Below are 54,360 nucleotides of genomic sequence, written 5' to 3' on the forward strand. Positions count from 1 at the left end.
GTCGCGCGCCATCGCGCTCGATATGGAATCGGCCACGATCGCCGCCAATGGCTTCCGCTTCCGCGTGCCCTACGGCACGCTGCTTTGCGTCTCCGACAAGCCGCTGCATGGCGAGTTGAAGCTGCCCGGCATGGCGACCGAATTCTACAAGCGGCAAGTGGCGCAGCATCTGACCATCGGCATCAAGGCGATGGAGAAGCTGGCGGAAATGCCGATGGAACGGTTGCATTCGCGCAAGCTGAGAAGCTTTTCGGAGACGGCCTTTCAGTAGACCGGCTTGCCGTAAATGTTTGCCGCGAGGCGTTTCGTCATCTTGATTGGGCCGCATTTCAGCCGATAAAGGCCTGATACCTCGGCAATGTATTACCCGGTCTATGGGCAAGACCCGGTCTGATGGCACGCGTGCGAAAGATGATGGCTTCAATGGCGTTCCTGGCAATGCTCGGCCTCTCGGCCGCGCTTGTAGCCGGGTTCTTTGGCGCACTGCATCCGGCCTTCGATTCCTTCGCCCATTTCCGCATCCATTTTGCCGTGCTGATGGGGCTGATTGCGCTGCCGCTGCTCGCCACCTCGTTTCGCCTGCAGGCGGGCGTGGGCCTGCTGCTGGCCGTGGCCGCCTTCGCCAGCACGTTGAGCACCTTGCCGCGCCTGTGGCCGGTGCGGGCCGCCAATGACGCCGCGCCCGGCAACGAACCGGTCTACCGGCTGCTGCAGATGAACCTGCGTTTCAACAATCCGACACCCAAGAAGGTTCTTTCGCTGATCGGCAGGACCAACCCAGACGTGATCACGCTCGACGAAGTATCGGCCATGTGGGCGACCGAACTCAGCTATATCCAGAACGCCTATCCCTATCGCATCCTGTGCGCCCATCCCGACGGCGTGTGGGGCGTGGCGCTTTTGTCCCGGCGACCCTTTGCGGCCGGCACCGAGCCGCATTGCGAACCGCGCGGCGCGATGGCGGCCGCCACCGTCGATTTCGGCGGCACTCCGGTCGATGTCGCGGCGATCCATTTGAGCTGGCCGTGGCCGAAGGAACAATACTGGCAGATCGGCGAGTTGACCGAGACGCTCACCTCGCTCGGCGAGACGGCGATCATGGCCGGCGACTGCAATGCCGTGCCGTGGAGCGCCGCGGTACGGCGCGTTGCCTCGCTCGGCGGACTGACCGTGATGCCGTCGGCCGGACCGACCTGGATCCACCGGACCCTGCCCGATTTCCTGCGGCGCTATGCGGGCCTGCCGATCGACCAGGTGTTTTCGAAGGGCGGGGTGACCATCCTGTCGTCGACGCAGATGGAAGAGACCGGCTCCGACCATCTGCCGGTGATGGTGGAATTTTCATTGATGCGCGACGAGACCAAGCCGGTCGACGAGGATTCTACCGCGACTGTGTCGCTGATCCAGCCCAGCATGGGCGGCTAGATCGTACGCCACGGGGCTTACGGTTTCACAAGCCTACCAAGGCCTCGATGATGCGCTCGACATGGCCGCCTTCACTGTGCTCGCGCGCGTCGAACGCGATCTGTTTTGCCTCATAGAGCTTGGAAGTGGCTTGCAAGCGCCGCGTGGCTTCGACGCGCGTTTTGTTGCATTGCGGATCGTTGGCAAATTTCAGGCCGCGAACCGACCGCTCGGCAGCCTGCATCATCTGCCCGGCGATACGGCCATGGGTTCCTTCATGAGCGAGAACGCCTGTGAAAAACCGGTTCCAGCGTTTGCGCAGCGCCGGCGTGACGGCCGAGGCGACGCGCGGGTAGGTGTAGGCGATGTTGAGCGTTCCATTGGCCTGGCGCAGGCGGCAGACGCCGTTGACCTGACCCACGTCCAGGCTCCAGTCGGCGGTGTAGCTTGTCTGCGCGATGGCGTGGGTCATGAAACCGTGCTTGGGGCCCCTGCGGTTCATGGCGATAACCAGACCGGCACCTGTCGTGCCGGTGATGTCATAGGTTCGCGTCTTGACGACGGTTTTCACCCCCGCCGACGCCGTCCCGACGACGCCGCAGGCCGCGCTTATGACGGCGACGCAAAACAAGACCAACACGCGCATGCCATTTTCCCCATGGACGCGGCAATGAGACCACAAGCAGACGACGGTTTCAACAATCTTTGGCGCCGAGCGCCTTACATGCCTTGGTAAACCCGGCCATCGCCGCCATTTTTGCTGGTCGAGACGGCCCCGGTCGGTGGGGCTCACATGCCCTGATAGACCGGGCCTTCGCCGCCTCGTGGCGGCACCCAGTTGATGTTCTGGTTGGGATCCTTGATGTCGCAGGTCTTGCAGTGCACGCAGTTCTGCGCGTTGATGACGAAGCGCACATCCTTGGCAGACGGATCGGCGGCGGCGTTGCCGTCCTTGTCGACCCATTCGTAAACACCGGCCGGGCAATAGCGGGTCGAAGGCCCGGCAAAGACATCATGCTCGGAACGCTTCTGCAACTCCATGTCGCCGACGATGAGATGCACCGGCTCGTTTTCCTCGTGATTGGTGTTGGACAGGAACACCGAGGACAGGCGGTCGAAGGTCAGCACGCCGTCCGCTTTGGGATAGGCGATCTTCTTGTGCTTGGCCGCGGGCTCAAGCGTGGCATAATCGGCCTTGCCATGTTTCAGCGTGCCGAAGGGCGAGAAGCCGAACAGCGTGTTCAGCCACATGTCGAGACCACCGAGGCCGACGCCGATAATGGTGCCGAAGCGCGACCAGAGCGGCTTGACGTTGCGGACCTTCTTCAAATCCTTGCCGATATCGGTCGCGCGCCAGGCGTCCTCATAAGACGACAGTTCGTCATTGGCGCGGCCGGAGCCGATCGCTTGCGCGACATGCTCGGCCGCCAGCATGCCGGACAGCACCGCATTGTGCGAACCCTTGATGCGCGGCACGTTGACGAAGCCCGCCGCACACCCCATCAGCGCGCCGCCGGGGAAGGAGAGTTTCGGCACCGACTGCCAGCCGCCTTCGGTAATGGCGCGCGCGCCATAGCCGATGCGCTTGGCGCCCTCGAAGGTGCGCGATATCGCCGGATGCGTCTTGAACCGTTGGAATTCCTCGAAGGGCGACAGCCAGGGGTTCTTGTAGTTGAGATGCAGGACGAAGCCGACCGCGACCTGGTTATCCTCGAGGTGGTAGAGGAAGGAGCCGCCGCCTGTCTTCAGGTCGAGCGGCCAGCCGAAGGAGTGCTGCACCAGGCCCGGCCGGTGGTTCTCGGGCTTGACCTGCCACAGCTCCTTGAGGCCGATGCCGTATTTGCCGGGCTCACGCCCGTCGGACAGTTTGTATTTTGCGATCAGCTGCTTGGACAGCGAACCGCGCGCGCCCTCGCCGATCAGCACGTATTTGCCCATCAGCGCCATGCCCGGCGCAAAGCCCGGGCCATGTGTGCCGTCTTTTTCGACGCCCATGTCGCCGGTGACGACGCCCGTGACGGCGCCGGCATCGTTGTAGACGAGGCTGACGGCAGCAAAGCCCGGATAGATTTCGACGCCTAGCGCTTCAGCCTTGGTTGCCAGCCAGCGGCAGACATTGCCGAGCGAGACGATGTAGTTGCCGTGATTGTTCATCAGCGGCGGCATCAGTATATTGGGCAGACGGAACGAGCCGGCGGGGCCGAGCACCAGGAAATCGTCGGCCGTAACCGGCGTCTTGAAGGGATGGCCATCTTCCTCGCGCCAGCCCGGCAACAGGCGGTCGATGCCTATTGGATCGACGACGGCGCCTGACAGAATGTGTGCACCAACCTCGCCGCCCTTTTCCAACACCACGACGGAAAGCTCGGGATTGACCTGCTTGAGACGGATCGCTGCGGCAAGGCCCGCCGGGCCGGCCCCGACGATGACCACGTCGAATTCCATGCTCTCGCGTTCGATCTCGCTCATCAACCCCTCCGCACTGGCCAACCGTTTCCGGCATTTTGCTGGCTCCTGCGCTGCATAGCGCATCAATCCGCGACAGGAAACCGGCGCTGACGTGACAATGCCGATTTCGACAAAAAGTCGCGGATGACAACTCTGCCGCAAGCGTTTTGCGCGCGGCCGCGCTCAGCGTCCCATATTTTAATTGTTCGACGGCTCTCTTATCGGCCATACTTATTTCCATGCGCACGCCGTCCGGCTATTCATTGACGCGCTTCCCCCTTCCGCCCGGCCGGACGTGCCGAGCGATCCTTCTCGCCCTTTCAATGCTTACGCCGGTTCGCGCTCAGGCCGAGCCGGTGAAGGTGTGGGCGACCGGCGCCTATTCCTTTTCCGACGAGCTTGGCGGTTTCCACATCACCGGCGCCTCGGGCACCGGCACCAAGGAAGATCCGTTGGTCATCTCCGAGGAGCTGAATTCGTCGACGCCGGTGACGCTCACCATCCGCACCACCAAACCGATCCAGCCGTTCAGCACCAACGGCGAATTCGCCAACGGCATCCTGTACATGCGTATCGAGGTGCTCAACAACAGCGGCCAGGCCTGGGTCGAATTCCAGTTCGAGCTGCAGGAGATACTCAACCAGCCGAGCGTGTTCGGCGACGGCCTGTCCTTCGACCAGCGCAACAAGACGCCCGACAACATCCTGTCGAGCGCGTACGCCGATTTCGACCGCGATTTCGAACCCTATGACCGGCTCTTGTTCAAGAGTGGACAGATCGACCCGCTGAAGAGGGGACGCTTCGAGTTTCTGATCACCGACTACACGCCGCGCTGGACGTTCTATCTGGTGCAGGATCCGCGGATACCGACGGGGTAAGCGGCAGACGCCGTGAAAATCGCCACGAAATGCCCTTCGTGATTGGCGAAAGCCGACGAGCGCGTAATCTCCCTCCTTAAGGGGGAGATTACTAACCGCCCAACCTTGCAAATCGTCTCTCGGCGGACGAATGTGCCCGGCATGACTGCCGCCTCCCCCAACAACCGATCCGACCTGGCCGAGTTGCTCGCCTTCTACGCCTCTGCCGGTGTCGACGAAGCGTTGGAGGACGCGCCGGTGAACCGGTTTGCCGGGGCAGCACCGAAGCGCCCCGAGCGCACAACGGCGCCTGCCGCGCCGCCTCGCGAAAACAAGTTTCCGGAACAAGCCGCCGCCAGCCCCGGGCTGGACGCAAGCCGGGTGCCGGACGCGCCGGCGCGTTCCGTTCCGGCCATGGCGACGGTGCCCGACGAGGCACAGGCGGCCCTGGCCCGGCAAATGGCGGCAAGTGCCTCGACGCTCGACGAACTGCGCCAGCACATGGCGTCGTTCGATGGCTGCAACCTCAAATTCACCGCCAAGAACCTGGTCTTTGCCGACGGCAATCCGGAAGGTTTGGTGATGTTGGTCGGCGAGGCGCCCGGCCGCGACGAGGATATTGAGGGCCTGCCCTTCGTCGGCCGCTCGGGCCGGCTGCTCGACCGCATGCTGGCTGCGATCGGGCTTGACCGGACTTCGGTCTATATCGCCAACGTCATTCCCTGGCGGCCACCCGGCAACCGCACGCCGACGCCGCACGAGACCGAAATCTGCCGTCCCTTCATCGAGCGGCAGATAGAGCTGGTCAATCCGAAGGTGCTGGTCAATCTCGGTGGCCCATCAGCCAAAACCTTGCTCAACACGACCGAGGGCATCCTGCGCCTGCGCGGCAATTGGCGCGTCCACACCACGGCTTCCGGTGTCGCCATTCCGGCGATGCCGACGCTGCATCCGGCCTATCTCTTGCGGACCCCTGCGCACAAGAAGCTGGCCTGGCGGGATTTTCTCGAGGTGAAGGCGAAGTTGCGGGAGGTGGGGTGAAGCGCGCCTCTTCCTTCCACCCTTGTGGGGGAAGGTGGATCGGCGCGCAGCGCCGAGACGGATGAGGGGTGTTCCAGCGGAGTGAGACGTTGGCGTTCCCTGGAACACCCCTCATCCGACCGAGCTTCGCTCGGCCACCTTCTCCCACAGGGGGAGAAGGGAGAACCGCGCCAATGACCTCCCAGGTAATTGAAATACGCCTCTCCCCGGCCTACTCATCCCCCATGACAACAGCCCAAACCTCCGCCGGCAGCCTGATCCGCGAATGGCGCACGCGCCGGCGCATGAGCCAGCTTGATCTCGCAATGGAGGCTGAGATTTCCCAGCGTCATCTCTCCTTCGTCGAAAGCGGCCGCACCGCGCCCTCGCGCGAGATGGTGCTGCATCTGGCCGAGCAGCTTGAGATTCCGCTGCGGCAGCGTAATCAGCTGTTGCTGGCTGCCGGCTTTGCCCCGAGCTTCAGCGAGCGGCCACTCACAGATACGACGCTGGCGCCGGCGCTTGCCGCGGTCGAGAGCGTGCTCAAAGGGCATGAGCCGTTCCCCGCCCTCGCCGTCGACCGGCACTGGAACCTGATTTCCGCCAATGCCGCCATCGGCCCGTTTCTGGCCGATGTTGCCGAGCCGTCGCTGCTCCAGCCGCCGGTCAATGTGCTGCGCCTCAGCCTGCACCCGAACGGCATCGCACCGCGCATCGTCAATCTCGCGGAATGGCGGGCGCATCTGCTGGAGCGGCTGAAACACCAGAACGATGCCGCCGGCGATCCCGTCCTGGTCGAGCTGGAGCGCGAATTGCGAACCTATCCGTCCGGGCTCAAGGGTGCGCGGCCGGTGCCGGTCGAGCCCAACGGCATCGTCCATCCGCTGCGGCTGGCGCATGGCGACCAGGTGCTGTCCTTCATCAGCACCATCACCGTCTTCGGCACGCCGCTTGACGTGACGCTGTCGGAACTGGCGATCGAGTCTTTCTTCCCGGCCGACGAGCAGACGCGAGCGGTGCTGGTGCGGCTGGCGAAGGAACGTGCGGAAGCCAGCTGAGCAACCCCGCGGACCTCCTCACCCCTGTGGTGGCGCTGCCTTGCGCGTTCGGGTGCGTTCCAGGCCGAGTTGGCGCTCGCGCCAGATGATGAACATGCCGGCGGCAACGACGATCACACCGCCGACGAGCGTGTTGATGGTGGCGATATCGCCAAAGGCGAAATAGCCGACGACGACGCCGAGGATCATCGAGGTGTATTCGAACGGCGCCACCACCGAAGCTTCGGCATGGCGGTACGCCGCCGTCATCAAAATCTGCGCCAGCCCGCCACAGAACCCTGCTGCGACCAGCAGACCGGCCTGCAGCGGCGTCAGCGCCTGCCAGCCGAAGGGCAGCGTAAGCAGCGCCATGACACTCGCCGTCGCCGAGAACCACAACACGATGGTCGCTGTTCGTTCAGTCTGGACAAGATTGCGCACGAGCAGGATGGCATTGGCGGAGATTGCTGCAGAAACAAGAGCAGCGATGACGCCCAGCACCTCCTGGTCGCCGAGCGCGACGCCCGACGTGAGCAGCGTCAGCTCCGGCCAGGAGATGATCAGCACGCCGACCAGACCGACCGCAACCGCGCTCCAGCGATAGACGCGAATGGCTTCGCCGAGGAATAGCGAGGAGAACACCACCACCAGCAAAGGCTGGGCATAGTTCAGCGTGATCGCCTCAGGCAGCGGCAGCCGGGTCAGCGCAAAGAAGCCGAGCCCCATGGCGCAAACGCCGACGACACCGCGCGCAATGTGGTTCAGCGGGCGTTTGGTGGCGAACGCCGTGCCCAGTTTTCTCGTGAAGGCCAGGAAGACGATGATCGGGAAGATGGCGAAGAAGGAGCGGAAGAAGACGATCTGGCCGGCCGGCAAAGTGCCGGCGGCCTTGATGCAGGTTTGCATGCCGACAAAGACCGCCACCGACATGACCTTGAGCATGATCCCGGTGAGAACATTAGAGCGCCGCGCGTCGTCTTCGACGCGCAAAGGACGCTCTGACACTTTGAATCTGCGCATCGTGCTTTCCAAAAATCGACATTGATTTTTGGGCCGATGCGCGCCGGGATGATCGGACAGTTTCCCGCCCGCTTCGTCTCCAGGCCCGGCTTTCACTGTTTTGTTGCTTCCCGGATCTCCGCTGAGATGCGCGTCGAACGACGCGGTACACAGGCGCCCATGCCGAACTTCGATGTGACGACGGTCATCAAGGCCTCACGATAATGGCGGAAGGGGAACGCCCCGAAATAGGCATTGGCGCAGTTTTGTCGAGTGACCGTTTCGTGTAAAGAGCGCGCAACTTTAGATTTAATGGGCCAGGACACGTCAGCGGCTCCGATAGCGACAGGGAAACCCAAGGGAATGCGAACCGATACCGGCCAGGTCTTCAAGCTCGAAGACTACCGCCCCAACGACTTTTCCATCCCGCAAACCGGCCTCACCTTCCGCCTTTCGCCAGACGCAACGCGTGTCACCGCAGTGCTGACGATCGAACGCCGCGATGGCGCCGCCGCCTCGACGTCGCTGGTGCTGGACGGCGACGGCCTGGTGCTCAAGCGCATTGCCATCGACGGTCGCGAGCTTGCCCCGGCCGAGTATCTCGCCACGCCGGACCAGCTGACCATTTTGAGGCCGCCGCCCCGTTTCCAGCTGCTGCTCGAGACCGAGATCGCGCCGGCCAGCAATGAGGCGCTGATGGGCCTCTACCGCTCCAGCAATGTCTATTGCACGCAATGCGAGGCCGAGGGCTTTCGCCGCATCACCTATTTCCTCGACCGCCCCGACATCCTGTCGGTCTATACCGTGCGTATCGAGGCGAGGCTGGACGAAGCGCCGCTGTTGCTTTCCAACGGCAATCCGGTCGAAAGCGGCGCGCTTGCCGACGGCTGGCACTTTGCAGTCTGGGACGACCCCTTCCCCAAGCCGTCCTATCTGTTTGCGCTCGTGGCCGGCAATCTCGGCAAGGTTGCGGAAAGTTTCGTCACAATGTCCGGGCGCGAGGTCGAACTCGGCATCTATGTCGAGCCAGGCAAGGAGGGGCTTGCCGGCTACGCCATGGACGCGCTGAAGCGCTCGATGCAATGGGACGAGCAGGCCTTCGGCCGCGAATACGACCTCGACGTCTTCAACATCGTCGCCGTTTCCGACTTCAACATGGGGGCCATGGAGAACAAGGGACTCAATATCTTCAACGACAAGTATGTGCTGGCCGACCGGGAAACCGCCACCGATGCCGATTTCGCCAATATCGAGGCGATCATCGCGCATGAGTATTTCCACAACTGGACCGGCAACAGGATCACCTGCCGCGACTGGTTCCAGCTCTGCCTTAAGGAAGGGCTGACGGTCTTTCGCGACCATGAATTCTCCGCCGACCAGCGCTCGCGCGCGGTCAAGCGCATCGCCGAAGTGCGCACGCTCAGGGCGCACCAGTTCCCCGAGGACCAGGGACCGCTGGCGCATCCGGTACGGCCGCGCCGCTACCGCGAGATCAACAATTTCTACACGGCGACGGTCTACGAAAAAGGCTCGGAAGTCGTGCGCATGATCCGCACGATTCTCGGGGCCGAGGCTTTCCGCGCCGGCATGGACCTCTATTTCGAGCGCCATGATGGCGAGGCCGCGACGATCGAGGACTTCCTGAAGGTGTTCGAGGACGCCTCCGGGCGCGACCTGTCTCAGTTCGCGCTCTGGTATCACCAGGCGGGCACCCCGAACCTGACCGTCAGTTCGACGCACAATCCGGCGACGCGCGAGTTTACCCTCGAGATCGAGCAGTCGGTGCCGCCGACACCGTCGGAGAGCCGCAAGCGCCTGATGCACATTCCGCTCGCCTTCGGCTTGGTCGGCGCCGGCGGCGAACCGGTCGCCTATGGCGCCGTCGAAGGCGCCACCGTCGAAGACGGTGTCATCCATATCCGCAAGCGCCGACATATGGTGCGCTTCTCAGGCGTCGCCGAGCGGCCGGCGGTGTCGCTCAATCGCGGCTTTTCGGCGCCGATCACACTTTCGGTCGAGCAGAAGGCCGACGACCAGTTCTTCCTCGCCGGCCATGACAGCGATGCCTTCGCGCGCTGGCAGGCGTTCAACACGCTGCTCACCGATGCGCTGATAGCGGCCTTCCGCCAGATCCTCGGCGGCGCGAAGCCGGCTTTCACCGCCAGGCTGACCGGACTTGCCGGCAAGATCGCCGGCGACGAGACCCTGGAACCTGCCTACCGGGCGCTGGCGCTGTCACTTCCGGGCGAGGCCGACATTGCCCGCGACATCGGCACGAACATCGATCCCGACGCCATCTTTGCCGCTCGCGAGGCGTTGGCGCTGGCAATCGCGCGCGCCAATCAGCAAACGTTCACCGACCTATACGGCCGCCTCGCCGGCGACGGGCCGTTCAGCCCCGACGCGGCAAGTGCGGGACGCCGCGCGCTGCGCAACATCCTGCTCGACTACCTCTCGCTGCTGCCGAAAGGTGCTGCGCTCGCCGCCCGGCATTTCGAAACCGCGACCAACATGACCGACCGCGCCGCAGCGCTGACCGTCCTTGCGCACCGCCATGACGGTTCGCCGGAGGCGATCAAGGCGCTGGCCGATTTCGAGGCGCGTTATGGCGCCGATCCGCTGGTCATGGACAAATGGTTCCAGATCCAGGCCAGCGTGCCGGGACGCCGGACAGTCGACACGGTACGCGAGCTGACTGGTCACGCAGCTTTCTCGATGGCCAATCCGAACCGGGTGCGCTCGCTGGTCGGCACATTCGCCAGCGCCAACCAGACCGGCTTCCACCGCGCCGATGGCGAAGGCTACCGGTTTTTTACCCAGACCGTACTCGAGGTTGAAAAACGCAATCCGCAAGTGGCGGCCAGGCTGGCGACAGCGCTGCGCTCGTGGCGCTCGCTGGAGCCGGGCAGGCAAGCCAAGGCCAGGGAAGCGCTGCTGGCCATCGCCGGTGCCGAGAACCTGTCGGCGGATTTGCGGGACATTGTGGAGCGAACGCTGGCCTGATCCCTCCCCCGAGGGGACGGTGGACAGCCGCCGAAGGCGGATGGACGGGTGGGGTCGTTGCGGCAGTGCGCGACCTCGACCAACTTCGACCGTGATTGAGAGAGTCGAGCGCTTCGCCGAGGACCCCACCCGGCCCTTCGGGCCACCCTCCCCTCAAGGGGAGGGATTTCAGCGTTATTTCAATCAATTTTTAATGTTTTTCGGCCGCGCCTCTGGACAAGGCGAATCACCTTTGATTCTTTACAGACGATTCGGATGTGCGGTGTTGCCGGATCGTCAAGCGTACGGAAATTCGGGGAGTGCCATTTATGGCCAAGGCGGACGCGTGGGGCGCGCCCGAAGGGACGGCTTTTGAGCGGCGCAAGGCGCGAGGCGACGGCCTCGCCGGCAATACGCGGCTCATCGCTGAACCAGCCTACCGGCGGCTCCTGGCTGCCGAACCCCTTCTGCGCCGTTCGATACCGGCTCTCATCATCATCTTCCTGATCGTCATCGCCGCACTGCGCGTGCTGTCGCTGATGAACGAGCGCGACGAGGCCGAGCGCGACGGCAAGGCGGTGCTAGGTCTCGCCGCCGGCCAGATGGCGAACGCAATCTCGGCCGACCCGACCGCGGCATCCAGCGGTGCAATTGATCTTCTGGAAAGCACGAGCCGCCAGGGCGCCATGGGCAGAAGCCATGTGCTTGTGATCACCGACAGCGCCTTCAAGATCATTGCCGTGTCGCCGCTGTCGACCGGCTGGCAAGGGCGATCGCTGGACAGCCTGGTGCTGGACGGCCAGCCGCTGTTCATGTTCGGCGACCGCGCCGGGGTCATGGATGTCAGCATCGGCGGCCAGGACTGGTACGCGGCGGTGAGCCTGACCCGGGACCGCAAGAACGCCGCCGCCGTGCTGGTGCCGCAGGAAGCGGTGTTCGACAACTGGCGCAAGACCGTCTCGCTCAACGTCACGCTGTTTGTGCTGACAGCCGGCGTGCTGATCATCATCCTCTACGCCTATTTCGGCCAGGCATCGCGCGCCCAGACAGCCGACCGCATCTATCTCGAAGCCCATCAGCGCATCGACATGGCGCTGGTTCGCGGTCGCTGCGGCCTGTGGGACTGGGACATGGTGCGCGGCAAGATGTACTGGTCGCGCTCGATGTACGACATGCTGGGCTACGAGCCCTGCAACTCGATGCTGTCGTTCGGCGAGGTCGACGACATCATCCACCCCGAGGACGGCGACCTGTTCGAGCTGGCCAACAAAATCGTCGAGCGCGAGATCGACCATATCGACCAGGTGTTCCGGATGCGTCACGCCGACGGCCAGTGGGTGTGGATGCGCGCCAGGGCCCAGGTGATCGACCCGGAAGCGCCTGAGATCCAGCTGATCGGCATTGCCGTCGACGTCACCGAGCAGCGGCATCTGGCGCTGCGCTCGGAGGCGGCCGACCTTCGCCTGCGGACCGCGATCGAAAACATCAACGAATCCTTCGTGCTGTGGGATGCCGCCCAGCGCCTGATCATGTGCAATTCCAAATACCAGAAGGACAACGGCCTGTCGGACCGCGACGTCATGCCGGGCGCTGCGCGCGCCGTGCTTGAAGAGCGCATGCTTGCCTTCGCCTCTGAACGGCGGCTGGCCAACACCAACGGGCCGCAAGGGGGCGCAACCTTCGAGCGGCAGCTCTCCGACGGCCGCTGGCTGCAGGTCAACGAACTGAGGACCCGGGACGGCGGCACGGTCTCCGTCGGCTCCGACATCACCCAGATCAAGCTGCACCAGGAAAAGCTGGTCGACAGCGAGCGCCGGCTGATGGCGACCATCCACGACCTCAGCCTCGCCCGCCGGGCCGAGGAAGAGCGCGCCAAGGAACTGGTCGAGCTCAACCGCGAATATATGAAGGAAACCGAGCGCGCCGAGGCCGCCAATCGGGCCAAATCCGAATTCCTAGCCAACATGTCGCACGAGCTGCGCACGCCGCTCAACGCCATCATCGGGTTCTCCGAACTGATGGAACAAGGCCTGTTCGGGCCGCTCGGTTCGCCGCGCTACGAGGAATATGCCAACGACATCAACGGCAGCGGCAAATATCTGCTCGGCGTCATCAACGACATACTCGATATGTCGAAGATCGAAGCCGGCCAATTCTCGGTGGACCGCGAGGAAATCGATCTCTGCCCGCTGATCCGCGAGACGGTGCGGGTGATCTCGCTGCAGGCGGCGGAGAAATCGATCACGGTCGAAACCCGCATCGCCGATACGATGACGCTGTTCGCCGACCGCCGGGCGATCAAGCAGATCGCCATCAATCTGCTGTCGAATGCGGTGAAGTTCACCGGCCAGGGCGGCCATATCTCGGTGCGCGCCCGCAACACGTCAGGCGCGCTGGTGCTGACCATCGAGGACAATGGCTGCGGCATTCCGAAGGAGGCACTGAGCAAGCTTGGCCGCCCCTTCGAACAGGTGCAGAACCAGTTTTCGAAGAACCACGCCGGTTCCGGCCTCGGCCTTGCCATCTCGCGCTCGCTGGCCGAGTTGCAAGGAGGAGCGCTGAAAATCCGCTCGACCGAAGGCGTCGGCACGATCGTGTCGGTGCGCATCCCGGTGAAGAAGGCGCAACCGGCGGTGAAGGCGGCGGCCTGACGGCCCGCCAATGCGAGCGGTGCTCTCCGCCGCGTTCAAGGACTGAGTAGCCGCGGTCATGTAAGGGCTCCGGCGGCTTTCGCCGCCGGAGACATATCGCCACTCACTCCATGCTGTCGTCGCCGCCGTCCCATTGGTGGTGGCGGCCCATGCGGCCGTTCTTCGGTAGTTCGTTGCGCTCGATCTTGCCGTCATTGTTGCGGTCGAGCATCGCGAACACCTTTTTCTCGCGCCCGGTGATGTCGTCCGTGGTCAGCGTGCCGTCGCCCTTGGTGTCGTAGCGGGCGACGATACGCTTTGCCATTTCCTCGAACCGCGCCTTTTCCAGCGCGTCGGCGAGCTGGGCAACGGTCAGCTTGCCGCCATTGTCGGCGACCAGCTTCTTCAGCCGCGCGTTCATGGCGTCGGAAAACTGGTCGAAGCTGATGGTGCCGTTGGAATCCTTCATCGCCTTGTCGAGGCGCATCATCGCGCCCTCGCGCATTCTGGCGCTGGCATTGTTCTCGGCATAGGCGGTGGTGCCAACGGCGCCGGCAAGCGCGACGAAGGCAAGGGCAAGTCCGGTTGTCTTTCTCATGGGTATTCTCCTGTTGCATCGTCACCCCCGATGCGATCCGAAACAGCCGCCAGCGCTTCACGCCCTCACAACCGTTTCGTACGAAGCAAAAGGTCGAAATCCTTTCTGGCCTTTCGCGACGTTTCCTTGAGATGTGCTTCCAGCACACCGAAATCCGGCAGGTCAGTCACCGCCAGAAGCAGATCCGACAATCCCGGCGGAACGTCATCGCGTTCGAATGCGCCGGTGAGGCAAAGCCGCGTCATCTGGGTTAGCGCCAGATAGAGTTGGTAGGCTTCGCAAAGCTGCTGCCTGACGTCAGCCACGGCGAAATCCGGCGACAGATGCGCCAGGATTTCGCCGGTCGCGGTCACCCTGCGGCCGGCGTCGACCTGGCCGGTGATGACGGCCACCTGCGCGATGAATTCGAGGTCGATGAGGCCGCCCGGGATCAGCTTGATGTCCCAGATGTCGCGCGGCGATTTTTCCTTCTCGATCAGCGCGCGCATCTCGGATGCCTCCGCCCTCACCTTGGCGGCGTCGCGCGGCAAGGCCAGAAGTGCCGCCACCTCGGCCTCGACCTCGGCGCAAAGGGCCGCGTCGCCGCCGATGGCGCGCCCCCGGGCCAGCGCCATGTGCTCCCAGGTCCAGGCCTCCTGGCGCTGGTATTTCTTGAAGGCGTCGATATGGGTCGCCACCGGCCCCTTGTTGCCGGATGGCCGCAAGCGCAGGTCGAGTTCGTAGAGAACGCCCTCGGCGGTCGGCGCCGAGACAGCCGCGATCAGCCGCTGCGTCATCCTGGTGTAGTAGTGCGACGGTGCGAGCGGCTTGTCGCCGTCGGACTCGTCGGCATCCGGGTCGTGATCGTAAAGCAGGATAAGGTCGACGTCCGAACCCGCCGTCAATTCGCGGCTGCCGAGCTTACCCATGCCGAGCAGCGAAACCGTGCCGCCGGCGATACCGCCGTGGCGCAGCGCGAATTCGGTGGTCACCGCCTGCAATGCGGCGTCGATGGTGAGGTCGGCGAGATCGGAAAAGGCGCGGCCGGCGCGCGCCGGGTCGATCGAGCCGGCGAGCAGCCTGACACCGATCAGGAATTTCTGCTCGGAGGCAAAGATGCGCAGCCGGTCAAGCACATCCTCGTAGGGCCTGTCGCCATCGATGAAAGCGGCCAACCGCGCTGAGAGATAGGCGCGGTTGGGCAGTTCGGTGAGCAGCGCCGGGTCGAGCAGACCGTCGAAGACATGCGGGCGCCTTGTGATGATTGCCGCCAGCCGAGGCGCGGCGCCCATGATCGTCGCCATAAGCTTCAGCAGAGCGGGATTCGACTGCAGCAGCGAAAACAGCTGGATGCCGGCGGGCAGGCCGGCGAGGAGTTCATCGAAGCGAACCAGCGCCTCGTCGGCCCGGCGCGTCTGGCCGAAGGCTTTGAGCAGCGCCGGCGTCAGTTCGGTCAGCCGCTCGCGCGCTTCCGCCGACTGGGTGGCGCGATAGCGGCCGAAATGCCAGCCCCGAATGACGCGGCAGATGTCGCTTGGCCGCTGGAAGCCAAGGCCATGCAAGGTCTGCAGCGTGTCGGGATCGTCGACATCGCCGGTGAAGACCAGATTGCCGACGCCGGCCGACAATTCAGGCGCAGTCTCGAACAGCGCGGCGTAATGGCGCTCGACCTCATGCAAAGCCGCGCGAAAGGTTTCGGCAAATCTGGCGGCATCGGCAAAGCCCAGCATATGGGCGATGCGTTCCAGCCCTTCATCATCGTCGGGCAGAATATGCGTCTGCTCGTCGGCGACCATCTGGATGGCGTGTTCCACGCCGCGCAGAAACCAATATTGCTGCGTGAGCGCGTCGCGTGCATCGGCGGTGATCCAGTTGCGCGCCGCCAGCGCACCCAGCATCGGCACCGTCTCGCGGCCGCGCAGCTCCGGAAAACGGCCGCCGGCGATCAGTTGCTGGGTCTGGACGAAGAACTCGATTTCGCGAATGCCGCCGCGGCCGAGCTTGACGTTGTGTCCTTTGACCGCGATCTCGCCATGACCCTTGTGGGCATGGATCTGGCGCTTGATCGAATGAACGTCGGCGATCGCCGCATAGTCCATGTATTTGCGCCAGACATAGGGCTGCAATTCCCGCAGGAACGCATCCCCGGCATCGAGATCGCCGGCCACGGGACGCGCCTTGATCATGGCGGCGCGCTCCCAGTTCTGGCCGCGCGCCTCATAGTAGCGAAGTGCTGCCTCGACCGGGATCGCCAGCGGCGTCGAGCCTGGATCGGGACGAAGCCTCAAATCGGTGCGGAAGACATAGCCGTGCCCGGTGCGGTCCTGCAGGATGCGGACCAGCCTGCGGGTCAGGCGCGCAAACAGCTCTGTGGCGTCGAGCGGATCGACGATTGCCGGCGCATCCGGATCGAAGAAGACGACGAGGTCGATGTCGGAGGAGAAATTCAGTTCATGCGCGCCAAGCTTGCCCATGCCGAGCACGATCCAGCCGGATTGCCGTGACGGATTTTCGGGATCGGGCAATTTGAGCTTGCCTTGGCTGTGCGCCTCGCGCAGCAGGAAGTCGACCGCCGCACAGGTGCAGGCATCGGCGAGATTGCTGAGGCGCCTTACCGTCAGCGCGGCATCGGCCTCGCCGGAGAGGTCTGCAAGTGCGATCAGAAAGTGAGCTTCACCCTTCCACTGCCTGAGTTCCATCATCAGGCTGGATTCGGAAACGGTCTCGGAAAAGGCGGCCTTGCCGATCGCTTCGGCGATGGTGAGCAGCCGAGCCTCGACACTGCCATCGAACAGCGCGTCGAGGATTTGCGGCCGGCGGCGCGCGACATCGCGGAGGAAAGGCGAGAGATCGAAGACGGCAGCGAGAAACTCCTGGGCCGCGCCCTTGCCCCCTAGGAATTTCGCCAGCCGCGGCAGGTTCTCGTCCTTGGCATCGCCAGCGATCTCCGACAGTTCACGCCGGGCGCGGGTCTCATCCAGCGGCGCGAGCTGCGCCGCCAGTTGCAGGCGCCATTCGGTCTCGATCCGTTTCGCAGCCATCCTCACCGCCATCAATGGTCCTCCCGCGCCGGGAAGCTCATGATAACGGACAATCCGGGATTGGCAGGCAGAAGTTCAAGCCGGCCATTGTGAAAAGTCATGATCGCCTTGGCGAGGCTGAGGCCAAGACCGGATCCCGGCTGCGAGCGGCTCTTTTCCAGCCGCACGAAGCGCTCGGTCGCCCTGGCGCGGTCGGCGTCATCAGGGATGCCATGGCCGTTGTCGGCAACAGAAAGGCGGATTTCGTGACCGACGCGCTGCAGGGCTACGCGCACAGCAGGCTTTTCCGTCGCATCGGTCGAGTATTTGATGGCGTTGTCGACGATGTTCGACAGCGCCTGGCCGATCAGCTCGCGGTTGCCATTGACGGAAAAATTCCCGTCCGCGGCAGTTTCGAGCACCACGCCAGCCTCCTCCGCCACCGGCTCATAAAGCTCGACAACGTCATGCACCGCGGCGGCGAGATCGACCTTGCTGGTGCTCTCCGAGGAATAGCCGGCCTCCAGCCTGGAGATCATCAGGATGGCGTTGAAGGTTTTTATCAGCTGGTCGGATTCGGCCATGGTGCCTTCCAGCGCCTGCCGGTAGTCGGTGGTCTTGTGCTTGCCCGAAAGTGTCGCCTCAGCGCGGTTGCGCAGTCTGGTCAGCGGCGTCTTCAAATCATGGGCGATGTTGTCGGAGACCTGCTTCAGCCCTTCGTTGAGCGTCGCTATCCTGGCCAGCATGGTGTTGAGGTTTTCCGACAGGCGGTCGAACTCATCGCCAGCGCCGGTCACCGGCAGCCGTCCCGTGAGATCGCCGCCCATGATGCGGCGGCTTGCCTCCGAGACGCTGTCGATGCGCTTCAGCGCGGCGCGGCCGACAAGGAACCAGATCAGCAGCCCGCCCAGGCCCATCATGCCCAGCGCCAGCATCAGGGCGCGGCGGACGACGGCGCGGAAGCGCTCGGGCTCGCCGAGATCGCGGCCGACCAGCATGATCATCTGGTTGGGCAGCCGCAGCACCAGCGCGATGGCGTTGTGGCCCTTCTCGCCCTCGGACTGAATTTCGGTCTCGCCGGGCTGCGCGCCGTTCGGGTCAGAAGCCTGGTTGCGCTGCCGTTCGAGCTCACCTTCGCCGAAACGGCGATAGGAGAAGGGTTCGGTCGTCCAGCCATCGGTCTCGAGCACCCCCGGCGCCAGGCTCTGCACGTTTCCGGTGAGGATCTGGCCGTTGACGTCGGCAATGAGATAGAGGTTGGCGCCGGGCTGGCGCGAGCGCTGCTCGACGACGCGCACCAGCCGCGGCAGGCCGCCGCTCTGATAGGCACGGGCGAGGCCGAGCACCTCGTCATTGATGGTCTGCTGGGTCTGGCCGGTCAGCATGCGGGCCGACAACGACGTCATGTAGAAGACCAGCAACACGGCACATAGCGCGAAAAGCAGGAAATAAAGCGCTGAAAGCCGCGCCGCCGTCGTCCTCATGATGGCCGGCAGGGAAAGGGCCATCGAGTTCTAGCTCATGATGAGATTTGGCTGAAATCTCATCATGACCTACCCCTTTGTTGGAGCATGATCTTCTCCAAAAACCGGTACCTACTTTTTGGGATCATGCTCTAGCCGCTCTTCAGCATATAGCCGGCGCCGCGAACCGTATGCAGGATCGGCTTGTCGAAACCCTTCTCGATCTTGCCACGCAGGCGCGAGACGTGAACGTCGATGACGTTGGTCTGCGGATCGAAATGATAGTCCCAGACATTTTCGAGCAGCATGGTGCGCGTCACCACCTGGCCGGCATGGCGCATCAGATATTCGAGCAGGCGGAATTCGCGCGGCTGCAGCGTGATCTCGCGCGCCGCGCGCTTGACCGAATGGGACAGCCGGTCAAGCTCGAGATCGCCGACCCGGTAGACGGTTTCGGCCTCCCTGGCGCTGGCGCGGCGGTTCAGCACCTCGACGCGGGCGAGCAATTCGGAAAAGGCATAGGGCTTGGTCAGATAGTCGTCCCCGCCGGCGCGCAGACCGGTGACGCGGTCATCGACTTCGCCCAGCGCCGACAGGATCAGCACCGGCGTGGTGTTGCCGCGCGAGCGCAGGCCGGCAATGACGGAGAGCCCGTCGCGGCGTGGCATCATGCGATCGACGACCATCACGTCATAGTCGCCGGCATCGGCCAGCGCAAAGCCGGTTTCGCCGTCGCCGGCGACATGGGCGGTGTGCCCAGCCTCGGCAAAGGCCTTCTGCATATAGTCGGCCGCCTCGCGATCGTCTTCTATGACGAGAATCTTCATAGAGCCGTTATACGCGATTTCGCCGGAAGATTGAGGGGCCGCCATGAGCGCAAAAGCTTTCGTTCAAGCATGTCGTTTTGCCAAAACCGCAGTGCACTTTTGGGCGACATGCTTCGCTGTTAGAGCGGCAGCGGGCGATGGGGGCCCGCTGCCGCCGGGGGCAGAACACGATGACTGACTAACGCGATCGGCCCCTTGCTTCCCGTGCGGCGGCTCGGGGGTGTTGAAACCGCCGCACTGGAAACTGTGTGATGTCAGCCTTTGGCGACTGGCAGCGCGACGAAGCGGTTTGAATCGTCGCGGGTGATCTGCATCAGCACCGCCTTGCGGCCGGACTTGACCGCATCGGCCATCGCCTTGGCGACGTCGTCGGTGCCGTTCACCTCCGTCGAGTTGACCGAGGTGATGACATCGCCGGGCTGGATGCCGCGGTCGGCGGCATCGCTGTCGGGATCGACATCGGTCACCACCAGGCCCTTGCCGTTTTCCGACTTGGTGACGGTGAGGCCGAGATCGGCCAGCGCGGCGGGCTTTGCCGGTGCCGCGGGCTGCTGCGGGTCGGCCGAGGCCTGCTTGTCAGTGGATGGCAACGTGCCGAGATCGACCTTGATGGTCTGGCTCTTGCCGTCGCGCCACACCGTGACGTCGACCGACTTGCCGGGTGGGTAGGCGCCGATCAGACGAGCCAGTTCCTTCGGCGATGCGACGTCCTTGCCTTCGACCTGGGTGATCACGTCACCGGCGGTGATGCCGGCCTTCTTGCCGGGGCCACCGTCCTGGGCGCCCGAAACCAGAGCCCCGTTCTGCGACTTCAGGCCCAGCGATTCGGCGATGTCCGATGTAACCGGCTGGATTTCGACGCCGAGCCAGCCACGCTGCACCGAGCCGCTCTTCATCAGATCCTGCACCACCTGCTTGGCGGTCGAGGCCGGAATGTCGAAGGCGATGCCGACGCTTCCGCCCGACGGCGAGAAGATCGCGGTGTTGATGCCGACGACCTGGCCGTTGAGGTTGAAGGTCGGGCCGCCCGAATTGCCGCGGTTGACCGAAGCGTCTATCTGGATGAAGTCATCATAGGGACCGGCGCCGATATCACGGCCACGGGCCGAGACGATGCCGGCGGTGACGGTGCCGCCGAGGCCGAACGGATTGCCGACGGCCACCACCCAGTCGCCGACGCGAACCTTGGAATCGTCGGCGAAATCGACATAGGTGAACTTGCCGACGCCATCGACCTTGAGCACCGCCAGATCGGTGCGCGGATCGGTGCCGATCAGCTTGGCGTCAAGCTCCTTGCCGTCATTCATCACCACTGTGAAGGCGGAGCCTTCCTCGACGACATGGTTGTTGGTAACGAGATAGCCGTCATCGGAGATGAAGAAGCCAGAACCCTGCGCCACCGGACGCGGCTGGTCGTTGTTATGGTCGCGGTGGCTGAAGCGACGATTGCCGCCGTCATGGCCGTTCTGATCACCAAAGCCGCGGAATTGCTTGAAGAACTGGCGCAGCTGCGGATTGTCGGGCAGGTTGTTCATGCCGTCCGGATCGTCGGACTGGTCGGAGCCGTCATCGGCGGCAGGCTCGATCTTGGCCTTGACCTTGACGCTGACCACGGCCGGCGAAACGCGCTCGACGACATCGGCAAAGCCCGGCACCTGGGGCGCTTCGACCCGCACGGCGTCGGCCAGAACGGGAGCTGTACCAGTGGCAACGGCGCCGAAACCGATGCCGCCGGCAATGGCCAGCGAAGCGGCGGCGGCCAACAGGCGCTTGCGGGTGCGGGAATATGGGTTGGGGGCGATAGTCATGGGTCTCATATCCTCTTTTCACTGGATGCGGCTCAGGCAGAGCATCCTCGGACAAGAGAAATAGAGAGGCGCACATTACGGCGCCATTTCCGGTGCATGAAAGTTTTGTAATGTTGGGCGGTCGCACAAATCGCTTGGTTGCGCTCGCCTGCTGCCCTATGGTGTACACAACTCAGCACAAGGCTTTCACAATGACAGCAAGCACCACCATGACCATTCGAGTCTCGTCCGAGACCAAGCTGAAGCTGGAGCAGATCGCTACCAATACCAGGCGTAGTAAATCGTTCCTCGCCGCCGAGGCGGTCTCAGCCTATGTCGATCGCGAGCTGGATATCATCGAAGGCATAAAACGTGGCATGGCCGACGCAGAGGCTGGCCGTGTCGTGCCCCACGACGACGCCATGGCGGAGCTCGACGCGGTGATCGAAGCAGCGAAAGCCAGGCGCGCAGGCAAGGCGTGAAGCGGTTCGTCACCTGGTCGCGAGAAGCGCTGGACGATGTCACGCAGCAAGTTGCCTTTGTCGCTCAGGACAATCCTGCCGCCGCCCGACGCCTCGCGGACCGTATCCGTGAAATGGGCCGGGGCCTTGGTGATATGGCGACGGGCCGACCTGGCCGGGTAACAGGCACTTATGAGAAGCCCATCGGCCGCCTGCCCTACATCATTGCCTATGAATTGCGCCTGATCGCCGGCCGTCAGAGCATTGTTATCCTGCGCGCCATCCACACGTCGCGGGACTGGCCTTTGGAGGAATGGCCGAGCTAGTCGCTCAGCATCTTGTCCAGCGCCGCCTGTTCCTCGGCGCTCAGCGCCTTGGTTGCCAACGAGCGGCGGGAGCGTGTGGTCAGCACAATGAAAATGCCGCCGACTAGAAGCAGAAGCACCGGCGTGCCCCAAAGCAAGGCGTTGCGCGGGCTGAAGCGCGGCTTCAACAGCACGAACTCGCCGTAGCGCGACACGATATAGTCCATCACCTGCTGGTCGGTATCGCCGGCAACCAGGCGCTGGCGCACCAGGATGCGCAGGTCGCGGGCGAGGTCTGCATCGGATTCGTCGATGGACTGGTTCTGGCAGACCATGCAGCGCAGGCCTTCCGACAGTAGCCGCGCCCTCGCCTCGAGCGCCGGATCGGTGAGAACCTCGTCCGGTTTCACCGCTTGCGCCGCGCCGGCAAACAGCAGCGCCAGAAGCAGGGTGAGCGAGGCCAACGAGAACCTGGTGCTCACGGCGCGCCTGCCGACGGCATGGAGGCTGCCTGCTTGCGGCGGCGCGAGGGTGCGCCAACCCGCAGGCGACGGTCGAGCAGCGACATTGCGGCTCCCGCCATCATCACCAGAGCTCCGCCCCAGATCAGCGTCACCAGCGGCTTCCACCACAGGCGCACCACGACCGACCCATCGGTGCCCTCATCGCCCAGCGACAGATAGAGTTGGCTGAAGCCGATCGTCTCGATCCCAGATTCGGTCGTCGTCGTCTGCCGCACCGGAAAGAAGCGCTTGGCCGAGGTGATCTCGGCTGAAACGCCGCCACCGGCGCCGATCACGGAAAAGCGGCCGCGCTGCTCGCTGTAATTCGGACCCTGCGCCGGGAAGAGGCCGTCGAAACGCAGCGTGTGGCCGGAGAGTTCGACGCTCTCGCCGGCATGCATCGACAGTATCCTTTCGGTGCCGAAGCACAGCGTGCCGACAATGCCGAGCGTCGTCAGCCCGAGGCCGAGATGGGCAAGTGCAGTGCCGAACACCGAACGCGGCAGGCCGGCGAAACGGCGCAGCATGATGGCGGGCGACACATTGCCAAAGCCGGACTTGACGGCGAGGTCGGTGAGCGCGCCGCAGACCAGCCAGCAGGCGAGGCCGACACCAAGGGCGGCGAACACCGACGCGCCGTCGATGAACAGCCCCGTGACCAGCATCGCCAGGAGAGCGGCGCCGAAAGCCGCCATCAGGCGCTGAGCGACGGCATAGAGGTCGCCGCGCTTCCAGGCTAGCAGCGGCCCGAACGGAACCACGACCAGCAGCGGCACCATCAGCGGGCCGAATGTCAGGTTGAAGAAGGGGGCGCCGACCGAGATCTTGCCGGCCGAAAGCGCCTCGACCGCGAGCGGATAGAGCGTGCCGACCAGCACGGTGGCGGTGGCCGTGGTCAGGAACAGATTGTTGAGGACAAGCGCGCCTTCGCGCGAGATCGGGTGGAACAGGCCGCCGGCCGTCAGCCGCGAGGCGCGCAGCGCAAACAGGGCCAGCGAGCCGCCGATGAACAGCGTCAAAATGCACAGGATGAAGATGCCGCGGGTCGGATCGGTGGCGAAAGCATGCACCGAGGTCAGCACGCCGGAGCGCACCAGGAAGGTGCCGAGCAGCGACAGCGAGAAGGTGAGGATGGCAAGCAGCAGCGTCCAGATCTTGAGCGCCGAACGCTTCTCCATGACGATCGCCGAATGCAGAAGAGCCGTGCCGGCCAGCCACGGCATAAAGGAGGCGTTTTCGACCGGATCCCAGAACCAGAAGCCGCCCCAGCCGAGCTCGTAATAGGCCCAGTAGGAGCCCATCGCGATGCCGCCGGTGAGGAACATCCAGGCGACCAGCGTCCACGGCCGCACCCAGCGCGCCCAGGAGGCATCGATGCGGCCTTCGATGAGGGCGGCGACCGAGAAGGAAAAGCAGATAGAGAACCCGACATAGCCGAGATAGAGCAGCGGCGGATGGATGGCGAGGCCAAGATCCTGCAGGACCGGGTTGAGATCGCGGCCCTCGATCGGCGCCGGATTGAGCCGGGTGAACGGATTGGATGTCGCCAGGATGAACAGGAAGAAGGTGGCGCCGATAGCCCCCTGCACGGCCAGCACATTGGCGCGCAGCGTCGCCGGAAGGTTGGAGCCGAAGACAGCGACCAGCGCACCGAAGAAGGTCAGGATCAGCACCCAGAGCAGCATCGAGCCTTCGTGATTGCCCCAGGTTCCGGTGATCTTGTAGATCAGCGGCTGCAGCGAATGCGAGTTTTCCCACACGCTCGCCACCGAGAAATCGGAACTTGCATAGGCGCCGGCGAGTGCTGCGAACGATAGCGCCGTGAGCGCGAAGCCTGTGACCGTGACGGGACCGCCGACAGCCATCAGCCTCTGGTTGCCGGTACGGGCGCCGATCAGCGGCACCAGCGTCTGCACCAGCGACAGCACAAAGGCGAGGACGAGCGCGAAGTGTCCGGTCTCAACCATTACTGGCTCTTGCTCTCTTGCCACACGCCCTTGGCCTTCAGCCCGTCAGCGACTTCCTTGGGCATGTAGCGCTCGTCATGCTTGGCCAGCACGCTGTCGGCGACGAAAACGCCGTCGGCGCCAAAGCTGCCTTCGGTGATGACGCCCTGCTCCTCGCGGAACAGATCGGGCAGGATGCCGGTATAGCTGACCTTGACCGATTTGTGCGCGTCGGTGACCGAGAACGCAACCGTCGCGCCCTGCCCGCGCACGACTGTGCCCTTTTCGACGAGGCCGCCGAGCCTGATGCGCTGTCCCGGCTGCAAGCTGGCGGTGGTCAGATCGGCGGGCATATAGAAATAGGAGGCCTTCTGGCCCAACGCATAGAAGGTCAGCCCGGTGGCGGCGCCGAGGAAGGCAAGACCTCCGACAATCACCGACAATCGCTTCTGCTTGCGCGTCATGTCCTACTCCGTCGCCGTCAGGCCGAGCGAGGCGGCAAAGGCGGTGAATTTCTTCGCTTCCTCACTGTCGGCGCCAAACACGGCGATACCGCGATGCAGCGCGTCGCGCGCCTGGTCGGCCTTGCCCAGCACAACATAGGAACGAATGAGCCGCATCCATCCTTCCGTGTCGCGCGGTTTTTGCCGCAATTTTTCGTCGAGGCCGGCGACCATGGTTTCGATCATGGCCTGCCTGTCCTGCGGCGCCATCGACGAGGCGGCATCGACGGCTGCGGCGTCGGGGCCTTTGGCGGGCTCTCCTGACGCGACGCTGCGGTTGGCGACCTCGGCCAGTGCCTGTTGGACAGCTCCGCGCCATGGTGAATCCTGCGGCAGGGAATCGAGCATTTTCTGCCACGCCGCGGTTGCCTCGGGTATGCGGCCTTCCTGGGCCAGCGCCATCGCCAAATAGAACGAGGCTTTCGCGTTTGCCGGGTCGAGTTTTAGCGCCTGTTCGAAAGCGGATTGCGCATCGGCCGAAACGATGCCGCCGGCCGCATTGGCAATCGCTTCGCCGAGGCCGGCCTCGCGGGCGGCCGTGTCGCCATCGAGGCGGATGGCATTGCGATAGGCGGTCACGGCATCGGGAAAGCGCTGCAGGCGCAGATAGATCGGGGCGAGCACGTCCCAGCCGCGTCCATCGCCAGGGTTGGCGGCAAGATGGGCCTCGGCGCGCGCCACCAACTCGTCGACCGAACTATCGGCCGGATTCTTGGCCAGCCGTTCGGCGAGCGGCTGCGACGGCAGATCCGGCGAGCCGAGCTGGCTGTACAGGCCCCAGCTGAGCAGCGGGACCACCAGCACCGCTGATGTTGCCATCAACCTGGCCGCCCTCGACGGCTGCCGCGCGCCAGGTGCATCGGCTTGACCGACATTGGCTTGACCAACATCTCCCAGGCGAAGGATGCGGCGGGCGATCTCAGTGCGCGCCTCCTCGGCTTCGGCCGGCTGAATCAGGCCGCGCGCGGCGTCACGCTCAAGCTCGGCCAATTGGTCGCGATAGACTTCGAGATCATGGTCGCTGCTGGTCGGAGCGCCCTTGCCGCCGCTGGTCAGCGGCAGCAGCACCGCCAGGCTTGCGCCCAGCGTGAGGAGTGCGGCTATGACCCAGAACAGCATGGTTCTTCCAATAGAGCGAGAGCCCTGCTCTCACAACATGAGGGTGCTGCGACGCTTTGACGGGATTCCGGCCCCGGCCCAATGTTCAGGTCAGCGGCGTCCAGCTGCCGTCGGCGTTGCGGCATGCGGTGCCCCGCGCGGTCTGGCCGGCCGTGCCGGTAAACACCGTATGGGTGTACTGGCGGCAATCCTGCGAGCCGACGCGGTAGGGCTGGGCCGCGACGACTTCGCCGGAATGAGCCGAACTGTCGCTCTTCCACGTCACCTTCTGGCCGCTCGCCGTATATTCGAGCGCCTTGTATTCCGCCTCGAGCGCCTTGCGCTTCTCGGTGCTGTTCAGGCCGCTGCCGATCGATCCGCCGACGAGCCCGCCGGCCATGGCCGAGATGATCGTCGTCGCGACTTTGGCCCCTGAAGGAGGCGACGCGGGCGGGTTGGTGATGGAGATATCCGGGCCACTGCCCTTGCCCAGCGTTCCGCAGCCGGAAAGAGCGAGCAGTGCGGAAACGAGCGCAACGCGAATCTTCATGCCAACAACCGGTTTTCTTGAACGGGATGCGCTGGGGGCCGCGTCATCGGGGGCGTCAGGACGTCATACTATTGATATTTGTCGGAAATTTGGCCGTTCTTAACGGCTTTTGCGCAATCGAGGGGCCGCCATAACACAGGCATTCGGCCGTGTCGATTGGCCCTGGGCAGTATATCATTGCAAGCTCCGCAAGCGCACAACCGCCTTCAGCCCGCCCATCGCGGAGCGTTCCAGCGCCAGCGCCCCGCCATACTCGTTGACGAGGTCGGCAACGATGGCAAGTCCGAGCCCGGTTCCCGGCTTTGTCTCGTCGAGGCGCCGGCCGCGTTTCAAGACATCGCGGGCCTTGTCCTCGGGGATGCCGGGACCGTCATCCTCGATCGATAGCTCGAACAGGCCGGCTGCGGCCGGCGTGACGGATACGGCAACAGTGCTCTTCGCCCATTTCATCGCATTGTCGAGAAGGTTGCCGAGCAGTTCCTCCAAATCCTCGCGCTCGCCAGCAAAGACGATGTCGGCCGCCAGCAGCGTAAGCGACAGGCTGACATCAGGCTTGAGTTTTTGCAGCACGCGCACCATGCGCTGCACCAGCGGCGTCACCGGCGTGCGGTAGACGACGCTGTCGCGCTGCGCCGCGACCCGTGCCCGCTGCAGGTAGTGGTCGACCTGTTTCTGCATCGACGCCGCCTGGTCGGCGATGAGCTGGCCCTTGGCGCCGCCTAGAGCCCGGCCCTCATTGATCAGCACGGCGAGCGGCGTCTTCAGCGAATGGGCAAGGTTGCCGACCTGCGTACGCGAGCGCTCGACGATGCGCTTGTTGTTTTCGATCAGCGCATTGGTTTCGTTGGCGAGCGGCTCGATCTCGGCGGGAAACCGGCCATCGAGCCGCTGCGCCGTGCCTTCGCGCACCTGGGCAAGCGCGTTGCGAACCCGGCGCAAGGGCTGGAGGCCGAGCAGGATAGCGATCGCATTGATGGCGATCATGCCGACGCCGAACAGGCTGAGATAGGTCAACAGGCGGCCCTGGAAGGTGGCGATCTCGTGCTCGAGCTCGGTCTTGTTGCCCATCACGCGGAAGCGCGCGGCGCGGTTCTTGGCATCGAGGACGAATTCGCTTTCGAACACTTGCAGTTCCTCGTCACCGATGCCGTCGGTGGAATAGCTGCGCTGGAAACTGGAATTGAAAGGCACCTCGGCAACGGTCGGCGACGGGATCGTCGTGGTCATCGAGGACGAATGAAGGTTGCCGTGCACGCCTTCGGAAGCCGGCTCCACCGACCAGTACCAGCCCGAATTCGGCTCCGAGAAGCGCAGGTCGCCAAGGTCGGGAGCGCCGGTGAGCTGGCCGGTTTCGGAAACGCCGACGGAGCCGATCAAATTGAACAGATGCGCCGACAGCAGGCTGTCGAAGCCGCGCTCGCTGGCCTGGCGGTAGAGCGTGGTGATCAGAGTGAAGATGACGATCAGGGTGAGGATCGCCCAGATCGTGGAAAAGCCGATGACGCGGAAGGCCAGCGAGCGAGGCCAGAGCCGCGCCGAAAAAGGCTTCCTTGCTGGTATGGGGAGCGGTTCCGCCTTACGCCTCCGGCTCACGCATGCGATAGCCCATGCCGCGCACGGTTTCGATCATGTCGATGCCCATCTTCTTGCGCAGCCGGCCGACAAAGACCTCGATGGTGTTGGAATCGCGGTCGAAATCCTGGTCGTAGAGATGCTCGACCAGCTCGGTGCGCGACACCACCTCGCCCATATGGTGCATCAGATACGCCAGCAGGCGGAACTCATGCGAGGTCAGCTTCAGCGGCACGCCGTTGACATCGGCCTTGGAGGCCTTGGTGTCGAGGCGCAGCGGCCCGCAAGTGAGCTCGGACGAGGCATGGCCGGCGGCGCGGCGGATCAGCGCCCTCACCCTGGCCAGCACCTCCTCGATGTGGAACGGCTTGGTGACATAGTCGTCGGCGCCGGCATCGATGCCCGACACCTTGTCGCTCCAGCGGTCGCGCGCTGTCAGGATCAGCACCGGCATCTTGCGGCCGTTGCGGCGCCAGCGCTCGACGACGCTGATGCCGTCCATCTGCGGCAGGCCTATGTCGAGCACGACGGCATCGTAGGGCTCGGTGTCGCCGAGGAAATGCCCCTCCTCGCCGTCATAGGAGCGGTCGACCACATAGCCGGCATCGACCAGCGCGTCGGCCAGCTGCCGGTTGAGATCCTTGTCATCTTCGACGACGAGTACGCGCATGATCGGTCAGGCCTGTTGATGTGTCAGATATAGGCCGATTCCGGTGGTCTGGGAAACGAGCCCTGCAAGGGGGAAGATTGGATCAGTTCGCCGGGACGACGATCTCGGAGCGGCGCGGACGCTGGCCGTCCTTGCCCGGCACAAGCACGACGATGACGCAGACCTCCTGGCCGCCACGCGTCGTCTGCGAAGCCTTGGCCAGCGTGCCGCCATTCTGCTCGGCAACCTGCTGGCCGATCGCGTAGCAATCCGCCGCGGCTGCCGGCGTCGCTTGCGACGCCAACAGGCCGGCCGCTGTGAGCGCCAGTATCGCGGTTCTGACATGAGAGCGAAGCGTTTTCATGGTCGGCGTTGTAACGCAACTGTGCTGAACGTGAAATGAACGGTGAACGGGTGAAAATCCATCCCCGCAATACCCCCTGCGCGCGCAACGAATGAATGCGATCCTACCGCCCAGTCCCTCAGACCGGGCAATGGATTCATAACCGGAAAACCGGCTGCGCGGCTATGGTGTTTGCGCGCAGGTTCTCAATTCGCAGCCAGATTGGGAACAGGTCAAGGCGAGACCATTCTGAAGGGACGCCCTAAATAGCGCGGGAAACGCCAAATCATCGGAGTGCGCCATGACGGATAAAGACCTTGCCGACCTTTACCGGGGCTATATCGCTTGCCTGAATGCCCAGGACTGGGCGAAACTTGGAGACTTTGTCGGCGACGAGGTGCAGCACAATGGCGAAATGCTCGGCCTGTCGGGTTATCGCCGTATGCTCGAAGGCGATTTCGAGGCGATTCCCGACCTCCGCTTCAACATCGAACTGCTGGTCTGCCAGCCGCCGCGCGTGGCGGCGCGCCTGCATTTCGACTGTCATCCCAAGGGCGTGCTGTTCGGCCTGCCGGTGAACGGCAAGCGCGTGTCGTTCGCTGAGAATGTTTTCTACGAATTCGGAGAGGGTCGCATCCGCGAGGTGTGGTCAGTCATCGACAAGGCCGAGATCCAGGCGCAGATCTAGGTTGCTTCAATCACTTTGTTCGGTGAGAGCGCGTATCCGCAGCACCCCGTGGTAGAGCGCCAGGTCCTCGTCGTAGCGGGCCTCGGCGAACTCCAGCGACAGGCGGGTCTGGTCGCGCGAGCCGGTGGCGAAAGCGGCGCCGTCAAGGCGCGCCCGGATGCTGTCCATAATCAGACGCGTCTCGGCCTCGCCTTGCGCCTTCGACCAGACATGCAGCGTGATGAGCTGGTCGTCATCATTGTCGGCGCCGGTGTCCAGATCGAATGCGCTGGTCCTGCCATAGGTCACATAAGGGAAGGCGGCACTGTCGGCCGCCTGCTCGCGCAACCCGGCGCCGCCGAGCAGCGCCGTCAGCGAGGCATCGCTCTTCAATCTCATGAACAAGGCTTGCAGCAAATCGCCGGGCGCCGTCATCGTCGTCTCCGTTCGCCTGTCACGCTTTGAACAACCTCAGTTTCGCGCGCAACCTAACCGCGTTGCACGGATTTCGCCAGATGACGATCCGCCTGATGGAAGGCGGCGAATCGGGCGGCATGGCCCTTTCACGGACCGGGTTCTATTTGGCATGCGGGGAGTTTCAAGAAGGGTGTTATGAGGAGCCCTGTTTTCTCCGGCAATTCGAGGTCATTTCATGCGAACGCCACCGCTGCTGCCGGCTTTTGGAAAGCTCTGCGTCAAGCCCCCGGTCGCGATTGCGGCAGCACCCGCCCTGTCGAAGAGCACCGTGGCCCTGCGCATGCGCGAGATACTTTCAATGCATGGCGGCCTGGCCTTGAAGCTGTCGGTGGTGGCCTGGACAATCCTGATCCTGGCGGCGGCATTTTTCATGTCAAAGGCCTGATGCCGATATGACAAACCGCTACGCGTTGCGCATGGACGAGCCCGAGAGCTGGACTATCTTCGACATCTTCACCGGCCAGCCTGTCGAGCTTAAGCAACAGGTAATGGTGGCCATGAATTTGCGCGATGCGGAAGCGATGGCCGACCGCCTGAACAGCCGGGACGTCAAGCGGCGGGCAAAAGCCGACCGCAAGTCCTGACGCACGCTGATCTCAGCCGCTCTGATTGCAAGACGAACGCGCGCTAACCGAAATCCGCGGCTGTGAGCACATATATGCTCTTGCGGGTGCGGGCGTAGGCCTTGCTGGCAATGTCATGGATGGAGCTGGACGCGGTGTCGAAAGCCGCCAGATAGGTGGCTTCCGCGGTCGCCGTCCCTGATGGCGCCTTCGAGAGGGCATCGGCTGCGACAGAGAAGGAAATCTGGAACATGCCGTCGTGGCCGACAAAGCGGATGCGCTTGCCGGCCTCGTCATAGAAGCGACTTGGATTGGGGAATGTCAGGCTCATGACGTGCCCCCCTTCGGCGCGGCGGCGGCTTTCTTGACTGTCGCCCGCTTCTTCTTCGGTGTCGGGTTCAAGGCTTCCGCGACGCGGTCGGCCTCTTCCTTGGCCAGGCGCAATTCCCTGAGCCTTGCTGTCTTGATCTCCCTGGCCCTCGCTTCGGACATGTAGTCGGAGGTTGCCTTGTTGCGCTCGGCCGTCTTCTTCTGCTTGTCCATGAAGCGGGCTTCAGCTTTTTCCATGATGCTCTGATTGCCTTCGGCCATCGCCTAAATCTCCTTCGTGCCTGAAATTGTGAAATCGAACTTACGATATAAATAGTCACTTTTGCCTCGAAATTCAATTTTTTGAAATATCTAGGCGCCTCGCGACGTTTCGAACCCTGCAGACATCATAATACTTTTTAATATTTAATTTTGGCCACGAATAATTTTTGGCACTCCTATCTATCGAGTGCCAACACGCCTATAAGAACGGCGCGGTCGCCTATGCCGGCCCCAGAAAGAAGTTCTCATGAAGTTTCGGCCACTCCACGACCGCGTCGTCATCCGGCGCGCCGAAGGCGATGTCAAATCCAAGGGCGGCATCATCATTCCCGACAATGCCAAGGAAAAGCCGCAGGAAGGCGAAGTCATCGCCGTTGGGCCGGGCGCACGCGACGAAAACGGCGCGCTTGTTCCGCTCGACGTCAAGGCCGGCGACTTCATCCTGTTCGGCAAATGGTCGGGCACCGAGGTCAAGATCGACGGCGAGGACCTGCTGATCATGAAGGAAGCCGACATTATGGGCGTCATCGACAAGAGCGAGACGGCCGCTATCGGCAAGAGCGGGACGGTCGTCACCGAGAAGAGCGTCAAAGCCAAGAAGGCTGCCTGACCGGCCTGGCTTTGCCAGGCTCCGGCGAGCCGCTTGCTTCACCACACCAACGGGATTGAAAAAAATGTCTGCCAAGGAAATCAAATTCGCCACCGACGCGCGCGACCGCATGCTGCGCGGCGTCGAGATCCTCACCAATGCGGTGAAGGTCACGCTCGGCCCCAAGGGCCGCAACGTCATCATCGACAAGGCCTATGGCGCGCCGCGCATCACCAAGGACGGTGTGACGGTGGCCAAGGAAATCGAGCTTGCTGACAAGTTCGAGAACATGGGCGCGCAGATGGTGCGCGAAGTGGCTTCGAAGACCAACGACCTCGCCGGTGACGGCACCACCACCGCCACGGTGCTGGCCGCATCGATCCTGCGCGAAGGCGCCAAGCTGGTTGCCGCGGGCATGAACCCGATGGACCTCAAGCGTGGCATCGACCAGGCTGTCGCCGCCGTGGTCAAGGACATCAAGGCGAAGGCCAAGAAGGTCAAGTCGTCGGCCGAGATCGCGCAGGTCGGCACCATCGCCGCCAATGGCGATGCCAGCGTCGGCGCCATGATCGCCAAGGCGATGGACAAGGTCGGCAATGACGGCGTCATCACCGTCGAGGAGGCCAAGACCGCCGACACCGAACTCGACGTCGTCGAAGGCATGCAGTTCGACCGCGGCTATCTCTCACCCTATTTCGTCACCAATGCCGACAAGATGCGCGTCGAACTGGAAGAGCCTTACGTGCTCATCCACGAGAAGAAGCTCGGCAATCTGCAGGCGATGCTGCCGATCCTCGAAGCAGTGGTGCAGAGCGGCAGGCCGTTGCTGATCATCTCGGAAGACGTCGAAGGCGAAGCACTGGCGACGCTGGTCGTCAACAAGCTGCGCGGCGGCCTCAAGGTCGCGGCCGTCAAGGCGCCGGGCTTCGGCGATCGCCGCAAGGCGATGCTGGAAGACATCGCCGTGCTGACATCGGGCCAGATGATTTCCGAGGATCTCGGCATCAAGCTCGAAAACGTCACCATCGAGATGCTTGGCCGCGCCAAGCGCGTACTGATCGAGAAGGACACCACCACGATCATCGACGGCGCCGGCACCAAGGCGACCATCCAGGCGCGCATCGCGCAGATCAAGGGCCAGATCGAGGAGACCACGTCCGATTACGATAAGGAGAAGCTGCAGGAACGGCTGGCCAAGCTCGCCGGCGGCGTCGCCGTGATCCGCGTCGGCGGCGTCACCGAGTCTGAAGTGAAGGAAAAGAAGGACCGCATCGACGACGCGCTGAATGCGACGCGCGCGGCGGTGGAAGAAGGCATCGTGCCCGGCGGTGGCGTGGCGCTTCTACGCGCCAGATCGGCGCTGGCCGGGCTGACTGGCGCCAATGACGATGTGACGGCAGGCATTTCGATCGTGCTCAGGGCACTCGAAGCGCCGATCCGCCAGATCGCCGAGAATTCCGGTGTCGAAGGCTCGATCGTCGTCGGCAGGCTGTCCGACAGCAAGGACCACAATCAGGGCTTTGATGCCCAGAACGAGGTCTATGTCGACATGATCAAGGCGGGCATCGTCGATCCGGCGAAAGTGGTGCGCACCGCACTGCAGGATGCCGGCTCGATTGCAGCGCTTCTGATCACCGCCGAAGCGATGATCACCGACGTTCCGGCCAAGGATGCGGCGCCTGCGGGCGGCGGTGGCGGCATGGGCGGCTACTGACCATCGCCCGAAAATTGCCCGCCTGGGAATCTGGGCGGGCATAAATCAGAACAGGCTGCCGGGGACATTTCCCCGGCGAGCCAGGAATTTCCGTCAGTCAGTCAAGACCAGTCAGCAACGACAGGGAGATCGACAGATGATCACATTTGCCCCGAAGCCAAACGCTGTATCCGCGACCAAGCCGGCGGAGGAGAGCCGCTTCGATCGCATCCGCCGGATTGCCGCCGACAAGCACAGGCAGGCCGATGCCGGGCCAATTCGCCGCGAGCCGTCGAAGACCGGCGACAAGCGGCCGATGTGACGGCTGCCAACCTCACGACATCGGCAACGCTCCGCCCTCTTCGGTGCGGCGGGCAATGAACTCGTCGAGCACATCGGATGTGGCAACGGCCGACGCCGGCGGCTGGAAGTCGGCCAGCGTCCGCTTCCAGATGCCGGTGGCGCGCTCGGTGGCCGACTTCGAACCGGACTGCGTCCAGCTGCCGAAATTCGACCAGTCGGCGACCAGCGGCTCGTAGAAGGCGGTGCGGTAGCGCGTCATGGTGTGGCCGGCGGAGAAGAAATGCCCGCCCGGCTGGACTTCGGCGATCGCCTCGAAGCCGATCGAATCCTTGTCGCCGGGGGTCGTAGCACAGAGTTCGGCAACCGTCTGCAATGCCTCGATATCGGTGATCAGCTTCTCGTAGGAGACGCTGAGGCCACCCTCCAGCCAGCCCGCGGCATGGATGCAGACGGTGGCGCCGGCAAGCACCGAGCCCCACAGCGCGAACTGCGTCTCGTGCGCCGCCTGCACATCGGAAATGTTGGCCGCACTGCCGCCGCCGGACCGCCAAGGCAGGCCGGTGAAGCGCGCCAGCTGGCCGGCGCCCAGCGTCGCCTTGACGTGCTCGGGCGTGCCGAAGGCCAGTGCGCCGGACTTCATGTCGACATTGGAGGAGAAGGATCCGTAGACCACCGGTGCGCCGGGCCGCACCATCTGCGCCAGCGCGAGACCAGCCAGCGCCTCGGCATGCTGCAGCGTCAATGCGCCGGCGACGGTGATCGGCGCCATGGCGCCGGCCAGGCAGAAGGGCGTGATGACAGAGACCTGGCCGGCCCTGGCGAAGTCGATGATGCCTTGCGCCATCGGGATATCGAGCTGGCGCGGCGAATTGGTGTTGATCACGGTGTAGCAATGGACGCCGGCCAGGAACTCGTCCTGCGAGAGCCCGCGCGCCAGCCTGATCATCTCGAACCCATCCTCGACCTGCGGCGTGCCGCGGGCGAAGACGAAGGGGAACTTGTCCGACAGGGTCAGCTGCGCACGGTTGACGGCATAGTGGCGCAAATGGTTGTCGACATCCTGCGGCTCGATCCAGGGGCCGAGCATATGCAGCACGTCGAAATTCTGAACAAGCTTGGTCAGTTCTTCGAAAGCGGCGAGCGTGCCCGGACGCCGTCCGCGTTCGAGATCGGTGACGTTGGGCGCCCCGGCTCCGGCGAGGAACGTCATCGAGCCGAGTTCGAGCGTGAGGTCGCGGCTGCGATCGCCGGCCAGCGCCCGGATGGATTTTGGCGCCGAGGCCAGTGCGGCGGTGACGATATCGCGGCCGATGCGCACCATCTGGCTGTCCTCGTCGACCATCGCGCCGGAGCGGGCGAAGATGGTGCGCGCCTCCGGCAGCAGCACCTTGATGCCGAGCTCTTCCAGCACGCGCAACGCCGTGTCGTGGATGGCCGCGACCCGGTCGTCCGAAAACACCGGCTGCGGCAGGAACGGGTTCTTGAGCGAGCGATAGTTCGGGTGGCGGCTTGACCCGCTGCCGGCCTCACCGGTGTGCCCGCGCCGGCGCTCGCGCCTGGTCTCCCTTATAATGTCATCGACCATGGCCAAAACTCCTCATTGCCGCATCGCCTGCCCTCGGGGTCGTATGGCGAGGCCGGAATAATTCGCGCCGGCCGCTCGACGCCGACAATGTGCACCCAAAGCGCGGTCCCCTCCCCGGCGAATTCGTCGCCAAGCAACGTCAGCGCGACGCTTTTGCCTATTGTGTAGCCATAGCCGGCTGAGGCGACGAAGCCGACGCGCCGGCCCTTGTGCCAGACTGGCTCGAAGCCACTGGCGTCGGCATCGACGGCGTCGACCTCCAGCGTCACGATCCGGGCGGCGCTCAACAAACCGTGCGGTGTGGCCTGGCTGCCCTTGTGAGCCGGGCTGAAATGGAAGAATAGTCTTCGCCGGGTATGCCCGCCCTGAAATTGCCCGCTTGCGGTTCTCAGGTGGGTGGGGTGAGTTTCGGGAATGGCCAGTCCTTTAGAACGACGTCCAAGACGAAGAGGTCCGATCGCCGCCGCACTGCTGGCGGTGGACGCGTGGATCGATTCCTCGCTCTACGAAATCGGCTTCAAGGCCGGCCAGTTCTGGGAATCGGCGACCATTTTTTCGCGGCGCTTCCGAGTCACCGGCTGGCGACGCGGCATCATCGAGGTGCTGAGCGAAGGTTTTACGATGGGCGCCGGCGGCGTCGTCGTGCTGCTCGCACTCGCGATGCCGGCCTTCCAGATCACCACCGGCGACTGGCGCAGTCAGGGCGATTTCGCCGTCACCTTCCTCGACCGCTACGGCAACGAGATTGGCCAGCGCGGCATCATCCAGCGCGATTCCGTGCCTGTCGACGAGATGCCGGACCATGTCATCAAAGCAGTGCTGGCGACCGAGGACCGGCGCTTCTTCGAGCACTACGGCATCGACGTGCTCGGCCTGTCGCGCGCCATCTTCGAGAATGTGCGGGCCAATTCCGTCGTCCAGGGCGGCTCCAGCATCACCCAGCAGCTGGCCAAGAACCTGTTCCTGTCGAATGAGCGGACCTTCCAGCGCAAGATCAAGGAAGCCTTCCTGTCGCTGTGGCTGGAGGCCAATCTGTCGAAGAAGGAGATCCTGCAGCTTTATCTCGACCGCGCCTATATGGGCGGCGGCACGTTCGGCATCGAGGCGGCGGCGGATTTCTATTTCGGCAAGAGCGTCAAGGATCTGAACCTCGCCGAGGCGGCGATGCTGGCCGGCCTGTTCAAGGCGCCGACCAAATACGCCCCGCACATCAACCTGCCCGCCGCCCGTGCTCGCGCCAATGTGGTGCTGTCGAACCTCGTCGATTCCGGTTTCATGACCGAAGGCCAGGTGCTGCAGGCAAGGCTGCATCCAGCCGAGATCGTCGACCGCGGCGAGCAGAAGAGCCCGGATTATTACCTCGACTGGGCCTTCGATGAGGTCAAGAAAATCGCCAAGCCCGGCCAGCATTCGCTGGTCGCCCACACCACTTTCGACGCCAACATCCAGAAAGCGGCGGAGGAATCCGTCGAATTCCATCTCCGCCAGTTCGGCAAGGAATACAACGTCACCGAGGGCGCCGTTGTAGTGATCGAGACCAATGGCGCGGTACGCGCCATTGTCGGCGGCCGCGACTATGGCGCAAGCCAGTTCAACCGCGCCACCAAGGCGCTGCGCCAGACCGGCTCCTCGTTCAAACCTTACGTCTACGCCACCGCCATGGAGCACGGGTTCACCCCGGACTCCGTCGTCTCAGGCGGGCCGATCAGCTGGGGCGGCTGGTCACCGCACAACTACAATGGCGGCTCGGCCGGCAATGTGACGCTGATCACGGCGATCGCCAAATCGATCAACACCGTGCCGGTACGGCTGGCCAAGGACTATCTCGGCATCGGCCCGATCAAGGCGATGGCCGAATCATTCGGCGTGGAATCGCCGCTGGAGTCGCACAAGACCATGGTGCTCGGCACATCGGGCATGACGGTCATGGACCAGGCGACGGGCTACAGTGTGTTCGCGCAGAACGGCTTCGCCGGCTCGCGGCACGGCATCACGCAACTCGTCACCCGCACCGGCGACGTCGTCTACGACTTTGCCAAGGATGCGCCGGCGCCGCATCGGGTTTTGTCGGAACAGGCTTTGAAATACATGAACACCATGCTGGCTGCGGTGCCGGCGATCGGCACGGCGCGGCGCGCGCAGCTGCCCAACATCGTCGTCGCCGGCAAGACGGGGACGACGCAATCCTACCGCGACGCCTGGTTCGTCGGCTTCACCGGCAATTACACCGCTGCCGTCTGGCTCGGCAATGACGACTTCACCCCGACCCGCAACATGACCGGAGGCACGCTGCCGGCGATGGTGTGGCAGCGGCTGATGGTCTACGCGCACCAGAATATCGACCTGAAGCCGATCCCCGGCCTCGACAAGCCCTTCGTCGACGAAGAGATCGCGGCCAAAGCCGAGGAAGCGGAGAAGAAAAACGCCGATCAGGCAGCCGCCGATGCCGCGGCCGAGCGCCCGGCGGTGTTGTCCAGCCGCACGACACAGACGCTGCGCGAGATGACCAAGGTGTTCCAGGCCGCGCCCGTGCTCGGCTCGCCGCAGACACCGGAGACCCTGTCGGCGCTTTGATTCCACAGCGCTGCTTGCTCTGCGGCCTGCCCCGCTATATCCCCGAACGATAATTCACTCGTCCCGGTTCTTCATGCTCAAGACCGCCTTTTTCACGCTGCTTTCGCTTGCCATAGCCATCGGCCTCGGCGGCGGCAGCGTCTGGTATGCGCTGCAGGCGCAGAGCGGCGTCGGCGCGATCAGCATCGGCGAATGGACCGCCTTTCCCGAGATCGGCACGCAAGATGCCGACCCCTATTCGAAGGCGCGCGTGGCGCGCGAGGGCGTGCTGGCGCTCGGCAAGGCGGAAGGCTTGTCCTTCATCGCCGAACGCGATGCGGCCGGCGATGAGCTTCAGCGGCAATGCGACTACAGGATCGAAGGCAGTTTCCCGACCGCCCGGTTCTGGACGCTCTATGCCGCGGATCAATCGCTCGGCGTGGTCGACACCGGCAAGCCGAGGCTGGCGGCGCTGCAATCCTACCAGGTGCTGCGTCAGCCCGACAATTCGGTGATCATCGCCGTCGGCAACCGTCCGGCCCCCGGCAACTGGCTTCTGACCGAAGGTTTTGGCCGGATGTATTTCGTGCTCACCTTCTACGACACGCCGATTGCCTCAAGCACCGGCCTTTCCGACGTGTCGCTGCCCCGGATCGTCAAGGCTGGCTGCAATGCGTAGGTTGCTGCACGCCATCCTGCTCGGCCTGCTCGGCGCCGGCATCGTTCACATCGTGGTGCTTTTGCTGGTGCCGGAATTTACCGAGCGCGATGCCTGGTCACGGCTGGCGATGGCGTCCGACCTCTACAAGATGACCAGGCTGGATGCCGAGGCGGGCGGCGCGCCGGTGGTGAAGTCGGTGGATCCGCTGTTTTACGCCGCCGCCTGCCGCTTCGACCTTGCCGAAGGCGTGGTGCGGATCAAGGCGCCGGGCAGCGTGCCGTTCTGGTCGGTGTCGGTCTATGACCGCAACGGCCACAATTTCTATTCATTCAATGACCGCACGGCGACCGGCAGCAAGCTGGACACCGTGGTGCTGACGCCGGCACAGATGATCGACGTGCGCAGGGAGCTTCCCGAAGACCTGCAAGGGGCGATCTTCGTCGAGGCGCCGATCGAGGAAGGCATCTTCGTCATCCGCGCCTTCGTGCCTGACGACAGCTGGAAGCCGGTTGTGTCGCAGTTCCTGGACCAGAGCTCCTGCGAACTGCAGGACTACTGACCTCACCCCGACGACCAGCAAATTCAGTGGTGCGGAACAGGCGTCCGTGGTGTGCCCGGCTGGTCCGCCGGTCGCGCCTGGCCCGCCAATGGCGGATGCTCGTAGCGGACGCCGGGAAAAATGATCACCGCCGCCGGCGTACCGGTGTCCTGAACTGCTCGATTGACTGGTGCCGATCGCGGCACGAAAGACAGTACCATGCCCATGGTTCGCGTATTCCTCTCGGTTGCCCCGGAGCACAACGCAACGCCTCCAAATGTGATTAAGGCCGGCAGAGGGTTAACGGAGCGCTAACGGATCGCGGCTAATTTGATGTTTGTTCCAGGCCTTGCGCGAAACCGACACAGTTGCGGTTGAGCATGGCCCGGGTTGTGTCGAGTGTCGGGCGTATCTTCCGTGTCAGCTTCGGATTTCAGGCAAATCGCCATACGGACGGAATCGGGAAAAGCCGAAAGGCTGTTTCGCGCCGCCGTGTCGGCGTTCTGCTCGCTGACCCGCCCGTCGCGCCGCGAGATCGCCCAGCTCGAGGACCTGACGCTGCCGCTGTTCGACAGCGTGCCGGTCGAATCGCGCCGCTATGTCGCCGCCGCCCTGTCCGAATGCGAATATGCGCCGGCCGCCCTGGTGCGGCGGCTTTGCGAGGAGCCGGTCGATGTCTGCGCCCCCTTGCTCGTCCGTTCGCGGGCGCTGGGCGACATCGACCTGATCGCGTTGATCGGCCGCCACGGCCTGCCGCATGCGCGCGCCATTGCCCGCCGCAAGGATTTGAACCCGACCATCGCGCAGTTGATCAAGGCGCTGGAAAAGCCGACCCTGGTGCGCGTGCGGCAGCCCGAGCCGATCGCCGACGTGGCGGGCGCCGACGCCGAAGCCGCTGCCGCCGCTCCCAGCGCACCAAAACTGCCCGGCAGCGCCGCCGAAACCGCCAGGCGCCGCCTGCGCTCGATGATGCTCGCCGAGGGCGAGGCGACATCGGTCAATCCCTTCGCCGGCTCAGCAACTTACAGCAAGCTGCGCGAGACGGCGCTGACCGGCAACGCCGCCTTCTTCCAGACCGCGCTTGCCGACGCGCTCGATATCGACTTCTCGACGGCGCGGTCGCTGACCGAGCATTCGAGCTATGTCTCGCTGCTCGCCGCGCTGCGGGCGCTCGACCTCAGTGAGGACAGGGCATTCCTGATCATGGTCGCGGTTTACCCCCGGGAGTTTCCGCACCCGCAGGCGATCCGCATCTTCCTCGACCGCTACCGGCTGCTGCACCACGAGGCGGCGCTCGACAAGGTGCGCGGCTGGAAGGCCGAAACATTGTCGCGAGCGGTGCGCGGCAACACCCCTGTCGCCGCGAATGGCGACCAAGCGCCGGACGTCGACAAAGCCAGCCTAGGGGCCAGCCTCAAGGCGTCTTGACGGAGAGAAGCTCCTCGACGGAAACCGTTCCGGCCTCGATCTCGACCACCCAGATGTCGGGATCGAATTTTTTCTCCCGCTCAAGCCTGGCGTCAAGCGCGGCGGCATCGTCGCCGGCGCCGAGCAGCGTGAAAAAGCGATCATCCGGTTTGTCCGAATCGTAGCTCGTCTGCGGCGCCGGGCCGAACAGGGAGACGTCGCCCAGCCTGCCGCGGGAGAGCACGAAGACAGCGCCGGCCTCGGTCGCGCCGCGCTTGACGACGGCCGCAAAGCCGCCGGCGCCGAAAACACGGCGCAGCAGGGCCGACACCCAAAACTCGGTGGTTACGCGCATGACGAGGCTCCGGAGGACATGCGCGGCGTCTTAGCCGGATTTTCGTCTATCCGCGAGCGGTCGTCTTGACCACTCAATTGGTCAGGCCGATCTCGCGCATCTTGACGTAGACGACCTCGTCGGGCTCGCCCGTTTCCGGCAGGCCGAACAGCGACTGGAATTCCTTGATCGCCGCCTTGGTGCGGGCGCCGACGACGCCGTCGAGCTGCATGTCGTCATTGCCGAATGCCTTCAGGCCGGCCTGGATCTTGACGATGCGGGCATCGGGCGCCTGGGCGGATACCGGCGCGGAAACCGGGATGGGCGCAGGCGCGGCCTCGGGCGCGGCAACTCGAGCGGCGGCCATATCCACGGGCCTCGGCACAGGATGCGGGATGCCAGCTGTTGTCTGCTTGGCGCCGAGCTGGTCGAGCAGGACGGCGTCGATCTCACCGGAGGCCGGCAGGCCAACTTTCTGCTGGTATGCCTGGATCGCCTTTTGGGTATTCGGCCCGGAAATGCCGTCGACCGTTCCCGTGTAGAAATCGAGATCCTTCAGGATGCCCTGGACCTGCTCGACGGTCGGATCGCTTTTGACCGGAGCCGGGCCGGGCCGCAGGATGTTGATGGTGGTTTCGGGTTCGTCCGCGCCGGGGTGCGGAAAACCCTCGATGCTGCGGGTGGCGAAGAAGGCGCCGGCATGCGGAAACGGCTGGTACCACAGCGCGTTGGCGGAAACGTAGAACAGCGTCACCAGGAAGGCGGTCGAGCCGCCGACCAGGACCGGATTGCGCGAGATCGCGCCGCCCAGCGCAATCGCGCCGGCCTCGAACGCGCCGCTGCGGCGCTTGACCGCCTTAGGCTGTTTTGCGGAGCGAGCCATTCCTGTCCCCTTTCGCGTCGCCTTTCGTCCTGGTCGCGGGCATCGGCAGCACGCCGTTCCTCTCGGTCGCGCTCCTCTTCGGCCCGTTCACCGGCAGGCTGATCGTGACCGTCGTCCCCTCGCCCGGCATGCTTTCGATCGACATCGTGCCGTCGTGCAGCGCCACCAGGCCCTTGACCAGCGACAGGCCGAGCCCGGTGCCCTCGAAGCGGCGCGTATAGTCGTTCTGGATCTGCATGAACGGCTTGCCGAGATTGACAAAATCTTCCTCGGCGATGCCGATGCCGGTGTCCCTGACCCAGAAATGCAGCCGCGAGCCGATCCGCTTGGCGCCGACGACGACATTGCCGCCATCGGGCGTGAACTTGACAGCGTTGGAGACGAGGTTGATCAGGATCTGCTGCACGGCACGACGGTCGGCATTGATCTCCCCGGCGTCCGGCGCAATCTGCGCCTGGAGACCGATGTTCTTGGCATTCGCCTGCAGCTGCATCATCGACTGGCACATCTCGACCGCTTCGATGAAGCGGAACGGTTCGGGCTCGGTCGCGTAGGCGCCGGCCTCGATCCTCGAGACATCAAGGATTGAGGTGACGACGGCAAGCAGATGCTGGCCCGACTCTTTCACCAGGCCGACATACTCCTTCTGGCGCGGGTCCTTGAAGCCGCCGAACATCTCATGCAGCAGCATGTCGGAAAAACCGATGATGGCGTTGAGCGGCGTCCGAAGCTCGTGGCTGACGACCGCCAGGAAGCGGCCCTTCGCCACCTCGGCCGACGCTGCGGCCTCATTGGCGGCAGCAAGCTCGTCGCGCAATCGGGCAGTCTCGTCGTTCTCGCGCAGCAGCAGGGTGAAGGTCTCCTGCTGCCCTTCGGCCCGCACCAGTTCGAGCTGGAATGGCCGGTAATTGTCGGCCGTCGAGGCGCTGCCGTCCTGCGGCAGCCTTACCCGAAGATCGAGCCGGCGCGCCAGGGCGCCATCGCGCATGTCGGCAAGCGCGCTGAGATAAGCGACGCGATCGGACAGGTGGATGCGGTCGAACAGCCCGGCGCCGAAAAGCAGTTCCGGCGGCAGCTTCAGGATGGTGCGCGCCTTGGCCGAGGCATCCAGGACCTCGCCATGCCGGGCGACATGCAGGACAACGGCGTCGATCATGTCTTCAATGCGGTCGTTTGGAAGCAGCGCGGGCTGCGCGCGTGCGGCATCGCCTAGGGCTGCGAGCCGGGGAACCAGCGTCAGGCCCCAGGCGAGCGGCAGCAGCCAGTGCCACGCCGCGACTTGCGCCCCGCCGAGCGGGACGACAGAGGCGACAAAGGGCTGCAGCAGCATTGCGGCCAAGGCCGAGAGGCCGCCCCAAAGTGCCGCGCGCTTTGAACCGCCGATCCACCAGGCCTCGAATGGCAGTGCCAGAGACAGCAGCGCAACCGGCGACGCCAGGCCGCCTGCTGCCGCGACGGCGCCGGCAAGGGCAAGACCGCCGGCGGCAAGGGCAACCTGGGCTGCCAGCGTCATCTTGCCTGACGCCGCCACCAGCAAGGCGGCGAACCAGCAAAGACCGAAGGCGGCGAAAATGGCTGCGACGGTGACGGCGGCGCCCATGCCCGAGGTGACCAGTGTCACCGCCGCACCGGCGGCGAAGAACGGAGCGGCAAGCATGATGCCGATGAACCGGCGCTGGCGCAGGCGATCGCCCTGGCCGATGATGGCCGGATGGACCATGCGTTCGCAACCAGCCGCCAGCGCGCCAGGCAGTTCAATATATCTGGCAGTTGTCAAACTCAACGCACTCGCACCCGGTCGTGACTGCCCCTGCTTTGCAGGTCGCTTTTGCTTGTTTGAAACTCGCATCCAGCGTTTAAGGAATGAATAAGGCTGACCCGAACAACGAGCGCGCTGCGGCAAAAATTGGAGCGCCGGCACCGGAATGCACCGCCATTTGTGGCCATAGTAAACGGAGCGTTATGTGCAAAGGGCGTGCCCGTGGCTGCGAAACCCTGAGCCGGCATGCCTGCTCTTCTGAAGATATCCATGCGCAACAATCGCTTAGATGGTTACTGCAAGGTTAAGAAAATCGCCGGCATTTGAGGCTAATGCACTGCAAAACGCCTCGCTTCGAATTTGCCTAAAATTTGAGGAAAATTTTCGCTGAGCAGGAAAGCCGTCCTTTGCGCCTCATGTGCCATTGTCGCTGATATAAAGAGGTCATTGCGCATGGACGCATGATCCGGTCATTGGACGAGAGGGCAGATCGATGGGCTTTTTGATAAGAATGGCGTTCTGGTTTTCGCTGGTGTTGCTGGCGCTGCCGCTGACCGTCGGCCCCGACGAGGATGGCCGCGAGAGCGTCGGGCCGTTCCAGGCGCTTTTTGCGGCGCGCGAAGCGGTCGGCGACATCGCCGGCATTTGCGAGCGCAAGCCGGACGTCTGCGAAACCGGCAAGTCGGCGATGCATACGATCAGCGCCCGGGCCAAGGAAACCGCCAAGATCGCCGCCGCCATGCTGGACGACAAGAGCGCCGAGACCTCGCCCGATACATCGCTGGCCACCGGCAGCGTCGCCGAGGACATCGTGCTGCCGGCGACAGTCAACATACCTGCCAAGCTGGTGGCGAAGAACTAAACACCGTTTCAGCTGGTATCTACAGCGACACCGCAGGCCGGTCGGACCTCTCGATGCCTGCGGTGCTTTTCTTCTTTTTCCGTGACGCCGCAGCCGCGGATGACTATATCCCGAGCAATGGCCACGACGATCCAGACGATCCGCGACGACTTCTCCCTGCTCGACGAGTGGGAAGACCGCTATCGCTATGTGATCGAGCTCGGCGAAGCGCTGCCGCCATTTCCCGACGCCGAACGCAACGCCGCCAACAAGGTGCCGGGCTGCGTCAGCCAGGTCTGGCTGACCACGAGCCGAGCGCCGGGCGCCGATCCGGTCATCACCTTCACAGGCGATTCAGACGCTCATATCGTACGCGGTCTGGTCGCCATCATGCTGGCGCTGTTTTCGGGACGGACTGCCAGCCAGATCCTTAAAACGGACGCCGAGGCGACGCTGAGGTCGCTTGGCCTCGACGAACATCTGTCGCCACAGCGGGCCAATGGCCTGCGCTCAATGGTCAAGCGCATCAAGCGCGACGCCGAGATGGCTCTCAAGCAGACTGCTTGATTGCTCTATCTTCTCTTCTTTCGACGCAATTCCCAAGAGAAAGCGCTGGGCAGTTTTCCTGGAATTGTTCTAGAAACAAAACGGCGCCGTAAGGGGCGCCGTTGATCTTGTCCATTGGAGCCGGTGTTACCGCCCCTTGCGCTTGCGGCCGAGGCCCATCTTCTTGGCCAGCTGCGAACGGGCAGCGGCATAGTTGGGGGCAACCATCGGATAGCTGGCGTCGAGATTCCACTTCTCGCGGTATTCATCGGGCGTCAGACCGTAATGGGTCATCAGGTGGCGCTTCAGCGACTTGAACTTCTTGCCATCTTCAAGGCAGACGATGTAATCGTCATGAACAGAGCGCTTCGGGTTTACCGCAGGCTTCTGCTTGTCGGCCGGAGGCTGTTCGCTTGCTCCGCCCACGCGCCCGAGAGCGGCATGGACATCAGCGATAAGGTTCGGCAATTCGCCGACCGGCACGGGATTGTTGCTGACATAGGCTGCCACCACATCGGCGGTCAGCTCGATCAGCGCATCGCTATTTCTGGAAGGTGTTTCGACGATATCCATGGTTTAGGCCCCAACGAAGGATGTTTCTGTTTGCGCCCTTTTTGGAAGATCGGGCATGGCGCGAATTTCACGCGGGAAGAGCTTCATGGATTCGCGTCCGGGCATCTTAATGAGCCCACAGACAAAGTAAGTCAATTCGCATCTTGCGCTATATTCAACGATATTCATCGAATAGTCGCTCTTCAGCTTCAATCTTTCGTGCACTCTGTAACTTCGCGATATTTTCTGGTCGGACCAGGACTAGCATGACGTAAGGTCACGCCATCGCTAAATCAGCAGGGACTCATAAAATGGGCAGCGATGCTTCGTCTATGCTTCAAGGTTTGGGCAGCTGATTGTCGGATTCGTACCAAACCGCAAGTTGCAAAGCGTTGGCGAAACACGCCGAAGAAGATATTCGGTCTGACCGGATTCAATACGGCGTGAGATATTTTCCATAGACCCAGCCACTAACAAAACCACCATTTTGCGCCGGGTCGTGCCAAACTTGACACCATTGATAGCGAATTGCCTGTTTCTGTTTCCAGTGCGGCTGGCCGGCGATCTCCAGAAGATTCAAGCCGCCGGTGCACTTGCCGGTCATCTGCAGGATCGTCCCGTTGGGATAGGCGGCCTGCTTCTGCGAGGTGCCGGACGGATATTTGCGAACGTTGAGCGTGTCGCCGAACGGCACGCCAGCCACTTGCCAAGCGGCGAACGCGGTTGCATGAGACTGGCCGGTGAAAGCCAGAACGGTCGAAGCGACGACGGCGAGAGCCGCAGCGGTGTTGATATGGAAATTCATCATCCTCTCCTTTTGGCTCATCTCCCGAGCCCGCCGCAACCAATACATCCCGGCCCTTGAACCCGCGCTGATCGGCGTGTTCATTTGCCATTCAAGTAATTTCTTCAGTGAGACGCAATGACCAAGACCTCAGCTTTTCCGACCGCCAGCCCGCCGAGCCCCGAGAAACACCCCGTCTTCGACACGCATCACGGCATTACCCGCACAGATGACTATGCCTGGCTGAGGGCCGAGAACTGGCAGGCGATGTTCAGGGACCCTTCCCTGCTTGAGGGCCGCATCCGCGCCCATCTCGAAGCCGAAAACGCCTATCAAGCAGTGCTTATGGCCGATACGCTAGAGCTTCGGAAGCAGCTGTTCGGCGAGATGAAGGGGCGCATCAAGGAAGATGATTCGACGGTGCCGATGAAGGATGGCCCCTATGCTTACGGCTCATCCTTCAAGTTTGGCGGCGAACAGCCCCGCTATTTCCGCATGCCGCGCGATGGCGGCGATGAGCAGATCCTGCTCGATGGCGACGCGGAAGCCGAGGGCAAGCCCTATTTCCGCCTCGGCGGCGTCGACCATGCGGCCGATCACCGCAAGCTGTTGTGGGCGTTCGACGACAAGGGCTCTGAATTCTTCACACTTCGCGTGCGCGATCTCACCAGCGGCAAGGAACTGAGCGACCAGATCGAGGCCACCAGTGGTGGCGGCGTCTGGAATGCCGCCGATGACGGTTTCTTCTACACAAGGCTCGACGACAATCATCGTCCGTCCAAGGTGCTGTTCCACGCGCTCGGCGGCAGCCCCCTTAATGACCGGCTGATCTATGAGGAAACCGATCCCGGCTTCTTCATGGATGTCGGCGGCACGCGCTCCAACGAATGGATCATGATCGGGATCAACGATCACGAAACCTCGGAATATCACCTGATGCGCGCCGATGAGCCTTTCGCCGAGCCAAAGCTGGTGGCAAAGCGCGAGACCGGCCTGCAATATGATCTGGAAGAAGGCGGCGACATCTTCTTCATCCTCACCAATGCCGACGGCGCCAAGGACTTCAAGATCATGACGGCGCCGGCTGATGACCCGGTTCGCGCCAACTGGGACGAGCTGGTGGCGCACGAGCAAGGCCGGCTGATCCTGTCGGTGGTCGGCTTCAGGGATCATATGGTCAGGCTCGAACGCAAGGAAGGGCTGCCGCGCATCGTCGTGCGCGATCGCCGCAGCGGCGAGGAGCATCTGATCTCGTTCGACGAAGAGGCGTTCTCGCTCGGCCTGTCGGGGTCCTATGAATACGACACCGAGATCATGCGCTTCACCTATTCGTCGATGACGACCCCGGCGCAGGTCTTCGACTACAATATGCGCAGCCGCGAGCGTGTGCTGCTGAAGACCCAGGAAGTGCCGTCCGGTCACAGTCCGGATCATTATGTCACGCGCCGGCTGATGGCGCCGGCCGCCGATGGCGAACTGGTGCCGGTCTCGCTGCTGCATCACCGCGACACGCCGCTCGATGGCTCCGCACCGTGCCTGCTTTACGGCTACGGCTCTTACGGCATTGCCATCCCGTCGGCGTTCAACACCAACTGGTTCTCGCTGGTCGACCGTGGCTTTGTCTTTGCCATCGCCCATGTCCGCGGCGGCAAGGACAAGGGCTATGGCTGGTATGACGACGGCAAGCGGGCGCACAAGATGAACACGTTCACCGATTTCATCGCCGTCGCGCAGCATCTCGTCGCCGAGCGTTACACCCAACACGACCGCATCGTCGCGCAAGGCGGCTCGGCCGGCGGCATGCTGATGGGTGCGATCGCCAACATGGCGCCGCAAAATTTCGGCGCCATCGTTGCCGAGGTCCCCTTTGTCGACGTGCTGACCACGATGCTCGACGCAAGCTTGCCGCTGACGCCGCCGGAGTGGCCGGAATGGGGCAACCCGATCGCGTCGGCGGAAGATTACCAAACGATCGCCGCCTACTCACCCTATGACAATGTCGCCGATCACGACTACCCGCCGATACTGGCGCTGGCCGGCCTCACCGATCCGCGCGTCACCTATTGGGAGCCGGCCAAATGGGTGGCGCGGCTGCGCGAGCGCAAGAGCGGCGACAATCCGGTGCTGTTCAAGATCAACATGGATTCCGGCCATGCCGGCGCCTCCGGCCGCTTTTCAAGGCTGGAGGAGATCGCCTATACCTACTCCTTCGCGCTCAAGGTTACGGCCAAGCCCGAACCCGAGGTTACGGGCAAGGCTGAGAATGCAACGGAGGCGTCGCAATGATCGATCTATCCACCTTGACGGCTTACATAGCGGTTGTGCTTGGCTTTGTGTTTATTCCAGGCCCAGCCACGCTTTTGACGGTCGCGCGAGCGACGAGTTCCGGAACCAGGGTTGGCGTCGCGACGGGCGCGGGCGTCGCGGCTGGCGATGTGTTCCATACCATCATGGCGATGGTCGGCATTTCGGCGATCATCGCCACTTCGGCAACGCTGTTCAGCGTCGTAAAATACATCGGCGCGGCGTATCTCGTTTACCTCGGCATCCGCGCAATCATCGAGAGAATACCGGCCGACCCTACTGCCGGCGCACTCGCGATCTCCGCCAGCAAGGCGTTTCGTCAAGCTGTCCTGACCGAAGTGCTTAATCCAAAGACGGCGCTTTTCTTCCTCGCCTTCCTGCCCCAGTTCGTGCGGCCTGAAAACGGATCGGTGATGCTCCAGATGATGACGCTGGGCATAATCTTTGTTCTGCTCGGCCTTTTCAGCACAGTCGTCTTTGCCGTGAGTGCGGGCCGGCTCGGCACGTTCCTGCGCCGCAATCCGTCGGTGGTGAAATGGCAAGGCAAGGTGGTTGGCGGCATCTACTGCGCGTTAGGCGTTCGTCTGGCCTTGCAGCAGCGCTGATGTCGAAGCGAAAAGCGCGCCCGTCGAGGCGCGCCGGTCGTCACTTTTTGAATTCCGGGCTGCTCATTTTCACTCGCATTTGCAATGGCTGCGCGCTACCCATGCGCGCCACCTTCCAGACCATGACATACGCAAAGGGGCCACTATGTTGCTCGTCGACACCTATCTCGAGAAATCACCGATCCAGGGCATCGGGGTTTTCGCCAGGAACCACATTGCCAAGGGCACGCTGGTCTGGAAGCTCGACCCCAGATTCGACCGGATCATCGACGTCGAGACCTATGAAGGCGAGAGCGGCCCGGTGAAGAACTATCTCGACCGTTATTCCTATCCAGACCGCCGGGATCCGAACTACATCGTCTTCGAAGCCGACGACGCCCGCTACATGAACCATGACGACGAACCGAATTGCGATGTCTCCTCGCCCGAGGAAACCTATGCCTTGCGCGACATCGCACCCGGCGAGGAACTGACCTGCAATTACAGCCATTTCTTCGAGACGGGCTTCGACTTCCTCGGCGATCGCCACCTGTAGATCGCCACCTGTAGCCGGGATCACTTGGCCGGCTTGCTGCGCACCGGGTAGCCGTTGGGATGCGGCGGCACCGCCTTGAGATAGGCGGCTATTGCCGCGCGATCTCCCGGCGGCAGTTCGGCCATGTTGCGCTGCACGTCGACCATGGCGCCGCCTACCGAGTCGAAATCGGGGGTAAAACCGGTTTCGAGATAGTTGGCGATGTCGGCTTCCGACCAGTCACCGAGCCCGCCCTCGCCCGATGTGATGTTCGGCACGACGCCGCTGCCTTCGGCTGCCGACGCGCCAGCCAGCCACTGGCTCTTCCTAGTGGCGCCGGTGAAGTCGCGCGGCGTGTGGCATTCGCCGCAATGGCCAGGCCCCTCGACCAGATAGCGGCCGGCGAGTACCGGATCAGGCGTGCCATCGGCAAAGGCAATCACCGGCTCCTTGCTGAGATAGAGCCGCTTCCACAGGCCGAGGCCGCGGCGCATGTTGAAGGGGAAACTCAGGGAATTGTCCGGCGCCTTGCCGGCGACCGCCGGCAGCGTCTTCAGGAACGCATAGAGATCGGCAATATCAGCCGGCTTCATGCGGGCGTAGGATGCGTAGGGGAAGGCCGGATAGAAATGCTCGCCCGACGGCGACACGCCCTTCAGCATGGCGTTGGCAAGGTCCTCGACCGTCCAGGCGCCGATGCCGTCCTTGGGATCCTGCGAGATGTTGGGCGGCACGAAGGTGCCGAACGGCGTCTTGAGCTCGAGGCCGCCGACCAGTTGCAAACGGGCGTCACCCTGCGAGCCTGGCTTGGCGTGACAGGAGGTGCAGCCGCCGGCATTGAAAATGCGCTTGCCCCTGGCGGCGTCGCCGGGGCCGAGCTGCGCCAGGGTGTCAGTGTCGAGCTTGACCGGCGCCGACAACAGCCAGCCGGCGCCGGCACCGACGACACCCAGGACAAGGGCGGCGCCGACAAATTTTTTCCACAAGGGCATTGACCGGGATCAGCTCTTCTTCACCCGATAGGTCTTGTGGCAGGTGCCGCAATCACTGCCGAGCGTATCGATCTGCGCCTTCAGCGCATCGACATCGGCGGGTGCGGCGGCGACTGCGGCCTTGACGTCGGCGAGGTACTTGTCTTCGGTCGATTTGAAGCCCGCCATGTCTTTCCAGATTTTGGGCGAGGCGGTGGTATCACCGCTGTCGCTGCCGGCCGGGAACAGCGTGTCGACATCGAACTTTTCCGCGTTGACCTGCAGCGCCTGCAGCGCCGTCAGCACGGCGGCGGCATCGAAGTCTGCCTCGCCCTTTGCGATTTTTGACAGGCCGCCGACGATCTTGCCTCGTTCCTTCATCAGTCCCTGTCGGTCGAGGATCGGGTCGGCAAAAGCCGCCGAGGCGGCGAGGCTGAGCATAGAGATGGCGATAACAAGCTTTCTCATTCAATTGGCTCCAGGATGATGAGGGGTCGCGACCTAACGTTAACGGAGGGCGGGCCGGGATTATTCCCTGTCCGCCGGCCGGATTCTGCCGAATTTTGTGTGCCTGCTGCTTCAGCTGAGAAAGAAAAGCCCCGGAGTACCGGGGCTTCTCTGGGTCGATCAGGCTTTCGCCTCTTCGTACATTTCAAGGACATGGTCCCAGTTGATGAGGCTGTCGACGAAGGCCTCGAGATATTTCGGCCGCGCGTTGCGGTAGTCGATGTAATAGGAATGTTCCCAGACATCGACGCCGAGGATCGGCGATGCGCCATGGACGAGCGGGTTCTCGCCGTTCGGCGTCTTGGATATTGCCAGCTTGCCGTCCTTCACCGAGACCCAGGCCCAGCCCGAGCCGAACTGCGTGGTGCCAGAGGCGATGAAGTCGGCCTTGAACTTGTCGTACCCGCCGAGATCCGCGTCGAAAGCCTTCTGCAGGGCGCCCGGAAGCTTGTTGCCGCCGCCGCCCTTCTTCATCCACTTCCAGAAATGGATGTGGTTGTAGTGCTGGGCTGCGTTGTTGAAGAGGCCGGCATTCTTGCCGAACGACTGTTTGACCACCTCTTCGACCGACAGATCGCCAAGGCCCGCTTCGGCGGCCAGCTTGTTGCCGTTGTCGACATAAGCCTTGTGGTGCTTGTCGTGGTGATACTCCAGCGTCTCCTTCGACATGTAAGGCTGCAAGGCCTCGTAGTCGTAGGGCAAGGCGGGCAATTCAAAAGCCATCGGTCATACTCCTCATGGAAAAATCCGGTGCGGATACCGGATTAAGATAGGGCTGCATTGATCTGGAACAACTCCGGAATGAAGCGCCAATTGCCTTTTAGCGGCTCAACCGGCGGAAGTCGAATGCGCCCATTCCCAATAAAGGTCGCGCGCTTTCTTGGCCACCGGCCCGGGCTGCAGATCGCGGTCCTCGATGCGGGTGATCGGCACGACCTTGGAATGATTTCCGGTCGAAAATATCTCGTCGGCTTCGAGAAAGTCGCGCACCGACAGCATCTTCTCCGTGGTCTTGAAGCCGTAATCGCCAAGCAGCGTCATGGTGCGCGAGCGGGTGATGCCGGACAGGAAGGTGCCGTTGGGCGCCGGCGTCAACACGTGGCTGTCCTTGACCAGGAAGATGTTCGAGGTTCCGGTCTCGGCGACATTGCCCAGCATGTCCAGCACCAGCGCATTGTCGAAGCCGCGTCCCTTGGCTTCGAGAATGGCGCGGCCATTGTTGGGATAGAGGCAGCCGGCCTTGGCATTGGTCGGCATGGTCTCGATGGTCGGCCGCCGGAACGGCGACACGGTGATCGAAAAGCCGGTCGGCGAGATCATCGGCGATTCGTAAAGGCAGAGGCAGAAACGGGTCGAGGCCGGATCGGCCGGCACGCCCATATAGCCGCCATGCTCGGCCCAGTACATCGGCCTGATGTAGACCGCTGTCTTGCCGTCGAACTTCTTCAGCCCGTCCCAGGTCAGGCCGACGATCTGGTCGACGTTCATCGACGGCGCGAGGCCGAGCGCGGTCGCCGATGCGTTCACCCTAGCGGCATGCAGCTCGAGATCGGGGGCGACGCCTTCGAACCAGCGGGCGCCGTCGAAGACGCTGGTGCCGAGCCACATGGCGTGGCTGCGCGGACCAAGGATGGCGACGTTGCCTTCGTACCAGTCGCCGTCGACGAAGGTCCATGTCGCCGATAGCGCCGCAGTCGCCAGTGTCATTGTTCGGTTCCGCTTCAAAGCTGTTTGTTGCCAGGCATTGGAAGATGCTTTGACCGGCGCCGTCAACCGGCATGGAGCGGATTTGTTGAGGCCAGAGCGCCCCAAGAAAGCGATCAAGACTGTAATCGATGCTTGCACCTTGCGCCGCCTGCCCTCAAAACTGTCGCCATGCATTACGCGGCTTACGTTTTCGACGCCTATGGCACGTTGTTCGACGTGCACGCAGCCGTGCGCCGTCATGACGGCGAGATCGGCCCCGACGGCCCGCTGCTTTCGGAAATCTGGCGCGCCAAGCAGCTGGAATATTCCTGGGTGCGCACGCTGATGGGCGGCTATGCCGATTTCTGGCAGCTCACCGAACAGGCGCTCGATTTCGCCCTGCTCAAGGTTCCCTCCGCCGACAAGGGACTGAAGGCCAAGCTGCTCGAAGCCTATTGGCGGCTCGACTGCTATCCGGAAGTGCCGGCCGTGCTCAAGGCGCTGAAAGCATCCGGCGCCAAGCTCGCAATCCTGTCCAACGGCTCGCCCGAGATGCTGGAAGCGGCGGTCAAGTCGGCCGCCCTCGACCAGGTGCTGGACGATATCTTTTCGGTTGACGCCGTCAGGCGCTTCAAGACCGACCCGTCGACCTACGACATGGTGGCGACGGGCTGGCAACTCTATCCGGGCGCCGTCTCGTTCCAGTCGTCCAACCGCTGGGACATCGCCGGCGCCACCAAATTCGGCTTTCGCACCGTGTGGATCAACCGCGCCAACCAGCCCGAGGAATACCGGGATTTCCCGCCAGCGCTGATCCTGCCGTCGCTTGACGGCCTGCTGACCGGCGGCTGATCACTCTGTTGCCTTCGAGCAACAGTGGCAGAGCGGTCACAGCTTCGCCTTTGTTTGTCCACCCTCAGGCCAGAATCGGAACCGCCTATCGCGTCAGGCATTGGGAGAGGCCGACCACTGCGCCGCTTGAGGGCATTCACGCTTTCTTGCGATTCGAGACTTAAAAAAGGCAACCATGTTGAAGACCGAAATCGACCCCTATCGCCTGAGCCGTCGCGGCTTTCTGAATGCCGCAGCCCTTGGTGCCGCCTCGATTGCGGTCTCCGCCTGCACCACCACCGGACCGGCACCGGCGCCGGTCGAACCGCCACCGCCGACCTATGACGAGCCGCCGCTCGGCGACTATGCGACGATGTACGGCCCGATTTCCGACAGCGGGTTCGAGCTCCCGGCCATCCCGATCAAGAAGATGGACCCGCAGTTCCTACGCCAGATTGTTCCCGATCCGACCGGCCAGCGGCCAGGCACCATCATCGTCGATACGACCAACCATTTCCTCTATCTGGTGCGCGAAGGCGGCCAAGCGATCCGTTACGGCGTCGGCCTCGGTCGCGCCGGCTTCGAATGGTCGGGAGACGCCGTCGTCCAGTGGAAGCAGAAATGGCCGAAATGGA

Annotated in this window: 57 protein-coding genes (2 of these 57 cut by a window edge); 26 read left to right on the forward strand and 31 right to left on the reverse strand. The window is 63.5% G+C overall.

Annotated features, from left to right (window positions below; genetic code table 11):
* Together ACYG9Y_RS17630 and ACYG9Y_RS17635 are read left to right on the forward strand one after the other, a co-directional pair.
* Window positions 1-271, forward strand: partial view of an AMP nucleosidase gene (locus tag ACYG9Y_RS17630; protein WP_023731828.1) — the end only. The gene continues 1,190 nt to the left of window position 1, outside the view; only the last 271 of its 1,461 coding nucleotides appear in the window; its start codon lies beyond the left edge, outside the window; it ends in the stop codon at window positions 269-271.
* Window positions 272-411: 140 nt separating this feature from the next.
* Window positions 412-1,425 carry an endonuclease/exonuclease/phosphatase family protein gene (locus tag ACYG9Y_RS17635; RefSeq protein ID WP_156929813.1) on the forward strand — a complete coding sequence of 338 codons (1,014 nt, stop codon included), beginning with the start codon at window positions 412-414 and terminating at the stop codon, window positions 1,423-1,425.
* A gap of 25 nt (window positions 1,426-1,450) precedes the next feature.
* Here the strand turns inward: ACYG9Y_RS17635 and ACYG9Y_RS17640 are convergent, their stop codons facing one another.
* Window positions 1,451-2,050, reverse strand: a complete 600-nt coding sequence (locus ACYG9Y_RS17640) for a DUF922 domain-containing protein (RefSeq protein ID WP_023692824.1) — start codon at window positions 2,048-2,050, stop codon at window positions 1,451-1,453.
* 143 nt (window positions 2,051-2,193) lie between these two features.
* The gene (locus tag ACYG9Y_RS17645) at window positions 2,194-3,873 is read right to left on the reverse strand and encodes an electron transfer flavoprotein-ubiquinone oxidoreductase (RefSeq protein WP_023698595.1); all 1,680 of its coding nucleotides are present in this window, start codon (window positions 3,871-3,873) and stop codon (window positions 2,194-2,196) included.
* Window positions 3,874-4,175: 302 nt separating this feature from the next.
* Here ACYG9Y_RS17645 and ACYG9Y_RS17650 point away from each other — a divergent pair, with 302 nt between their 5' ends.
* The 3 genes from ACYG9Y_RS17650 (at window position 4,176) to ACYG9Y_RS17660 (ending at window position 6,787) form a co-directional block, all read left to right on the forward strand.
* Window positions 4,176-4,730 (forward strand): hypothetical protein, encoded by a 555-nt coding sequence (locus ACYG9Y_RS17650; protein WP_023698594.1) that lies wholly within the window; start codon window positions 4,176-4,178, stop codon window positions 4,728-4,730.
* 141 nt (window positions 4,731-4,871) lie between these two features.
* The gene (locus ACYG9Y_RS17655; RefSeq protein WP_023684518.1) at window positions 4,872-5,750 is read left to right on the forward strand and encodes a uracil-DNA glycosylase; all 879 of its coding nucleotides are present in this window, start codon (window positions 4,872-4,874) and stop codon (window positions 5,748-5,750) included.
* A gap of 224 nt (window positions 5,751-5,974) precedes the next feature.
* On the forward strand, window positions 5,975-6,787 hold the full coding sequence (locus tag ACYG9Y_RS17660) for a helix-turn-helix domain-containing protein (RefSeq protein WP_023698592.1): 813 nt from the start codon (window positions 5,975-5,977) through the stop codon (window positions 6,785-6,787).
* An 18-nt stretch (window positions 6,788-6,805) separates the two neighbouring features.
* Here ACYG9Y_RS17660 and ACYG9Y_RS17665 read toward each other — a convergent pair whose 3' ends face one another.
* Together ACYG9Y_RS17665 and ACYG9Y_RS17670 are read right to left on the reverse strand one after the other, a co-directional pair.
* Window positions 6,806-7,708 (reverse strand): DMT family transporter, encoded by a 903-nt coding sequence (locus ACYG9Y_RS17665; protein ID WP_023698591.1) that lies wholly within the window; start codon window positions 7,706-7,708, stop codon window positions 6,806-6,808.
* A gap of 170 nt (window positions 7,709-7,878) precedes the next feature.
* Window positions 7,879-8,091 carry a hypothetical protein gene (locus tag ACYG9Y_RS17670; RefSeq protein ID WP_155922471.1) on the reverse strand — a complete coding sequence of 71 codons (213 nt, stop codon included), beginning with the start codon at window positions 8,089-8,091 and terminating at the stop codon, window positions 7,879-7,881.
* A gap of 37 nt (window positions 8,092-8,128) precedes the next feature.
* Here ACYG9Y_RS17670 and pepN point away from each other — a divergent pair, with 37 nt between their 5' ends.
* Both pepN and ACYG9Y_RS17680 read left to right on the forward strand, forming a co-directional pair.
* Entirely contained in the window at window positions 8,129-10,768 is a 2,640-nt protein-coding gene (gene pepN, locus ACYG9Y_RS17675) for an aminopeptidase N (RefSeq protein ID WP_023738554.1), read from the forward strand.
* A 308-nt stretch (window positions 10,769-11,076) separates the two neighbouring features.
* Entirely contained in the window at window positions 11,077-13,398 is a 2,322-nt protein-coding gene (locus ACYG9Y_RS17680; protein WP_023670189.1) for a PAS domain-containing sensor histidine kinase, read from the forward strand.
* 103 nt (window positions 13,399-13,501) lie between these two features.
* On the opposite strand, the gene ACYG9Y_RS17685 is transcribed toward ACYG9Y_RS17680, so the two are convergent.
* The 5 genes from ACYG9Y_RS17685 to ACYG9Y_RS17705 form a co-directional block, all read right to left on the reverse strand.
* Window positions 13,502-13,975, reverse strand: a complete 474-nt coding sequence (locus tag ACYG9Y_RS17685; protein ID WP_023705425.1) for an EF-hand domain-containing protein — start codon at window positions 13,973-13,975, stop codon at window positions 13,502-13,504.
* Window positions 13,976-14,040: 65 nt separating this feature from the next.
* Window positions 14,041-16,995, reverse strand: a complete 2,955-nt coding sequence (locus tag ACYG9Y_RS17690; RefSeq protein ID WP_023738553.1) for a bifunctional [glutamine synthetase] adenylyltransferase/[glutamine synthetase]-adenylyl-L-tyrosine phosphorylase — start codon at window positions 16,993-16,995, stop codon at window positions 14,041-14,043.
* 11 nt (window positions 16,996-17,006) lie between these two features.
* Entirely contained in the window at window positions 17,007-18,482 is a 1,476-nt protein-coding gene (locus ACYG9Y_RS17695; protein WP_023709807.1) for a sensor histidine kinase, read from the reverse strand.
* Between the two features lie 107 nt (window positions 18,483-18,589).
* A complete protein-coding gene (locus ACYG9Y_RS17700; RefSeq protein ID WP_023670185.1) occupies window positions 18,590-19,264 on the reverse strand; it encodes a response regulator transcription factor in 675 nt (224 codons plus the stop codon).
* A 254-nt stretch (window positions 19,265-19,518) separates the two neighbouring features.
* On the reverse strand, window positions 19,519-21,072 hold the full coding sequence (locus tag ACYG9Y_RS17705; protein WP_023702184.1) for a Do family serine endopeptidase: 1,554 nt from the start codon (window positions 21,070-21,072) through the stop codon (window positions 19,519-19,521).
* Window positions 21,073-21,263: 191 nt separating this feature from the next.
* Between ACYG9Y_RS17705 and ACYG9Y_RS17710 the strand changes: the two genes are divergently transcribed.
* Window positions 21,264-21,533 (forward strand): CopG family ribbon-helix-helix protein, encoded by a 270-nt coding sequence (locus ACYG9Y_RS17710; RefSeq protein ID WP_023738552.1) that lies wholly within the window; start codon window positions 21,264-21,266, stop codon window positions 21,531-21,533.
* Window positions 21,530-21,838: a type II toxin-antitoxin system RelE/ParE family toxin gene (locus ACYG9Y_RS17715; RefSeq protein ID WP_023738551.1), complete on the forward strand. Its 309-nt coding sequence runs from the start codon at window positions 21,530-21,532 to the stop codon at window positions 21,836-21,838. Before ACYG9Y_RS17710 ends, ACYG9Y_RS17715 begins: the two co-directional genes overlap by 4 nt.
* Here the strand turns inward: ACYG9Y_RS17715 and ACYG9Y_RS17720 are convergent.
* The 8 genes from ACYG9Y_RS17720 to ACYG9Y_RS17755 form a co-directional block, all read right to left on the reverse strand.
* A complete protein-coding gene (locus tag ACYG9Y_RS17720; protein WP_023670181.1) occupies window positions 21,835-22,299 on the reverse strand; it encodes a cytochrome c-type biogenesis protein in 465 nt (154 codons plus the stop codon). The genes ACYG9Y_RS17715 and ACYG9Y_RS17720 overlap by 4 nt on opposite strands.
* A complete protein-coding gene (locus ACYG9Y_RS17725) occupies window positions 22,296-24,287 on the reverse strand; it encodes a heme lyase CcmF/NrfE family subunit (protein ID WP_023738550.1) in 1,992 nt (663 codons plus the stop codon). The genes ACYG9Y_RS17720 and ACYG9Y_RS17725 overlap by 4 nt, the downstream gene beginning before the upstream one ends.
* Window positions 24,287-24,730 carry a cytochrome c maturation protein CcmE gene (gene ccmE, locus ACYG9Y_RS17730; RefSeq protein ID WP_023705431.1) on the reverse strand — a complete coding sequence of 148 codons (444 nt, stop codon included), beginning with the start codon at window positions 24,728-24,730 and terminating at the stop codon, window positions 24,287-24,289. The genes ACYG9Y_RS17725 and ccmE overlap by 1 nt, the downstream gene beginning before the upstream one ends.
* 3 nt (window positions 24,731-24,733) lie before the next feature.
* Window positions 24,734-25,888 (reverse strand): c-type cytochrome biogenesis protein CcmI, encoded by a 1,155-nt coding sequence (gene ccmI / locus ACYG9Y_RS17735; protein WP_023738549.1) that lies wholly within the window; start codon window positions 25,886-25,888, stop codon window positions 24,734-24,736.
* An 85-nt stretch (window positions 25,889-25,973) separates the two neighbouring features.
* Window positions 25,974-26,417 carry a hypothetical protein gene (locus ACYG9Y_RS17740; protein ID WP_023687241.1) on the reverse strand — a complete coding sequence of 148 codons (444 nt, stop codon included), beginning with the start codon at window positions 26,415-26,417 and terminating at the stop codon, window positions 25,974-25,976.
* Between the two features lie 174 nt (window positions 26,418-26,591).
* A complete protein-coding gene (locus tag ACYG9Y_RS17745; RefSeq protein WP_023738548.1) occupies window positions 26,592-28,010 on the reverse strand; it encodes an ATP-binding protein in 1,419 nt (472 codons plus the stop codon).
* Window positions 27,994-28,659, reverse strand: a complete 666-nt coding sequence (locus ACYG9Y_RS17750) for a response regulator transcription factor (RefSeq protein WP_023670175.1) — start codon at window positions 28,657-28,659, stop codon at window positions 27,994-27,996. The genes ACYG9Y_RS17745 and ACYG9Y_RS17750 overlap by 17 nt, the downstream gene beginning before the upstream one ends.
* An 82-nt stretch (window positions 28,660-28,741) precedes the next feature.
* Window positions 28,742-29,002: a hypothetical protein gene (locus tag ACYG9Y_RS17755; protein ID WP_023670174.1), complete on the reverse strand. Its 261-nt coding sequence runs from the start codon at window positions 29,000-29,002 to the stop codon at window positions 28,742-28,744.
* Between the two features lie 280 nt (window positions 29,003-29,282).
* Between ACYG9Y_RS17755 and ACYG9Y_RS17760 the strand changes: the two genes are divergently transcribed.
* Window positions 29,283-29,669 carry an ester cyclase gene (locus ACYG9Y_RS17760; protein WP_023684533.1) on the forward strand — a complete coding sequence of 129 codons (387 nt, stop codon included), beginning with the start codon at window positions 29,283-29,285 and terminating at the stop codon, window positions 29,667-29,669.
* Window positions 29,670-29,675: 6 nt separating this feature from the next.
* On the opposite strand, the gene ACYG9Y_RS17765 is transcribed toward ACYG9Y_RS17760, so the two are convergent.
* Window positions 29,676-30,083 carry a DUF3168 domain-containing protein gene (locus tag ACYG9Y_RS17765; RefSeq protein ID WP_023670173.1) on the reverse strand — a complete coding sequence of 136 codons (408 nt, stop codon included), beginning with the start codon at window positions 30,081-30,083 and terminating at the stop codon, window positions 29,676-29,678.
* A gap of 217 nt (window positions 30,084-30,300) precedes the next feature.
* Here ACYG9Y_RS17765 and ACYG9Y_RS17770 point away from each other — a divergent pair, with 217 nt between their 5' ends.
* Both ACYG9Y_RS17770 and ACYG9Y_RS17775 read left to right on the forward strand, forming a co-directional pair.
* The gene (locus ACYG9Y_RS17770) at window positions 30,301-30,510 is read left to right on the forward strand and encodes a hypothetical protein (RefSeq protein WP_023684534.1); all 210 of its coding nucleotides are present in this window, start codon (window positions 30,301-30,303) and stop codon (window positions 30,508-30,510) included.
* Between the two features lie 7 nt (window positions 30,511-30,517).
* A complete protein-coding gene (locus ACYG9Y_RS17775) occupies window positions 30,518-30,709 on the forward strand; it encodes a hypothetical protein (protein ID WP_023684535.1) in 192 nt (63 codons plus the stop codon).
* Between the two features lie 43 nt (window positions 30,710-30,752).
* On the opposite strand, the gene ACYG9Y_RS17780 is transcribed toward ACYG9Y_RS17775, so the two are convergent.
* Together ACYG9Y_RS17780 and ACYG9Y_RS17785 are read right to left on the reverse strand one after the other, a co-directional pair.
* Entirely contained in the window at window positions 30,753-31,019 is a 267-nt protein-coding gene (locus ACYG9Y_RS17780) for a DUF1488 family protein (protein ID WP_023670170.1), read from the reverse strand.
* Entirely contained in the window at window positions 31,016-31,279 is a 264-nt protein-coding gene (locus ACYG9Y_RS17785; protein WP_023670169.1) for a hypothetical protein, read from the reverse strand. The genes ACYG9Y_RS17780 and ACYG9Y_RS17785 overlap by 4 nt, the downstream gene beginning before the upstream one ends.
* A gap of 247 nt (window positions 31,280-31,526) precedes the next feature.
* On the opposite strand from ACYG9Y_RS17785, the gene ACYG9Y_RS17790 reads away from it, so the two are divergent.
* The 3 genes from ACYG9Y_RS17790 to ACYG9Y_RS17800 all read left to right on the forward strand — a co-directional run bounded on the left by ACYG9Y_RS17790 (window position 31,527) and on the right by ACYG9Y_RS17800 (window position 33,883).
* On the forward strand, window positions 31,527-31,889 hold the full coding sequence (locus ACYG9Y_RS17790) for a co-chaperone GroES (RefSeq protein ID WP_023698577.1): 363 nt from the start codon (window positions 31,527-31,529) through the stop codon (window positions 31,887-31,889).
* Between the two features lie 64 nt (window positions 31,890-31,953).
* A complete protein-coding gene (gene groL, locus ACYG9Y_RS17795; protein ID WP_023684537.1) occupies window positions 31,954-33,582 on the forward strand; it encodes a chaperonin GroEL in 1,629 nt (542 codons plus the stop codon).
* 136 nt (window positions 33,583-33,718) lie between these two features.
* Window positions 33,719-33,883 (forward strand): hypothetical protein, encoded by a 165-nt coding sequence (locus ACYG9Y_RS17800; RefSeq protein WP_023705441.1) that lies wholly within the window; start codon window positions 33,719-33,721, stop codon window positions 33,881-33,883.
* 12 nt (window positions 33,884-33,895) lie between these two features.
* On the opposite strand, the gene ACYG9Y_RS17805 is transcribed toward ACYG9Y_RS17800, so the two are convergent.
* Both ACYG9Y_RS17805 and ACYG9Y_RS17810 read right to left on the reverse strand, forming a co-directional pair.
* Entirely contained in the window at window positions 33,896-35,449 is a 1,554-nt protein-coding gene (locus ACYG9Y_RS17805; protein WP_023738547.1) for a trimethylamine methyltransferase family protein, read from the reverse strand.
* Entirely contained in the window at window positions 35,431-35,736 is a 306-nt protein-coding gene (locus ACYG9Y_RS17810) for a glycine cleavage T C-terminal barrel domain-containing protein (protein WP_023727644.1), read from the reverse strand. Before ACYG9Y_RS17810 ends, ACYG9Y_RS17805 begins: the two co-directional genes overlap by 19 nt.
* Window positions 35,737-35,863: 127 nt before the next feature.
* On the opposite strand from ACYG9Y_RS17810, the gene ACYG9Y_RS17815 reads away from it, so the two are divergent.
* From ACYG9Y_RS17815 to ACYG9Y_RS17830, 4 genes are all read left to right on the forward strand, one after another.
* On the forward strand, window positions 35,864-38,023 hold the full coding sequence (locus ACYG9Y_RS17815) for a transglycosylase domain-containing protein (protein WP_023684539.1): 2,160 nt from the start codon (window positions 35,864-35,866) through the stop codon (window positions 38,021-38,023).
* Window positions 38,024-38,096: 73 nt separating this feature from the next.
* Window positions 38,097-38,681, forward strand: coding sequence for a DUF1214 domain-containing protein (locus ACYG9Y_RS17820; protein WP_023738546.1), 585 nt, complete (start codon window positions 38,097-38,099; stop codon window positions 38,679-38,681).
* Complete coding sequence (locus ACYG9Y_RS17825) at window positions 38,674-39,222, forward strand: DUF1254 domain-containing protein (protein WP_023687234.1); 549 nt, start codon at window positions 38,674-38,676, stop codon at window positions 39,220-39,222. The genes ACYG9Y_RS17820 and ACYG9Y_RS17825 overlap by 8 nt, the downstream gene beginning before the upstream one ends.
* 396 nt (window positions 39,223-39,618) lie before the next feature.
* Window positions 39,619-40,629 (forward strand): DUF2336 domain-containing protein, encoded by a 1,011-nt coding sequence (locus ACYG9Y_RS17830; RefSeq protein ID WP_023749364.1) that lies wholly within the window; start codon window positions 39,619-39,621, stop codon window positions 40,627-40,629.
* Here the strand turns inward: ACYG9Y_RS17830 and ACYG9Y_RS17835 are convergent.
* The 3 genes from ACYG9Y_RS17835 to ACYG9Y_RS17845 form a co-directional block, all read right to left on the reverse strand.
* A complete protein-coding gene (locus ACYG9Y_RS17835; RefSeq protein ID WP_023698568.1) occupies window positions 40,616-40,963 on the reverse strand; it encodes a DUF1491 family protein in 348 nt (115 codons plus the stop codon). The two genes, ACYG9Y_RS17830 and ACYG9Y_RS17835, sit on opposite strands and share 14 nt — an antisense overlap.
* 73 nt (window positions 40,964-41,036) lie before the next feature.
* Complete coding sequence (locus ACYG9Y_RS17840; protein WP_023670159.1) at window positions 41,037-41,825, reverse strand: peptidoglycan-binding domain-containing protein; 789 nt, start codon at window positions 41,823-41,825, stop codon at window positions 41,037-41,039.
* Window positions 41,800-43,545 carry an ATP-binding protein gene (locus tag ACYG9Y_RS17845; protein ID WP_023738545.1) on the reverse strand — a complete coding sequence of 582 codons (1,746 nt, stop codon included), beginning with the start codon at window positions 43,543-43,545 and terminating at the stop codon, window positions 41,800-41,802. Before ACYG9Y_RS17845 ends, ACYG9Y_RS17840 begins: the two co-directional genes overlap by 26 nt.
* Window positions 43,546-44,077: 532 nt before the next feature.
* Here ACYG9Y_RS17845 and ACYG9Y_RS17850 point away from each other — a divergent pair.
* A complete protein-coding gene (locus ACYG9Y_RS17850) occupies window positions 44,078-44,446 on the forward strand; it encodes a DUF5330 domain-containing protein (protein ID WP_023732038.1) in 369 nt (122 codons plus the stop codon).
* 117 nt (window positions 44,447-44,563) lie between these two features.
* Entirely contained in the window at window positions 44,564-44,992 is a 429-nt protein-coding gene (locus ACYG9Y_RS17855) for a SufE family protein (protein ID WP_023738544.1), read from the forward strand.
* Between the two features lie 126 nt (window positions 44,993-45,118).
* Here the strand turns inward: ACYG9Y_RS17855 and ACYG9Y_RS17860 are convergent, their stop codons facing one another.
* Window positions 45,119-45,544, reverse strand: coding sequence for a Ros/MucR family transcriptional regulator (locus ACYG9Y_RS17860; protein ID WP_023673680.1), 426 nt, complete (start codon window positions 45,542-45,544; stop codon window positions 45,119-45,121).
* 412 nt (window positions 45,545-45,956) lie between these two features.
* On the reverse strand, window positions 45,957-46,331 hold the full coding sequence (locus tag ACYG9Y_RS17865; protein ID WP_023702200.1) for an SH3 domain-containing protein: 375 nt from the start codon (window positions 46,329-46,331) through the stop codon (window positions 45,957-45,959).
* Window positions 46,332-46,445: 114 nt separating this feature from the next.
* Between ACYG9Y_RS17865 and ACYG9Y_RS17870 the strand changes: the two genes are divergently transcribed.
* The 3 genes from ACYG9Y_RS17870 to ACYG9Y_RS17880 all read left to right on the forward strand — a co-directional run bounded on the left by ACYG9Y_RS17870 (window position 46,446) and on the right by ACYG9Y_RS17880 (window position 49,751).
* Window positions 46,446-48,593, forward strand: a complete 2,148-nt coding sequence (locus ACYG9Y_RS17870; protein WP_023738543.1) for a S9 family peptidase — start codon at window positions 46,446-46,448, stop codon at window positions 48,591-48,593.
* On the forward strand, window positions 48,590-49,216 hold the full coding sequence (locus tag ACYG9Y_RS17875) for a LysE family translocator (protein WP_023738542.1): 627 nt from the start codon (window positions 48,590-48,592) through the stop codon (window positions 49,214-49,216). The genes ACYG9Y_RS17870 and ACYG9Y_RS17875 overlap by 4 nt, the downstream gene beginning before the upstream one ends.
* Window positions 49,217-49,361: 145 nt before the next feature.
* Window positions 49,362-49,751, forward strand: a complete 390-nt coding sequence (locus tag ACYG9Y_RS17880; protein WP_023673684.1) for an SET domain-containing protein — start codon at window positions 49,362-49,364, stop codon at window positions 49,749-49,751.
* Between the two features lie 20 nt (window positions 49,752-49,771).
* On the opposite strand, the gene ACYG9Y_RS17885 is transcribed toward ACYG9Y_RS17880, so the two are convergent.
* From ACYG9Y_RS17885 to ACYG9Y_RS17900, 4 genes are all read right to left on the reverse strand, one after another.
* On the reverse strand, window positions 49,772-50,722 hold the full coding sequence (locus ACYG9Y_RS17885) for a cytochrome c (protein WP_023738541.1): 951 nt from the start codon (window positions 50,720-50,722) through the stop codon (window positions 49,772-49,774).
* A 9-nt stretch (window positions 50,723-50,731) separates the two neighbouring features.
* Window positions 50,732-51,169 (reverse strand): c-type cytochrome, encoded by a 438-nt coding sequence (locus tag ACYG9Y_RS17890; RefSeq protein ID WP_023684552.1) that lies wholly within the window; start codon window positions 51,167-51,169, stop codon window positions 50,732-50,734.
* 159 nt (window positions 51,170-51,328) lie between these two features.
* Entirely contained in the window at window positions 51,329-51,931 is a 603-nt protein-coding gene (locus tag ACYG9Y_RS17895; RefSeq protein ID WP_023738540.1) for a superoxide dismutase, read from the reverse strand.
* Window positions 51,932-52,036: 105 nt separating this feature from the next.
* A complete protein-coding gene (locus ACYG9Y_RS17900; RefSeq protein ID WP_023731015.1) occupies window positions 52,037-52,915 on the reverse strand; it encodes a branched-chain amino acid aminotransferase in 879 nt (292 codons plus the stop codon).
* Window positions 52,916-53,083: 168 nt separating this feature from the next.
* Here ACYG9Y_RS17900 and ACYG9Y_RS17905 point away from each other — a divergent pair, with 168 nt between their 5' ends.
* A complete protein-coding gene (locus ACYG9Y_RS17905) occupies window positions 53,084-53,746 on the forward strand; it encodes a haloacid dehalogenase type II (RefSeq protein ID WP_460223136.1) in 663 nt (220 codons plus the stop codon).
* A 175-nt stretch (window positions 53,747-53,921) separates the two neighbouring features.
* Window positions 53,922-54,360, forward strand: the 5' portion of a protein-coding gene (locus tag ACYG9Y_RS17910; protein WP_023692792.1) for a L,D-transpeptidase. The gene runs 371 nt beyond the window's last position; 439 of the gene's 810 nt are visible here — the first part of the coding sequence; it begins with the start codon at window positions 53,922-53,924; its stop codon lies beyond the right edge, outside the window.

Source organism: Mesorhizobium sp. W050, from assembly GCF_054719535.1.

Bases quoted from the DNA above. Each gene is read 5' to 3' on its own strand.
- groL (WP_023684537.1), top strand. From the start codon at position 31,954: ATGTCTGCCAAGGAAATCAAATTCGCCACCGACGCGCGCGACCGCATG.
- ACYG9Y_RS17645 (WP_023698595.1), bottom strand. From the start codon at position 3,873: ATGAGCGAGATCGAACGCGAGAGCATGGAATTCGACGTGGTCATCGTC.
- ACYG9Y_RS17685 (WP_023705425.1), bottom strand. From the start codon at position 13,975: ATGAGAAAGACAACCGGACTTGCCCTTGCCTTCGTCGCGCTTGCCGGC.
- ACYG9Y_RS17635 (WP_156929813.1), top strand. From the start codon at position 412: ATGATGGCTTCAATGGCGTTCCTGGCAATGCTCGGCCTCTCGGCCGCG.
- ACYG9Y_RS17775 (WP_023684535.1), top strand. From the start codon at position 30,518: ATGACAAACCGCTACGCGTTGCGCATGGACGAGCCCGAGAGCTGGACT.
- ACYG9Y_RS17770 (WP_023684534.1), top strand. From the start codon at position 30,301: ATGCGAACGCCACCGCTGCTGCCGGCTTTTGGAAAGCTCTGCGTCAAG.
- ACYG9Y_RS17680 (WP_023670189.1), top strand. From the start codon at position 11,077: ATGGCCAAGGCGGACGCGTGGGGCGCGCCCGAAGGGACGGCTTTTGAG.
- ACYG9Y_RS17855 (WP_023738544.1), top strand. From the start codon at position 44,564: ATGGCCACGACGATCCAGACGATCCGCGACGACTTCTCCCTGCTCGAC.
- ACYG9Y_RS17790 (WP_023698577.1), top strand. From the start codon at position 31,527: ATGAAGTTTCGGCCACTCCACGACCGCGTCGTCATCCGGCGCGCCGAA.
- ACYG9Y_RS17820 (WP_023738546.1), top strand. From the start codon at position 38,097: ATGCTCAAGACCGCCTTTTTCACGCTGCTTTCGCTTGCCATAGCCATC.
- ACYG9Y_RS17845 (WP_023738545.1), bottom strand. From the start codon at position 43,545: ATGGTCCATCCGGCCATCATCGGCCAGGGCGATCGCCTGCGCCAGCGC.
- ccmE (WP_023705431.1), bottom strand. From the start codon at position 24,730: ATGACGCGCAAGCAGAAGCGATTGTCGGTGATTGTCGGAGGTCTTGCC.
- ACYG9Y_RS17700 (WP_023670185.1), bottom strand. From the start codon at position 19,264: ATGAAGATTCTCGTCATAGAAGACGATCGCGAGGCGGCCGACTATATG.
- ccmI (WP_023738549.1), bottom strand. From the start codon at position 25,888: ATGCTGTTCTGGGTCATAGCCGCACTCCTCACGCTGGGCGCAAGCCTG.
- ACYG9Y_RS17750 (WP_023670175.1), bottom strand. From the start codon at position 28,659: ATGCGCGTACTCGTCGTCGAAGATGACAAGGATCTCAACCGGCAGCTG.
- ACYG9Y_RS17885 (WP_023738541.1), bottom strand. From the start codon at position 50,722: ATGCCCTTGTGGAAAAAATTTGTCGGCGCCGCCCTTGTCCTGGGTGTC.
- pepN (WP_023738554.1), top strand. From the start codon at position 8,129: ATGCGAACCGATACCGGCCAGGTCTTCAAGCTCGAAGACTACCGCCCC.
- ACYG9Y_RS17760 (WP_023684533.1), top strand. From the start codon at position 29,283: ATGACGGATAAAGACCTTGCCGACCTTTACCGGGGCTATATCGCTTGC.
- ACYG9Y_RS17780 (WP_023670170.1), bottom strand. From the start codon at position 31,019: ATGAGCCTGACATTCCCCAATCCAAGTCGCTTCTATGACGAGGCCGGC.
- ACYG9Y_RS17710 (WP_023738552.1), top strand. From the start codon at position 21,264: ATGACAGCAAGCACCACCATGACCATTCGAGTCTCGTCCGAGACCAAG.
- ACYG9Y_RS17805 (WP_023738547.1), bottom strand. From the start codon at position 35,449: ATGGTCGATGACATTATAAGGGAGACCAGGCGCGAGCGCCGGCGCGGG.
- ACYG9Y_RS17840 (WP_023670159.1), bottom strand. From the start codon at position 41,825: ATGGCTCGCTCCGCAAAACAGCCTAAGGCGGTCAAGCGCCGCAGCGGC.
- ACYG9Y_RS17705 (WP_023702184.1), bottom strand. From the start codon at position 21,072: ATGACTATCGCCCCCAACCCATATTCCCGCACCCGCAAGCGCCTGTTG.
- ACYG9Y_RS17870 (WP_023738543.1), top strand. From the start codon at position 46,446: ATGACCAAGACCTCAGCTTTTCCGACCGCCAGCCCGCCGAGCCCCGAG.
- ACYG9Y_RS17800 (WP_023705441.1), top strand. From the start codon at position 33,719: ATGATCACATTTGCCCCGAAGCCAAACGCTGTATCCGCGACCAAGCCG.
- ACYG9Y_RS17755 (WP_023670174.1), bottom strand. From the start codon at position 29,002: ATGAAAACGCTTCGCTCTCATGTCAGAACCGCGATACTGGCGCTCACA.
- ACYG9Y_RS17655 (WP_023684518.1), top strand. From the start codon at position 4,872: ATGACTGCCGCCTCCCCCAACAACCGATCCGACCTGGCCGAGTTGCTC.
- ACYG9Y_RS17850 (WP_023732038.1), top strand. From the start codon at position 44,078: ATGGGCTTTTTGATAAGAATGGCGTTCTGGTTTTCGCTGGTGTTGCTG.
- ACYG9Y_RS17690 (WP_023738553.1), bottom strand. From the start codon at position 16,995: ATGGCTGCGAAACGGATCGAGACCGAATGGCGCCTGCAACTGGCGGCG.
- ACYG9Y_RS17905 (WP_460223136.1), top strand. From the start codon at position 53,084: ATGCATTACGCGGCTTACGTTTTCGACGCCTATGGCACGTTGTTCGAC.
- ACYG9Y_RS17880 (WP_023673684.1), top strand. From the start codon at position 49,362: ATGTTGCTCGTCGACACCTATCTCGAGAAATCACCGATCCAGGGCATC.
- ACYG9Y_RS17665 (WP_023698591.1), bottom strand. From the start codon at position 7,708: ATGCTCAAGGTCATGTCGGTGGCGGTCTTTGTCGGCATGCAAACCTGC.
- ACYG9Y_RS17815 (WP_023684539.1), top strand. From the start codon at position 35,864: ATGGCCAGTCCTTTAGAACGACGTCCAAGACGAAGAGGTCCGATCGCC.
- ACYG9Y_RS17875 (WP_023738542.1), top strand. From the start codon at position 48,590: ATGATCGATCTATCCACCTTGACGGCTTACATAGCGGTTGTGCTTGGC.
- ACYG9Y_RS17900 (WP_023731015.1), bottom strand. From the start codon at position 52,915: ATGACACTGGCGACTGCGGCGCTATCGGCGACATGGACCTTCGTCGAC.
- ACYG9Y_RS17650 (WP_023698594.1), top strand. From the start codon at position 4,176: ATGCTTACGCCGGTTCGCGCTCAGGCCGAGCCGGTGAAGGTGTGGGCG.
- ACYG9Y_RS17860 (WP_023673680.1), bottom strand. From the start codon at position 45,544: ATGGATATCGTCGAAACACCTTCCAGAAATAGCGATGCGCTGATCGAG.
- ACYG9Y_RS17785 (WP_023670169.1), bottom strand. From the start codon at position 31,279: ATGGCCGAAGGCAATCAGAGCATCATGGAAAAAGCTGAAGCCCGCTTC.
- ACYG9Y_RS17865 (WP_023702200.1), bottom strand. From the start codon at position 46,331: ATGATGAATTTCCATATCAACACCGCTGCGGCTCTCGCCGTCGTCGCT.
- ACYG9Y_RS17640 (WP_023692824.1), bottom strand. From the start codon at position 2,050: ATGCGCGTGTTGGTCTTGTTTTGCGTCGCCGTCATAAGCGCGGCCTGC.
- ACYG9Y_RS17825 (WP_023687234.1), top strand. From the start codon at position 38,674: ATGCGTAGGTTGCTGCACGCCATCCTGCTCGGCCTGCTCGGCGCCGGC.
- ACYG9Y_RS17740 (WP_023687241.1), bottom strand. From the start codon at position 26,417: ATGAAGATTCGCGTTGCGCTCGTTTCCGCACTGCTCGCTCTTTCCGGC.
- ACYG9Y_RS17895 (WP_023738540.1), bottom strand. From the start codon at position 51,931: ATGGCTTTTGAATTGCCCGCCTTGCCCTACGACTACGAGGCCTTGCAG.
- ACYG9Y_RS17725 (WP_023738550.1), bottom strand. From the start codon at position 24,287: ATGGTTGAGACCGGACACTTCGCGCTCGTCCTCGCCTTTGTGCTGTCG.
- ACYG9Y_RS17660 (WP_023698592.1), top strand. From the start codon at position 5,975: ATGACAACAGCCCAAACCTCCGCCGGCAGCCTGATCCGCGAATGGCGC.
- ACYG9Y_RS17695 (WP_023709807.1), bottom strand. From the start codon at position 18,482: ATGGCCCTTTCCCTGCCGGCCATCATGAGGACGACGGCGGCGCGGCTT.
- ACYG9Y_RS17765 (WP_023670173.1), bottom strand. From the start codon at position 30,083: ATGACGGCGCCCGGCGATTTGCTGCAAGCCTTGTTCATGAGATTGAAG.
- ACYG9Y_RS17835 (WP_023698568.1), bottom strand. From the start codon at position 40,963: ATGCGCGTAACCACCGAGTTTTGGGTGTCGGCCCTGCTGCGCCGTGTT.
- ACYG9Y_RS17890 (WP_023684552.1), bottom strand. From the start codon at position 51,169: ATGAGAAAGCTTGTTATCGCCATCTCTATGCTCAGCCTCGCCGCCTCG.